The organism is Ochrobactrum sp. C6C9, assembly GCF_022627935.1.
In the GTDB taxonomy this organism is placed as follows: Bacteria; Pseudomonadota; Alphaproteobacteria; order Rhizobiales; family Rhizobiaceae; genus Brucella; species Brucella teleogrylli.
In genome coordinates this window covers 57,288-114,782 of sequence record NZ_JABXGB010000009.1, presented here as the reverse complement: position 1 = coordinate 114,782, position 57,495 = coordinate 57,288, and the positions used below count along the sequence as shown (strand labels likewise).

The window sequence follows — 57,495 nt, the reverse complement described above, 5'->3', positions numbered from 1 at the left end:
TCAACTATGGCCGTGTCAGCCCCCACGCAACGGCAAATCCAAAAAACTTGCGCTGCCGCACGCTATGGTCTATAGCCACCGCCATCCGCGTAGACACCCTTGGAGGCAACGCGGAATGGAGCGGTCCGGTCTTTCACCTTGTGACAGACGATACGGGCTGTTTCATGTCGTTTGTTGAAGCATGATCCCGAAAAGTCGAAACCGGTTTTCGCACAAGATCATGCGCAGAAAGCGAGCGACACTCCAGTAACTTTGAAAGGAAATGCCATGAGCGAGACTTACGTGCTCAAGGCCGATCTGCGTACCCGGGTTGGTAAGGGGTCCTCCCGCGAACTGCGTCGCAACGGCCAGATTCCTGCAGTCATCTATGGCGACAAGCAGGAGCCCCTCGCAATCGCCGTCTCCTATAAGGAGATCTTCTACAAGATTCATGGCGGTGGTTTTAAGACCACGGTTGCCACGATCGAAGTAGACGGCAAGAAGATTCAGGTCCTCCCGAAGGACTACCAGCTGGACCCAGTCCGCGACTTCCCGCAGCATGTCGACTTCCTGCGCGTATCCGCCAAGTCGGTCGTTCACGTGAACGTTCCTGTTCACTTCAAGAACGAAGAAGCTGCACCGGGCATCAAGCGCGGCGGCGTTCTCAACATCGTTCGCCACGACGTTGAACTGATCGTTCCGGCCAATGCAATTCCGGAAGCGCTCGAATTCGACCTGACCGGCCTTGAAATCGGTGACTCCGTCCACATTTCGGCAATCAAGCTGCCAAAGGGCGTGTCGGCTGCCATTCAGGACCGCGACTTCACCATCGCCACCATTGCTGCTCCTGCCGGCCTGAAGTCGGACGAAGCTGCTGCTGAAGGCGCTGAAGAAGAAGCCAAGGACGGCGAATAATCGCTTTCCGTATTTTGGGGGCTCTGAACCATGCTGCTCATCGCAGGTCTTGGCAATCCGGGCTCCAAATATGCGCATAACCGGCATAATATCGGTTTCATGGCGGCGGATGAAATATTCCGCCGCCATCGTTTCTCCAACTGGCAGAAGAAATTTCAGGCCGAGATTGCCGATGGCGTGATTGACGGCGAGAAAGTGCTGCTGATCAAGCCGCTGACTTTCATGAACCTCTCGGGCCAGTCTGTCGGCGAGGCCATGCGCTTCTACAAGCTCACTTCCGCCGATCTCGTCGTCATCTATGACGAACTCGACCTCATTCCGGGCAAGCTGCGGATCAAGACCGGCGGCGGCTCCGGCGGCCATAACGGCATCAAATCCATCGACGCGCATGTACAGTCCTTCCCCGGCGGCCAGAATTATCGCCGCATGCGGCTTGGCATCGGCCATCCGGGCGCGAAGGAACTGGTGCATAATTATGTTCTCGGCGATTTCGCCAAGGCCGACAATGAATGGCTGGACACGCTCTTAGGCGCTGTCGCCGACAATATTGGCCTGCTCGCCAAGCCGGGCGATGACAACAGCTTCATGAACCGCATTGCGCTCGCCATGGGCGACGGCAATCAGCGGCCCAACGGTTTCAAGGCCGACCCCGCGCAACTGGAAAAGGCCCCGCCCAAGGCGCAGAGCCATATCCGTCAGGCGCGGCAGAACCAGAAGAAGCCGGCCATTCCCGAAAGCGGTCCGATGGCTGAAATGCTGAAAAAGCTGCTGGGGAAGAAGGATTAATCCTTCGCGACGGCTGCGCCTCTTGACGCTTCACACCTCAATGTCGCATAGCGACGGTAATTCTATTCTAGTCTGACAGGTACGATCATGGGTTTCAAATGCGGCATCGTCGGTCTGCCAAATGTTGGCAAGTCGACGCTTTTCAACGCGCTGACCAAAACGGCCGCCGCACAGGCCGCAAACTATCCGTTCTGCACCATTGAGCCGAACACCGGCGAAGTGGCCGTTCCCGATCCGCGCCAGAACGATATTGCCAAGATCGCCGGTTCGAAGGAAATCATCCCGACCCGCATCAACTTCGTTGATATCGCCGGCCTTGTGCGCGGCGCTTCGAAGGGCGAAGGCCTCGGCAACCAGTTCCTCGCCAATATCCGCGAAGTCGATGCCATCGTGCATGTGCTGCGCTGCTTCGAAGATGACGACATCACCCATGTCGAAGGCCGCATTGATCCGGTATCGGACGCGCAGACCGTTGAAACCGAACTGATGCTGTCGGACCTCGAAAGCATCGAGCGCCGTATCGTGCAGATCCGCAAGCGCGCCACCGGCAAGGACAAGGAAGCCCTGACCATTCTGCCGGTGATGGAAAGCGCACTGGAACTGCTTCAGAATGGCCAGCCGGTGCGCCTGATGCTGAAAGACATCGCAGCCGAAGACCTGCTGACGCTGAAGGGCCTGAACCTTCTCACCTCCAAGCCTGTACTCTATGTCTGCAACGTCGCCGAAGGCGATGCCGCCAAGGGCAACGCATATAGTGCAGCCGTCGAAAAGATGGCCGAGGAACAGGGCGCGCAGACGGTCATCATCTCCGCGGCTATCGAGGCGGAAGTTGCCCAGCTGCCCGATGAGGAAGCCAAGGAATATCTGGAAAGCATGGACCTTGAGGAACCGGGCCTCGACCGCCTGATCCGCGCCGGTTACAAGCTTCTCGACCTCATCACCTATTTCACCGCTGGACCGAAGGAAACCCGCGCCTGGACCATCCGTCGCGGAACCAAGGCTCCCGGCGCTGCCGGTGTGATCCACACCGATTTCGAGCGCGGCTTCATCCGCGCCCAGACTATCGCCTATGAAGACTACGTCAAATACAACGGTGAAGTCGGCGCCAAGGAAGCGGGCAAAGCCCGAGACGAAGGCAAGGAATACATCGTCCATGACGGCGATGTGATGCTGTTCCGCTTCAACACCTGATACGATCAGGCCGCCGTTTTCCGGCGGCCTTTGCATATTCAGAGCATTTCCTGAAACCGATTTGGAGGAGATAGAGGGTGAGCAAGCCCCAGCAGAAATACGCCTATGAGGATATGGTGCCGGGACTGAAAATCCCTTTCGGACCGCGCACGATCAACAAGGAAGAGATCATCGAATTCGCCAGCGCATTCGATCCGCAGCCCTTCCACCTCGATGAAGAAGCAGGCAAAGCCAGCGTACTTGGCGGTCTTGCCGCCTCGGGATGGCAGACCGTATCGCTGATCATGCGTCTGGTCTGCGACGCCTTTCTCACCAATTCCACATCGCAAGGCGGCCCCGGCGTCGAATTCACCCGCTGGAAGCGCCCGGTTCTGGCTGGCGATACGCTGAGCGGTGTTACCACCGTCATCGACCGTCGCCTTTCCAAGAGCCGCCCGGAAATCGGTCTCGTCACGCTGCACCACGCGCTCGTCAATCAGCGCGGTGAAACCGTGTGCGAAATGCAGCATCCCTGTATGATGGGACGCCGCGATTACGTTGCGTCACAGGAAGCCAAGGCGGGTGCATGATGAGCTATCTTGAAGACAATCTCGGTCGCGAGCAGGATATCGGCAGCTATACGTTTACCGCCGAAGAGATCATCGACTTCGCCACGAAATATGATCCGCAACCTTTCCATCTCGATGCGGAAGCGGCAAAGAACAGTCTGTTCGGCGGCCTGTGCGCCTCTGGCTGGCACACGACGGCTGTATTCATGAAGCTGAATGTCGCCTCCATCGTGCAGGCGACCAACGAGGCCCTCAAGCGCGGCGAGACCCCGCCGGTTTTCGGCCCCTCGCCGGGCTTCGAAAACCTGAAATGGTCAAAGCCGGTCTATGCGGGCGACACAATCACCTTCAAGCGCACCGTTCACGCGATGCGCGCGCTTGCGTCGCGTCCGGGCTGGTCGATGCTGACCATGTCCTTGCGAGCGCATAATCAAAATGGTGAAGACGTGCTGTCCTTCGACAATGCGGCCATGGTCAAGTTGCCGCCCAAGCTCGATGCCTGACATGAAAAAGCCCGCCATGCAGCGGGCTTTTTCATAAGCAGATATTTGTGCTCAATCGCCTTCGAACGAAACCAGCGTGCGCACGGGTACGCCGAGCGCTTCCAGCTTCTTGCGTCCGCCGAGGTCCGGCAGATCGATGATGAAGCAGGCGGCGACGATATTCGCCCCCATCTGCAACAACAGCTTGGCAGCGGCTTCAGCCGTGCCGCCGGTGGCGATCAGATCGTCCACGAGAATGATGCGCTCGCCCTTCTCGATGGCGTCGCGGTGCATCTCCATTTCGTCAATGCCATATTCAAGGCTGTAAGCAATACGCACCGTATCGCGCGGCAGCTTGCCCTTCTTGCGGATCGGCACGAAACCGGCGGAAATCTGGTGAGCAATGGCGCCACCCAGAATGAAGCCGCGCGCTTCGATGCCCGCGACTTTATCTACCTTGTTACCGGCATAGGGGTAGACCAGTTCGTCGACCGCGCGGCGGAACGCCTGCGCATCGCCCATAAGGGTCGTCACGTCGCGGAACTGCACGCCGGGTTTGGGATAATCCGGAATGGTTCTGATGGCATCCTTCAAACTGGCGTTGAGCCCGGATTCCATGTTCAGTCCTTTCAGTTGAAACATTGCCAGCGCTTGTCCATGGTCGTGATGTCCCAACTGGGACATCTCTGAGCGCGCATCTTGCTATTACGCTCTTTCAACCACGATATCGCAGCCACGCCAAGCTTATTCGCGCATCAGCGGGCAGACTTATCCAAAACGGCAGCTCCGGCGCCAGGTTTGGCTGATGCCGATTGTAATTCAGCCCCGCACAAACAAAAAGGACGCCATTTCTGGCGCCCTCTTTTCAACGGTCAGCTGAATGCTCAGTGCTTCACATCAGACCAGATCGACCGCTTGGCGATATAAGCCAGACCCGCAAAGAGAATCAGGAACACAATCACCCGGAAGCCGGTGCGCTTGCGCTGTTCCAGATGCGGCTCAGCGGCCCACATCAGGAATGCCGAAACGTCGCGCGAATATTGGTCCACCGTCTGCGGCGAGCCATCATCATAGGTCACTTGACCATCGTTCAGCGGCTTGGCCATGGCAAGCGCCTTTGCCGAAATGAAGTACGGATTGTAATGCGTACCTTCGGCAATCTGCATGCCCGCTGGCGGCTGCTCATCGAAGCCTGTCAGAAGCGCGTGAATATAATCCGGCCCACCTTCGGCATATTGCGTGAAAATGTCGAAGATGAAGGTCGGGAAGCCGCGTTCCACGGCGCGCGCCTTGGCGATCAGCGAGAAGTCAGGCGGAGCCGCACCATTGTTTGCGGCAGCAGCTGCGGCCGCATTTGGAAATGGCGACGGGAAATGGTCTGTCGGCAGCGCCTTGCGGGTGAACATTTCACCTTCGGCGTTCGGACCGTCCTGCACTTCATACTCGGCTGCAAAGGCTTTGACCTGTTCCGGCGTATAGCCGAGGTCTTCCAGCGTACGGAAGGCCACCAGGTTCATGGAATGGCAGGCCGAGCATACTTCCTTATAGACTTTCAGACCGCGCTGCAGCTGGCCCTTGTCATAGGTGCCGAACGGACCGGCAAAGCTCCACTTTTCCTGCGTCGGGTGGTGGATCGGGAAATGCGTAGGTTCCGCCGCATTGCCGCCCTCCTCAGCGAAGGCACCGCTCATGGAAAGACCAAGTGCGACCAGCGGAGCGATACCAAAGGCAGCGAAGCTCTTGAGGATGTTTTTCATCATTACGTCCTTCATATCTCTCGCTGGTTCAGCCCTTGATTTCCACGGGGGCAATCTCGGCCTTGCCTTCGCTCTTCGCCAGCACCGCCTCGGTAATCGAGTTGGGCAGACGCTTCGGCGTCTCGATCAGGCCGAGAACCGGCATGATGACGATGAAGAAAGCGAAATAGTAAAGCGTACCGAGCTGCGCCATGAAGACATAGGAACCTTCTGCAGGACGCGAACCCAGCCATCCAAGGAAGATGGCGTTGATCACGAAGAGCCAGAAGAACAGCTTGAACCACGGGCGATAGACAGCCGAACGAACCTTCGACGTATCGAGCCAGGGAACCACGAAGAGGATAGCGATCGAACCGAACATCGTCAGAACACCGCCGAGCTTCGAATCGATCGGGCCGATATTGAAGGTGATGGCGCGCAGCATCGCGTAGAACGGCAGGAAGTACCATTCAGGAACGATGTGAGCAGGCGTCTTGAGCGAGTCGGCCGGGATATAGTTATCCGGGTGGCCGAGGAAGTTTGGCATGTAGAAGACGAAATAGGCGAAGAACACGAAGAAGACGAGCGCGCCGAAAGCGTCCTTGATGGTCGCATAAGGCGTGAAGGCAACCGTATCGGTCTTCGACTTCACTTCAATGCCGGTCGGGTTGGTCTGGCCGGTGACATGCAGCGCCCAGACGTGCAGGACGACAACGCCGGCAATCATGAACGGCAGCAGGTAGTGCAGCGAGAAGAAGCGGTTCAGCGTCGGATTGTCGACCGCAAAGCCGCCAAGGAGAAGCTGCTGTATCGGCTCGCCTATGACCGGAAAGGCCGTGAAGAAGCCGGTGATAACCGTTGCACCCCAGAAGGACATCTGGCCCCATGGCAGCACATAGCCCATGAAGGCGGTCGCCATCATGAGAAGGAAGATCACCACGCCGAGGATCCACAGAAGCTCGCGCGGCGCCTTGTAGGAGCCGTAGTACAGACCGCGTGCAATGTGCAGATAAACGGCGATGAAGAAGAAGGATGCACCGTTGGAGTGCATGTAGCGCAGAAGCCAGCCGGAGTTGACGTCGCGCATGATTTTTTCGACGGAATTGAACGCGATGCCCGTATCCGCAGCATAGTGCATCGCCAGAACGATGCCGGTCAGAATCTGCGAGATGAGCATGAAGCTCAAAATGCCACCAAAGGTGTACATGTAGTTCAGGTTACGCGGCGTCGGATAGGCCACGAAGGAATCATAGACCAGACGCGGCAAGGGAAGCCGTTCGTCGACCCATTTTTCGATGCCGGTCTTCGGCGTATATGTGGAGTGTCCACCACTCATGTCTTCTCTCCCCAAGACCTGTTTTAGCCGATCCTGATGACCGTATCGGAAGTGAACGCATATTGCGGGATGTGCATGTTTTCCGGTGCCGGGCCGCTGCGGATACGACCCGCAGTGTCATAGGTCGAGCCATGGCATGGGCAGAACCAGCCGCCGAAAGAACCGGACTCACCGAGCGGTACGCAGCCGAGATGCGTGCATACGCCGATCATGATGAGCCAGTTTTCCTTGCCTTCGCCTGCCGAACGAGCAACGTCGGTTGCCTGCGCATCCGATGGAAGGTTTGCGTTGCGGGCGATCGGGTCCTTCAGGTCACCGAGAGCCGCGCTCTTGCCTTCTTCCACTTCCTTGGCGGAACGGTTGCGGATGAATACCGGCTTGCCGCGCCATTTGACGGTCAGGGACGCGCCTTCTGCAAGAGAAGAAACGTCGACTTCGATGGAAGCGGCTGCGAGTGTCGAAGCGTCTGGACGCATCTGGTCGATAAACGGCCATGCCAGTCCGCCAACACCGACCACACCGGCCATTCCCGTCGCAATATAGAGAAAATCACGCCGTGTCGGCTCAGCCGTGTCGTGTGCGCTCACGTGCCAACTCCCTTTTAATCTGCATGTTCAATTGAACTCTCCCCTCGTCCGCTTTTGCACCTGCGCAAAAGTTATCCCGCAAGTGCTCGCAGGACGAAATTCCCTCCATCTCACTATCCGGTTTATGCGCGTAAAAAACGCTTGTCCAGACACCAACCCCTTATGACGGCACGATGTCGCAGGCGGATTTGCTTGATTAATTTGACGGATACACAGCAAAGCTGCGGTCAGGGCCAAAGACCTGCCCGGATGACCGGAGATGACCGGAAGTTTTTAGTTTTCGTGGTTCTCTCCAAGAAACCCGCCAGACTGGCGCGCCCAGAGCCCGGCATAGATGCCGCCTTGGGCGATCAATTCCTCATGTGTGCCTTCCTCGACGATCCGGCCAGCGTCTATGACCACCAGACGGTCGAGTGCGGCAATGGTCGAAAGACGATGTGCAATGGCAATCACCGTCTTGCCTTCCATGAGTAGCTTGAGATTCTCCTGTATCGAGGCTTCCACATCCGAATCGAGTGCCGAGGTCGCCTCATCGAGAATGAGAATCGGTGCGTCCTTGAGAATGGCGCGGGCAATGGCGATGCGCTGACGCTGGCCGCCCGATAGTTTGACGCCGCGTTCGCCCACGAAAGCATCGAAGGACTTGCGGCCCTGAAAATCTTCCAGCTTGGCGATGAAGCCGTCCGCTTCCGCCTGCCGGGCCGCCTTTAGCAATTCTTCATCGGTGGCATCGTCACGAGCCAGCATGATGTTATCGCGCAAGGAACGATGCAAAAGTGCAGTTTGCTGGCTGACCACGGCAAAGGCCCGGCGCAGCGAATTCTGCGTGACATCGCGTATGTCCTGCCCGTCCACGATGATGGTGCCCTTTTCCACATCGTAAAGCCGCAGGATAAGATTGACGAGCGTGGTCTTGCCCGCGCCGGAATGGCCGACCAGCCCCACACGCTCGCCGCCCCGCACAGTCAAATTGATGTTCTGCAGAACGCCAGCGCCCTTGCCGTAATGGAAGGTTACGTCGCGCACGTCGATGCGGGCATCGCGTACCACCAGCGGTTTTGCGCCGGGCCGGTCTTCGAGACCGAGCGGCGCGGAGACAAGGCGCATAGAATTTTCGATCAGCCCCAGTTGGCGCAACATGCCGTTGAGCTGCATCATGAGGCGTCCAAGCAGCATGTTGAGACGCAGCACCAGACCGAGCGTGAACGACACCTGACCAACCGTGATGGCATCTTGCGTCCAGAGATCGATGGCGATGGCCGCAACTGTCACGATCATCAGGCCCGACAAAGCCGTCAGCGACAGGCGCACACCAGTCAGCGACCGCATGAACGGCAGGATCGCCGCAAGGTAGCGTTGGAAGCCGTCGCGCAGATAGCGCTCGTCATCATCCGCCGTGTTGAGCTTGATGGTCTCGATATTGGAATAGCTGTCGACAATCCGCCCGTTGATCATCGACCCCGCTTCGGCGGAGGCTTCGGCATTCTTGCGGATGCGCGGCAGATAGCGCCATGCGATGAAGCCGAAAGCGATGATCCAGACAATGACGGCGGCGGCAAGCCGCCAATCGAGCCGCCCGACCAGAAAAAGCGTGGTGACGCTGTAGATCGCCATGAACCAGACGACCTGAATGAGACTTTCGATCAGGTCGCCCGCCGCCTGCCCGGCCTGCCAGACCTTTGTGGCGATACGTCCGGCAAAATCATTCTGGAAGAAGGCATAGGACTGGCGCAGCACATAGGAATTCGCCTGCCAGCGGATCATGTTGTAGAAGCCGGGCGACATGGTCTGGTCGTCCAGCAGGGTCGTTGCAGCGGTGACGATCAACCGGATCACCAGAACCGTGAACCCCATGAAGAGAAGCTCAGGCCCGGCGGCCTCGATCAACGCCGACCAGCTGCGCTCTATGCCGCCTTTGCCAGCCTGATCCAGAATATCGACCAGACGTCCGGTGAAATAAAACAGCCCCGCTTCCACCAGCGGCAGAAGACCGCCAGCGGCAAGTGCTGCCACAAGCGGCCATTTCGCCTGGCGCGCGTAATGCCAGAGGAAAGCCATTGTGGTTGAAGGCGGTCTGAGATTGTCCGGTTCGCGGAAGGGATCAACCCAACGTTCGAACAGGCTGTAGACCGCTTTCATCAATAGCGTTTTTCCTTACTTGACCAGCGCATCCTCGGAATTGTCTTCGAAGCCAAGGAACCCGCCGGATTGACGCGCCCATAGACTTGCATAAATGCCGCCGAGCGCAACAAGTTCCTCATGCGTGCCGTCTTCGACGATTCGCCCCTTGTCCATGACGATCAGGCGATCAAGCGCGGCGATAGTGGAAAGACGATGCGCGATGGCGATAACCGTCTTGCCTTCCATCAGCGTATTGAGGCTGTCCTGAATGGCCGCTTCCACTTCCGAATCGAGCGCGGATGTCGCCTCGTCGAGAATGAGGATCGGCGCATCCTTGAGCATCACACGCGCAATAGCGATACGCTGACGCTGTCCGCCGGACAGCTTGACGCCGCGCTCGCCGACATGCGCTTCCAGCCCGCGCCGTCCCTTCGGATCGGTAAGGAGCGGAACGAACTGGTCTGCCTGCGCAAGCCGGATCGCCTGCTGCAACATTTCCTCGGTGGCGTCGGGCCTGCCATACATAATGTTTTCGCGTACCGTGCGGTGCAGAAGCGAAGTATCCTGCGTGACCATGCCGATATTGGCGCGCAGCGAATCCTGCGACACTTTCGAAATGTCCTGACCATCAATCAGGATGCGCCCCTTCTCCAGATCGTAGAAGCGCAGCAGCAGATTGACCAGCGTGGACTTGCCCGCACCGGAGCGACCGACCAGACCGACTTTCTGTCCGGCGGGGATGTTCAGCGTCAGGTTTTCCAGAACGCCCTTGCCCTTGCCGTAATGGAAGCCGACCTTGTCGAAATCCAGCTCGCCCTTGGTCACCTGCAGGGCCGGAGCATTGGGAACATCCACCACTTCATGCGCGCGCGCAATCGTGGTGATGCCGTCTTCCACCGTGCCGATATTTTCAAACAGCGCCGACATTTCCCACATGATCCACTGCGACATGCCGTTGAGGCGCAGCACCAGACCGATGCTGACCGCCACCGCACCCACCGTCACGGCTTCGTTCATCCACAGGCCGATGCCGATCACGCCGACCGCGAAGAGCAGAAGGCAGTTCGACACATAGAGCGTGAAATGGAACATGGTCACCAGACGCATCTGGCGATGCACCGTGCCGAGGAAGCCATCGAGGCTTTCGCGCACATAGGATTCCTCGCGGCTCGAATGCGAGAACAGCTTCACGGTCGCGATATTGGTATAGCTGTCGACAATGCGGCCCGTCATCGTCGAGCGCGCATCAGCCTGCTCTTCCGAAACCACCCGCAGGCGCGGAATGAAGAAGCGCAGCAACATGAGATAGACCACGAGCCAGACGACGAACGGGATCATCAGTCGCAGATCGGCGGCGGCTGCGATGAACAGCGTGCCCGCGAAATAGACGATGACATAGTTCAAGACGTCAAGCAGCTTCATCACCGTTTCGCGCACGGCAAGAGCGGTCTGCATCAGCTTGGTTGAAATGCGCCCGGCAAATTCGTCCTGGAAAAACGACATCGACTGTCGGATCAGGTAACGATGCATCAGCCAGCGCACGCGCATCGGATAATTGCCGAGCAGCGTCTGATGGATCACCAGCGAATGCACCAGCACCACGCCCGGCAGGCCGACCAGAACCACGCCGGCAATCAATGCCAGCCGCCAGCCTTCATTGCTTAGAAACGTTTCGCGCGACTGGTGGGAAAGCCAATCCACGATATTGCCCATGAAGGCAAACAGGGAAACCTCGATAATGGCGATCAGGGTGGTGAAGATCGCCATACCGATGATCCACGGCCAGGCGCCGCGGGTGTAATAGAGGCAAAACGCGACCAGACCGCGCGGAGGTTCCTGCGGGGCATCATCTGGATAGGCGTTGAGCCGATGTTCGAACCACTTAAACATGGCGCTCCTTTTAGGCGGACATTAAGCAATTGCCAATACTTGTTCGGAACAAAACATGAATATTTTGCAATCCGACCGGTTCTTTAAAGTTCATCCTCATACAGATGTTGACGCATGAACCGCGCCCGATATGCAGTCTTGCGATGACGGGCGTTTCGCGTTACCCGCTTCATATGGATCTGCGCGTCGCCCTCTACCAGCCCGACATTCCCGGCAACACGGGAACGATACTGCGCATGGCCGCATGTCTCGGCTTTGCCGTGGACCTGATTGAGCCTGCCGGTTTCGACGTTTCCGACCGCTCGCTGAAACGATCGGGCATGGATTATCTGGCGCAGGCCGCACTGACGCGACATGCCGACTGGCACCACTTCGAAGACTGGCGCAAACAGGCAGGCCGCCGCATCGTACTGCTCTCGACCAAGGCCGCAATCCCCTATACCGACTACCGTTTTCAGGCGAACGATATTCTCCTGTTCGGGCGTGAATCGTCCGGTGTGCCGGATGCAGTCCACAACAGCGCCGATGCGCGCCTGCTGATCCCGATGGTTTCCGGCACCCGCTCCCTCAATCTTGCAGTTTCGGTCGCCATGACGGCAGGGGAAGCTCTACGCCAGATGAGAAGTGAAAGTGATTCTAGCTCAAGACCTTAGGCGTCTTGGCGGAATCAATACTCGAATTGCTCTCAACATGCGTCGCGGATTGACCGGATCGCCACGCATTGTTCCCCGTTTCCGGTTCGAAAGGCGTGCTTCATTCCATGAAACTGTCTGCACGCACCGCCGTTCTCGCGGCTTCCACTCTTTCCCTGCTCGCCACCGCACCGGCCTTTGCCAAAGACGTCGAGCGCGTTGCGCCGAAGGTGATGGTCATCACCATGTTCGGTGAAGAAGCCAAGCCGTGGCTGGAAGGTGAAAACTTCACGCAGAAGATCAAGCTGCCCGGCTTGAGCCCTGAATATCCGGAAGTGGACTGTACCGCTGAGGGCCTTTGCCACATGACGACGGCCATGGGCTTTGCCAATGCTGCAAGCTCGACGACGGCCATGGCGCTCAGCGACAAGCTCGATCTCAGCCATACCTATTTCCTGATTGCTGGTATTGCGGGCGTCGATCCGCAGCACGGCACGCTCGGTTCGGCCCATTGGGCGAAATATGTCATCGACGCCAATCTGAGCCACCGCATCGATATCCGCGAAGCGCCCGAAGGCTGGAGCACGGATTTCTTCGGTCTCGGCACGGCCAAGCCCGGCGAAAAGGCCAAATGGGGCGCAGGCACGGAAGTCTTCGAACTGAACGGCAAGCTTGCCGATTATGCTTTGGCCACAACGAAGGATGTCGCGCTTCTCGATGGCGACGATGCGAAGGCATATCGCAAGCATTACACGCAGGAAGCCGCCACCGGCGCGCCGAAAGTCAGCATTTGCGACACGGCCTCGGCCGATACCTACTGGCATGGCGCAAAGCTCGGCGAAGCGGTGAGCGCATGGGCCAAGCTCCTGACCGACGGCAAGGCGGATTACTGTACCTCGCAAATGGAAGACAATGCCACGCTGACGGCGCTCAAGCGCGCTGCCGATGCGGGCAAGCTGGATTTCAGCCGCATCGCCGTGCTGCGCACGTCATCCAATTTCGACCGGCAGGGCAAGGACCAGACAGCAATCGAATCCCTCGGCGCGAAGTCGGGCGGTTTCCCGCTGGCGACCACCAATGCTTACCGCGTCGGCAAGGCCTATGCAGACAGCATCATCGGCAAGTGGGATGCCTGGGAAAAGGCGCCGCAACGCGCTGCGCAATAAGCTGGTAACGGTATAACGACTCAAGATAAAAGGCACCCGATGCATCAAACATCGGGTGCCTTTGTAATTGCGGGCAAATCTGAATCTTCTTTCAACCACTTGGCGGCAGATATTGATTCAGATCTTCAATCTGCGGTTGGCAGGCGGCGCATGGTGAATTCGATCACGTCGTCGGGCCGTTCGCACCAGCTTTCAATCTCGGTCCAGTAGGCGGATTTCGGAAATGTGTCGAACCATTCGCGCGCTTTGTCGCGTGCTGCCTGACGCGGCAGGGTGAAGGTTTCGCGGATGAAGCCGTCGCGCGGCATCCGGTTCTTTTCGGCGCGGCTCTTCTCAAGCTGCTTGCGCAAGCCTTCGAGCGGAGGACGGGGCGGTGCTGCTGTCATGCGATTGCCTCCCGGCTGGCTGGAAACACACACTTCCAGCCCCTTGACCACAAAAGATAGGGTAGCGATTTTACAAAGACGAGTCTTTTCTTGGGGAGAGCGATTTTGCGACGGCAGCGAAGTCCCTCTTCGCCCTATGCGCGGCTGACGGAACTTGCTAAGCCAACGGATATAGCAAAGTCTATTTCACCTTGCCATTTAACCTTGGCTGCACGCAGCGATCCGGCAGATTGCGCCGAGAGGAAATAACAAATGCAACGCGATGAAATTCCTGCGATCATCCCCCACGATATCGAGGAAAAGAAGCAGGCGGCGCAACGCTGGTTCGAAGAACTGCGCGACCGCATCTGCGCAAGTTTTGAACAGCTTGAAGACGAGCTGCAAGGCCCCCTGTCCGACCGTGAGCCCGGCCGCTTCGTGCGCACGCCCTGGCTGAAGGAAGAAGGCAAGGGCGGCGGCGGTGTCATGTCGATCATGCACGGGCGCGTTTTTGAAAAAGTCGGCGTTCACGTGTCCACCGTCTATGGCGAATTCTCGCCGGAATTCCGCAAGCAAATCCCCGGCGCGGAAGAAGACCCGCGTTATTGGGCAAGCGGCATCTCGCTGATCGCGCATCCGCAAAACCCGCATGTGCCAGCCGTTCACATGAACACGCGCATGGTCGTGACGAGCCGCCAGTGGTTTGGCGGCGGTGCCGACCTGACCCCGGTTCTCGACCGCCGGCGCACGCAGGAAGATGCCGACACGCTCGCTTTCCATAAGGCGTTCCGCTTCATCTGCGAAAAGCACAAGAATGTCGTCGACTACCAGCGCGTGAAGGACTGGTGCGACGAGTATTTCTTCCTGCCGCATCGCAATGAACCGCGCGGCACCGGCGGCATCTTCTATGACTGGCTGCATTCGTCGGATGAGAAAGGCGGTTGGGACGCCGATTTCGCCTATACGCGGGATGTGGGACGCGGTTTTTCCGTCGTCTATCCGCATCTTGTGCGCCAGAACTTCAATCAGGACTGGACGCAGGCTGACCGTGACGAGCAACTCGTGCGCCGTGGCCGCTATGTCGAGTTCAACCTGCTCTATGATCGCGGTACGATCTTCGGCCTCAAGACCGGCGGCAATGTGAACTCCATTCTGTCGTCTATGCCCCCCGTTGTGAAATGGCCTTAAAGCATTTCCAGCACATGAACCAAAAGGAAAGGGCCGGATAACCGGCCCTTTCTTATATGCCAAAAGCGGGGTGATGGGTGATATCGCCTTGCGGCATGTCCGGCCCGAAGGCCAGACATTGCACATATTCTGCGGGCACATCCGGCATTTTCAGCCGCGCATCGGCTTTGAAACCGAACCGTCTGTAATAGCCAGGATCGCCCACCAGAACACATCCCTTTGCACCGTCGGCCCGCAACAAGGCGAGACCTTCACGGACGAGCGCCCCGCCAATCCCCTCGCCTTGCCTTTCGGGCTGAACCGAGATGGGGCCAAGCGCATACCAGCTTTTGTCCTCGCCTCCGATCAGAACCGGCGAAAAGGCCACATGGCCGAGGACAGCATCCCCGTCCACGGCAACCAGCGACAAGGTGAGCGCCGAGGCCGCGCGAAGCGCATCGACGATCTCCCCCTCCCGCTGGTTGCTATAAGGAACCTTGCTGAACGCCTCATCCGTCAGCTGACGGATTGCAGCACTATCATCGGGCTTTTCCTTGCGAAGATACATGACGCGCTCCCTCAACGGTTATTGAGCTGAGCGCGAACGTTTTCGCGCCCTTTCAGCGAAATGCGATAGGGACTGCCTGATCGGGATTCGATCAGCCTTTTGCGCCGCAATTGCTGGAACACAGCCATTGTACAATCGGCGAGCAGGTAACCCTCACGGGTATAGCATTCTATGTTGCAGACGCGTCCGTCTTCGCGCAAGTGGCGGATATGGCCACCTTGCGCCAGCACGTGTAACACGCGCTGTTCAATACGTGAGATATTCATTGTTGTTCATGCCTGGATGGAAACCATGACAAGCACCAGCGCGCGCAGACAGCGTATGGCTATCCACGGCCAATGCCGTTCCCGTCCCTGAACATCTGCCGATCAGACGCAATCAGCGCCTGTCATGCAGTCCTTGTCCGGAACGATTAAAGGCTTCCAACGATCTCCAGCATCAACAATTCCTCTTTCAGAGGTGGATAGGTCAAAGGGCCGGTCGGCCCTCTGACCCGCATGTAAGATCGCACGGGGCGAAAGTCAAACCCGATCAGGCTTTTGGCTGGTTGCGGAGCTTTTCGGCTTCCGCATAGAACTTCTTTTCCCACTCATTGTGGTTGTCCAGTCCTTCCTTGATGAAGGGCGTGAAGATGGCGAGGTTCATCAGGCACCAGTTGACCAAACGGGCCGGGAATTTCAGCGGCTTCACGAAGTCAACGAACAGAACCACGCGGGTCTTGTCAGTGTGGTTCCAGGCTTCATGCTCGTAAGCATCGTCGAAAATGAGAACCTTGCCCTCATGCCAATGGCAGACCTGCTTGTCCACGCGAATGGCGAGCTTGTCGTTCGGCTCCGGAACGATGAGGCCGAGATGCAGGCGCAGCACGCCATTATACGGCCCACGATGCGGCGGCAGATGCTTGCCCGGTTCGAAGATCGAGAACATCGCCGTGGTCAGGCCCGGTATCTTGTTCACGATGCGCCAGGTTTCCGGACAGGTCTTGATGTTCTGTTCCGATTTCACGCCGAAACCGAGCAGGAAGAAGGTCTTCCAGCGATTATCGGTCGAAATCGTCTTCACGTCGGTTGAAATATCCTGAAAGGACGGAAGCTCGCTCTGGCGCAGCAGGATCGTGTCCAGTTCCTTGCGGATGGCTGGCCATTCCTTTTCGATCTCCGCCGCCCAGGGGAAGGTTGCGTTGTCATAAACCGGCGGATTGCCCAGCTTGGCATATTTAAGATTGAGACCTTCGGCCCACGAAACAATCCCCATGAAAAACCGGGTGATCTTGCTCGGGCGGTCCATTGCGGCCAGACCTTCCGTGCCGAATTTCTGTTTCGGATCAGAGGCTGCCTTATCTTGGATCGATGTATCGGGATTGGACATTTCATGCTCTTTCAAAATCGGCGCTGAAAAGATTCCCAGCCATAAACTGATGAAACTACGGCTGAATTTTGCAAACAAGCGGTCAGCTGTTCATTTTATCGCGATCAAGTTTCTCCAGAAGCGCTGCACGGTCAAGGCTAAAACCGGAGTCGATCCAGAAAGTTTCGAGCGACCGCAGTGCCTGTCCGAGACCGGGGCCTTTTTTCATGCCGAGCGCCAAAAGATCACTCCCCGTCACGGGAAAGACCGGGGCTTCATATTTCTCCGCCGTTTCCAGCAAACGCGAAAAGCCACCGGCGCGAATCATCGCATCGTCGCTGCCTGCCGCATCAGCCCGCGCCGCCGCATAACCAAGCTTGATCCGATCCACCACCGCCTGCATACTGCCGCGATAGACGACCTTCTTCAAGGCCTGCTCGGAAAGCTCTGGCTTGACGGCATCGGCCCGCGCCCATGCTTCGAGCCGCGCCCGCTCTGCATTGGACATTTTGAGGCGCTTGCCCATTTCTTCCATGCGCACAGCGTCCGGCGGCACGATGCTTTCAAGCCGCAGCAGCGGATCCGCGGACCAGCCAAGATCGCCTTCGGAACGCACGAGGCCGTGTATGGCGTCGATGCCCCATTTTTCGCTTTCAGGCAAAACAAGGTTCAAGACGCCGCCTTGCCGCATCCACAAAAGGGCGCGCGACGGGTCGGGAGCCGACAGGAGTTTCTTCAATTCCGACCACACCCGCTCAGCGGAAAGCTGACTGATACCGTCCTTCAGCCTTGCGCTGGCGCGCAGACCGTCAGCCTCCGGTCGCCCGGAACCGTACCAGGCAAAGAAGCGGAAAAAACGCAGGATGCGCAGATAGTCCTCGCGGATGCGCTGTTCCGCATCGCCGATGAAACGCAGCGTCCGGGTTTCGATATCGGCAAGTCCGCCGACATGATCGATGATCGTGCCGTCAGCGGTGGCGTAGAGCGCATTGATGGTGAAATCGCGCCGCTCGGCATCGGCTTTCCAGTCGGTCCCGAAGTCAACCTTGGCATGGCGACCATCGGTCTCGACATCCTTGCGCAATGTCGTCACTTCATAGGCATGTCCATGCGCGACAACGGTGATGGTGCCATGCTCGATGCCGGTCGGGACAGGTTTGAACCCCGCTTCCTCGGCCAGCCGGATTGTTTCCTGCGGCACATGCGTGGTGGCAAGATCGACGTCGCTGACGGCGGTTCCAAGCAGCGTGTTGCGCACCGCACCGCCAACCACACGCGCTTCCCCGCCATCACGGTTCAAGGCCTTGAACAGCGCCTGCAAAGACTTCGACTTCAACCAGGGCGCCGTGTCGGCAATGTTCACACTGTCGCTCAAACGTAGAGCCTTTCATAAAGTCCGCGAATGATCCCGGCGGTAATTCCCCAGATGAATCGCTCGTTATAGGGCATGGCGTAATAAAAGCGTTCCTTGCCGTTGAGTATCCTGCTTTCGCGCCGGTGATTGGCCGGATTCATCAGGAAAGACAATGGCACCTCGAAAATATCGGCCACCTCATCCGGGTTCGGATGCAGGTCGAACGGGGTTTTGACCACAGCCAGAACCGGCGTGATCGAAAAACCGCTGCCGGTTAGATAACGCGGCAGATTGCCGATGATTTCGGCACGCTCGGCTGCGAGCCCGATTTCCTCGTTGGCTTCGCGCAGCGCTGCATGTTCCGCCGTGCCGTCTTCCGGGTCGATGGCGCCGCCCGGAAAGGCGATCTGGCCCGAATGTTGTCGCAAACGATCGGTGCGCTGGGTGAGAAGCACCGTCGCACCGGGACCGCGATCCACCACCGGCACCAGCACCGCCGCATCGCGCATCTTTGCGGTGACCATGGCCTGCTCGAATTCCGGGTTCAGCGCGTGATCGCCGGTAATGTCACTGTGATCCGGCTGCCAGTTGCGAACGCGCTCGGCAAAATCACCGGCGGAAAACGCCGAAAGGGAATGCAAGCCGCGCTCCATCATTTTAGGGCAGCCTCCAGCGCATCGGCAGGCATGATCGGGAATATCGCCCCGCCGGATCGCACGGCAAACAAGGCCACACCGTCCATCTCGATTTCCTCGCCAAGCGCGACCAGATCATACATCACGGAGCGCGTCACCAGCGCTTCCAGACGCCCGCGGATCAGCACATAAGGTTTCAGCCCGCCGCTTGCTTCTTCAACGACAAATCGCAACGGATGCTCGGCATCGACTTCCACCACGTCGCCCACATTGGTGCGGAATGTCAGTGTCTGTGCCGCGTCTTCACCGGAAACCTGCATTTCAACGGCAATGAATGGCGCATCTTCAACCCTGATGCCGACCTTTTCCACCGGCGTGACGAGATAGGTCTGGCCGTCCGCGTCCTTGCGCAGCACGGTGGAGAACAGCCGCACCAGCTGTTTGCGGCCAATCGGCGAGCCCATGTAAAACCAAGTGCCATCGGCCTTGATTTCCATGTCGAGATCGCCGCAGAAATCGGGATTCCAGCGCTCGACGGGCGGAATGCCGCGCTCTTTCGTTGACGGTCCGCTTTGCGCATCGGCATGCGCGCGTGCAATCAGGGCTTCCAGACCGCCGGTCGACCCGGCGTCTTGCAGCGCGTTTTGCGGCGCAACTTTGCCTATAGGGGTGCTCTTTGTCATCCGACTCGGTTATTCCTGTTCGAATGTGCTTAATATGATGGAAGTCATGAAATAGTCACCGTTTGACGGCTTGTCAGCACTATATGCGATTTATAGGTGTCTGAATCAAAAAGCGTCAGGCCGTGAATGGCGACTTTTAGATAAGACACCAAGGCACTTCCGCCAAAGCGGTTACACATTGCGAGGTCACCATGAGCGTCGTCATCACGCCTGAAACCGCCAATTCCGAGCAGATTGTTGCGGAAGCCGAACGGGCGCTCGCAGATATTGCGCGCATCAAGGAAGGCGTCGGCACCGTCATCTTCGGACAAGAAAGTGTGATCGAGCGCACGCTCGTCGCCATTCTGGCTGGCGGTCATGCGCTTCTGGTCGGCGTACCCGGCCTTGCCAAGACCAAGCTGGTGGAAACGCTGGGCGTGGTGCTCGGTCTCTCCGGCCAGCGCATCCAGTTCACGCCTGATCTGATGCCATCCGACATTATCGGGTCTGAAGTCATGGAACAGGACGCCGACGGGCGCCGTTCGTTCCGCTATCTCAAGGGGCCGATTTTCGCCCAACTGCTGATGGCCGACGAAATCAACCGCGCCAGCCCACGCACCCAGTCCGCGCTATTGCAGGCCATGCAGGAATATCACGTCACGGTCGCAGGCCAGCGCTATGACCTGCCCGCGCCGTTCCACGTTCTGGCAACGCAGAACCCGCTGGAACAGGAAGGCACCTATCCCCTGCCGGAAGCGCAGCTCGACCGCTTCCTGATGCAGATCGACATTCTCTATCCGGAACTGGAAGCCGAGCGCCGCATTCTTCTTGAAACCACCGGCGTCGCTGAGGCGAAGCCTTATGAGATTCTCGATGCGGAACGATTGAGGCAGATGCAGACATTGGTGCGCCGCATGCCGGTTTCCGAAAGTGTCGTCGAAGCGATCCTGAAACTTGTCCGTTCGGCGCGCCCGGATGCCGACAACGATCATGCGAAGCAGCATATCGCCTGGGGTCCCGGCCCCCGCGCCAGTCAGGCGCTGATGCTCTGCGCCCGCGCCCGTGCGCTTTATGATGGCCGCCTCGCCCCTTCGGTGGACGATGTGAAGGCGCTCGCCGAGCCGGTGCTGCAACACCGTATGGCGCTCAATTTCGCCGCCCGCGCCGATGGCATGCATATCCGCGATGTCATCGCCAATCTGGTAAAGGCCGCCGTCTGATGGTGATCGGCACGCAAGTTTCCACCGCAGATCGCAAGGATACGCTGGCCCGCGCACGTGCGCGGGCAGCGGCGATCCCCGATCTGCTGGTCGAAGCGCAGCGTGTCGTCAATACCGTCATGAATGGCTGGCATGGACGGCGCAAACGCGGTCCCGGTGAGAACTTCTGGCAATTTCGCCCCTATGTGCAGGGCGAGCAGCTTTCGCGCATCGACTGGCGGCGTTCCGCCCGTGACGATCATACCTATGTGCGCGACCGCGAATGGGAATCAGCGCATACGGTTTGGCTGTGGTGCGATTTCTCGCCCTCCATGCTCTATCGCTCGCAGATGTCGCCTGTTTCCAAGGAAGCCCGCGCGTTAGTGCTAACGCTGGGGCTGGCGGAAATCCTGTCGCGTTCCGGTGAACGCATTGCTTTTCCAGCGCTCATCCCGCCTTTTGCCGCCCGCAACGGCGCAGAACGTCTTGCCGGCGCGCTCATGCATGAAGCGCCTGTAAGCGTATTGCCGGATATCGCGCAGATCCGCCGTTTTTCGGAAGTCGTTCTTGTCTCCGATTTCCTGCACCCGTTCGATGAACTGACAGAACTTCTCGACCGCCTTGCGAAACGCGGCGTGCGTGCGCATCTGGTCGAAGTCGCCGACCCTGCAGAAGAAACCTTTCCCTATTCCGGGCGCACCGAATTTCGCGATCCCGAGACGGGTGCAACGCTGGTTGCCGGTCGCGCCGAAACCTATGCCGAGGATTATCGCCGTCTTTACACGGCCCGGCGCGAAACCCTCTCGGACTTCTGCAAGAGGCTCGGCTGGAGCTATTCTGTGCATCGCACCGACCGTCCGGCGGCGGAAGCCCTTGCGCGTCTGCATCATGCATTAAGCGCAACGGGGGCATTGGGCGCAACGGGGGCTGGCGCATGAATTTTCTGCCGCTCGCCTTCGGCTCACCGCTGATCCTCGCCGGTCTGGTTGCCCTGCCGGTGATCTGGTGGCTGCTGCGCATGACACCGCCGCGCCCGCAGGAGGAAACCTTCCCGCCGCTGCGCATTCTGGCGCAGGTTTTCAAGCGCGAGGAAGTCCCTTCCAAAAGCCCGTGGTGGATGACACTTCTGCGCCTTTTGATCGCCGCACTCGTGATCATGGCGCTGGCAGCGCCGATCTGGAACCCGCGTCCAGTCGCGCTGACCGGCAATGAACCGCTGGCCATCGTGGTGGACAATGGCTGGGCCGCCGCCGAAGACTGGCAGCAACGCGTCAACGCCGCTGAAAAGCTGATCGACGACGCGGAAAGCGCCAACGCGCAGATTTACATCCTTGGCACCGCCGAGCCGGCCAATGCGGAAATCGGCCCCTATGAAGGCACCCGCGCCACGGAACGTTTGCAGGCCATGCAGCCACGCCCGATCCCCGTTGACCGCAAGGCGACGATGGAACGGCTGGCATCCGCCCTGTCCGATGGCGAGAAAGTGCGCCTTGCCTTCATGAATGACGGACTGGCGACCGCGGCCGACAGCGAAACCTTTGCCGCGCTGGACAAGACCGGCCATCTGGCGAGTGTCCTGTGGTATGGTGCCGATCTCGGTCGCACCCTTGCGCTGACCGGGGTGGACAACAAGGCCGACAGCCTCGAAGCCATCGCCATCCGCCCGGAAGGCGTGACCATGCCGCGCAGCCTGACGGCTGCCGCCTATGACGACAAGGGCCGCCGCATCGCCGAAGCGCCGCTGTCCTTTGCGCTGGGCAGCGCCGAAGGCAGGACGCGCTTCAACCTGCCGGTCGAATTGCGCAATGATTTCCGCCTCATCCGCGTTGATGGTATCGAACAGGCGGGTGCCACCCATCTGATCGACGCTGGGTCCGAGCGCCGCACCATCGGCCTGATTGCCAGCGGCGACGGCGATGTCGCGCAGCCGCTTCTGTCACCACTGCATTATATCAAGCGCGCATTGTCGCCCTACGCCAATCTGATCGAGCCACGTTCCGCCGATCTGCTTCAGTCGGTGCCGGAATTGCTGGATGCCAAGCCGTCCATTCTCATCATGGCCGATATCGGCACCTTGCCGCAGCCGGTCGCCGAGCAGATTTCTGCATGGGTGGAAGAAGGCGGTACGCTGGTGCGCTTTGCCGGGCCGCGTCTGGCGGGCGCGAGCGACAACGATACGTTGCTGCCGGTGCGGCTGCGCAAGGGCGAGCGCGCGCTTGGCGGCACCTTGTCCTGGTCTGAACCACAACAGCTGCGCGCCTTTCCGGAAAAGGGTCCGTTTGCCGGGCTGCCAATCCCCGAAGATGTCAACGTCAACCGACAGGTGCTTGCCGAACCGTCCTTCGACCTCAACGACAAGGCGTATGCCATCCTTCAGGACGGCACCCCGCTGGTGACAGGCCAGCAGCGCGGGCGTGGCAATATCGTGCTGTTCCATATCGCGCCGGACGCCACCTGGTCGAGCTTGCCGATTTCCGGCTCCTTCGTGGAAATGCTCCGCCGCATCGTGTCTCTGTCGCAGCGCACCGGCGCGCAGGGCAATCAGGATGCCGTTTCGCTGCCGCCGTTCCAGCTGCTTTCGGCTGCCGGTGCGCTGGCGCCGCCGACCTCGGAAGCCAAGCCGCTGATCGTCGAGCGCAATAAGCAAGCCAGTGTCAGCATCAACACGCCGCCCGGTTTCTACGGCAATGAGGACGGTTTGAAAGCACTCAACATTTTTGCCGACAGCAACACCAAGCTGGAGCCGATCAAGCAGCCGACGCTGTCGGTCAGCGTCACGCCTGTCTCTTATACGGCAGATCAGTCGATATCGCTGGCAGGCCCGTTCTTTGCCGCCGCCGCCATGCTTCTGGCGCTCGATTCACTGCTGATGCTCTGGCTGCGCGGCGCATTCCGCCGCCGCATGAAGGTGCGTGCCAAAACGGCGGGGATTGCTTTGCTCCTCGCAGGCAGTCTTGCTGTCCTGTCTGCCGGTCATGACCGCGCCTTTGCGCAAGCACCCTCGCCGCAGCCGCCACAAATTCATGACGACAGCAAGCCCGGCGATGAGGCGATCATCGGCTCGGTTTCGCAGACCCATCTTGCCTATATCATCACCGGCAGCGCGGAAACCGACAATATCAGCAAGGCCGGACTGAAAGGTTTGACCTTTGCACTGACCGACAAGACCGCGCTGGAACCGGGCGACCCGATCGGCGTCGATCCATCCAAGGATGAACTGGCCTTCTATCCGCTGATCTATTGGCCGATTGATCCGAATGCACCGATGCCGAGCCCGGAAGCCATCGCCAGGGTGGATGCCTATATGCAGCAGGGCGGGACGGTCCTGTTCGACACGCGCGACCAGTTGCAGTCGGGCGCGAGCCTCGATCCGTCGGTCTCACCCGCCAACCAGCGCCTGCGCGCCATTCTGGACGACATGAATGTGCCACCGCTCGAACCGGTGCCGGATGATCATGTCCTGACGAAATCCTTTTTCATCATGCCGGATTTTCCGGGCCGCTATGAGGGAAGCCCGCTCTGGGTGGAAGCGACCGCACCCAATGCCTCGCCGCGTGACCGCCCGGTCAGAACCGGCGACGGCGTGACGCCGATCATGATCACCGCCAATGATCTGGCGGGCGCATGGGCCGTAGACGATCAGGGCAATCCCCTGCTCCCCACCGTGCCAAACGACCCGATGCAGCGCATCTATGCGATTCGCGGCGGCGTCAACATCGTGATGTATATGCTCACCGGCAATTACAAGTCCGATCAGGTCCATGTCCCGGCCCTGCTCGAACGGCTGGGGAATTAGAGCATGATGTTTTTTAGCGAAGCCGTCAGCAGATCCAGGTTCCCTTTTCCCCTCATCCTGAGAGGCCGTCAAAGACGGCGCATCATCCTGAGCTTGTCGAAGGATCGAAGGGCGAGGGGAAACGCACGGCGCGCCGGCCCTCGATCCTTCGAGGCTTCGCTGCGCTCCGCACCTCAGGATGAGGGGGGAGCGTTGCAATCCGTAAAGATAGGAACCTACGGGATTAGGAGGCGGGCATGAATATCGAATTCGAACCGTTCCTTTCCACGCCGTGGCTCATTGGCATTCTGGTTCCACTGGCGCTGCTGGTGCTGGCAACTGTCGCCCTGCGCATGCGCGGGGGATTGATCCGTCTTCTGGCCGCCGCGGCGCTGGCGCTGGCGCTCTTCAACCCTGTCGTGATCAATGAAGAACGCGAGCCGCTGAAAAGCGTTGTCGCCGTCGTGGTGGACCGCAGCCAGAGCCAGGAACTGGGACAGCGCCGCGCCGATACCGATGCCGCGCTGAAAGCCGTGCAGGATCAGCTTGCCACCATGCCGCAATTCGAAACGCGCGTGGTGGAAACCGGCAAGCCGGGCGAAAACGAGGACGGTTATGCGACGCGGCTTTTCGGGCCGCTGGCCCGCGCCCTGCTCGACGTGCCGCCCACGCGTGTCGCGGGCGCGATCATGATCACCGATGGGCAGGTGCACGATACCCCCGCCAACAAGAACGCGCTGGGCTTCGACGCGCCCTTGCATGCGCTGGTGACCGGCAAGCCGAACGAATTCGACCGCCGTATTCGCTTCAACAAAGCCCCGCGCTATGGCATCAGCGGCAAACCGCTGGAAATGTCGTTCACGGTCATTGACGAGGGCAAAGACCTCGGCATCCCGGCTCGCGTGGAAATCCGCGTCAATGGCGAAGCAGTTTCGCAGGAAGACGCGCAGGTGGGACAGGAAACCCCTGTCACCATCACCCTGCCCCGCGCTGGTGTGAATATCGTTGAAATCGCTACGCCTGGAATTCCCGGTGAAGTAACCGACACCAATAATCGCGCGGTCGCAACCATTGACGGCATTCGCGAAAATCTGCGCGTGCTGCTCGTCTCCGGCGAGCCGCATAATGGCGAGCGCACCTGGCGCAATCTGCTGAAATCCGACGCTGCGGTCGATCTCGTCCACTTCACCATTTTGCGCCCGCCAGAAAAGCAGGACGGCACGCCGATCAACGAACTGTCGCTGATCGCCTTCCCGACGCGTGAGCTGTTCGTGGACAAGGTCAACGAATTCGATCTCATCATTCTGGACCGCTACCAGCATCGCGACGTGCTGCCGCTGCTCTATTACGATTACATCGCGCAATATGTGGAAAATGGCGGCGCGCTGCTGGTCGCTGCCGGGCCGGAATATGCGGGCGAAATGTCGATTGCCCGCACACCGCTTTATAACGCCCTGCCCGCCATGCCGACCGGCACTGTAACCGAAAAGGCGTTCTATCCGCGCCTGACCGATCTCGGCAAACGCCATCCCGTCACGCGCGGTCTGGACGGCAGCGAGCAGGAGCCACCACGCTGGAGCCGTTGGTTCCGCACCATCGACATCACCGCGCCGCAGGGTGAAACGGTGATGAGCGGTGCCGACAACAAGCCGCTTCTCGTTCTCAACCGCGTCGGGAAAGGCCGCGTCGGCATGTTCCTGTCCGATCAGGGCTGGCTATGGGCGCGCGGTTTTGAGGGCGGTGGTCCCTATGCGGCGCTCTATCGCCGCATCGCCCACTGGCTGATGCAGGAGCCGGAGCTGGAAGAAGAAGCGCTCACCGCAGCAGGCAATGGCCGTGTGCTTTCCATCCGCCGCCAGACCATGGGGGACAATCCCGGCACCGCGACCGTCAGCACGCCTTCGGGCAAGGAATTGCCGGTCAATCTCGCCCAGAGCAAGCCGGGGCTGTTCGAAGGGTCGTTGCAGACCGACGAAATCGGTGTCTTCCGGATCAGGAATGGCGATCTGGAAACATTGGCCCATGTCGGGCCCGTAGATGCGCCGGAATTTGCCGACAGCATTTCGACGGTCGATCGTCTGAAGCCGCTCGCCGAGGCGACCGGCGGGTCGGTCTATCGGGTTCATGCAAGCGCCGACAGCGCAGTGCGGGTGCCAGCGATTACGGCTGTCGCCGCCAATCGTACCGCCAGTGGCAATGACTGGATCGGCCTGCGCGAAACCGCCGATACGCAGCTGAAAAGCGTGAACCGTCTGCCGCTATTCTCCGGCTTTCTGGCGCTCGCCGCTCTGCTGCTCGTCTTCGGCGGCATGTGGTATCGCGAAGGGCGGTAATCCGCCCTCGCGCACCGTTCCTCGTCTGACACCCCCGTTGCCCCCTCATCCTGAGCAGGTGCGAAGCACCGTGTCGAAGGGCGAGGGCACGCGCTGATTTCCCCTCTCCTTCGATCCTTCGAAAATCTCAGAGCCTGAATCAAAAAGCGGCATGTGTGTGTGAAAATGGTGATTTTCGAGTACCGGAGCGGAGCGTACTTAAGGTACGTGAGCACCGGAACGTGGAAAATTGCCATTTGCAGCCGCACAGGGCGACTTTTGGAACAGGCTCCCAGGATGATGCGCCGTCTTCGACGGCTCCTCAGGATGAGGGGAAAAGCAAACGTTTTCGCTGAACTGAAATCAGGCCCGGTTGGCGTGGCGCACAATGCCGCTGACGCCGCTTGCGGCGCCGGGGGTGAGTTCGCAGGCGAGCATCCGGCGCGGATCGACCGCCGCTGGCATCACCATGGTGCCAGAAGGCACCATCTTGAAGCCGAACGGTCCATAATAAGGTTCGTCACCGACCAGAATAACCAGCTTGTGACCGGACTTCGTCGCCGCTTCCAGCGATAGACGCATCAGCGTGCCGCCAATGCCCCGCTTCTTCCATTCCGGCCGCACGGCAAGCGGACCCAGCAGAAGCGCTGGCGTCTTGCCGATCACCACCGGCGTCAGCCGTACCGAACCCACCACGATGCCGCCCATCAGGGCAACGAAGGAGAGGTTCAGATCATGCGGGCCACCTTCGCGGATGAAATGCGCAGCGCGGGTAAAGCGCCCTGGTCCGAAAGCTTCGGCATTGATGGCTTCGATTTCAATGTCGTGCGCCGGGCATTCCTGCGCGTAGGTCAGTTCAAGCTGCTGCATGGGCTTAAGATCACAATTGGAGACTTCGGGGACCGTCAGGTCAATGGAATGCATGCCGCGCTCGCAGCGCGGTTTGAGTTTCATCGTCGGATGAAAAGCATTTCCATTATGTGTCTCCTGGGCGACCTAACATTTGGATGATCGCAAATTGGAAACCCCATTACACCAAATTGAGCAGCGGTAAAACCATTTTTTTCAAATTGGCAGTTTCTGCTTCTCTTTTTGGCAGCGTGACGCACTGTTCACGACTTGTCGTGCTGTAAAATCGCCGGTTTCGCTCTATTTTGAGTTCCAAAAGGAGAAATCACATGGGACTTCTGGTCGATGGCAAGTGGCAGGATGTCTGGTACGACACCAAAAGCACAAAAGGCCGCTTCGAGCGCTCGAAATCGCAATTCCGCAACTGGGTAACCGCCGATGGCAGCGCTGGCCCAACTGGCGAAGGCGGCTTCAAGGCTGAACCGGGGCGCTACCATCTTTATGTTTCCTATGCGTGCCCATGGGCACATCGCACGCTGATCTTCCGCGCGCTGAAGAAGCTTGAAGATGTCATTTCAGTTTCGGTCGTGGACTATCTGATGGTGGAAGAAGGCTGGACCTTTTACGGCACCACCGGCAGCACCGGTGATGATCTGTACGGCTCCAAGCGCCTTTATGAAATCTACACCCGCGCCGATCCGAATTATTCCGGTCGCGTTACCGTGCCGGTTCTGTGGGACAAGCAGCGCCAGACGATTGTTTCCAACGAATCGTCAGAAATCATCCGTATGCTCAACACAGCGTTCAATGAATTCGGCGATGCCTCGCTCGACTTCTACCCGGACGCGCTGGCGGCTGAGATCGATGCGCTCAACGATTTCATCTATCCCAATATCAATAACGGCGTTTACCGCGCAGGCTTCGCCACCTCGCAGGATGCTTATGAGGAAGCGTTCAAGCAGTTGTTCGCCGCACTCGACACATTGGAGGACCGTCTGTCCCGCCAGCGCTACCTGGCGGGATCAAGCCTGACGGAAGCAGACTGGCGTCTGTTCACGACGCTGCTGCGTTTTGATCCGGTCTATGTCGGCCATTTCAAATGCAATCTGCGCCGGATCGCCGATTATCCGAACTTGTGGAACTATACGCGCGAGCTTTATCAGGTGCCGGGCGTTGCCTCGACGGTGAATATGGAGCACATCAAGGGCCATTATTACCGCAGTCACAAGACGATCAACCCGACCGGCATTGTGCCAACAGGCCCTGAGATAGACTTTACCGCCCCGCATGACCGGGATCGGTTTTCAAAGAGCTAACCCTTCCGACCCGCACTGCGCCTTTCCTGCAACAGTCCGGATTCCTAATTCAGTTCTCTCTCATTCTCTCGTGCCCCTTTGATCTCGATCAATGGGGCGCCAGGCGACGCAGTTCAGATTGGATGCATCCCCCAAGGACGAAATCCAAGACTGAGACCGTGACCAAGGAGAGATTTGATGAACCGTTTTGCGAAAGGGCTGCTCGCAGCAACCGCGCTGGCCTTTGCCGCACCGGCAGCCTTTGCCGCCGATAGTGTGGTCGCCCCGCCGGCCTCTGAAATTCAGGCGGTGCCTGAAGCGCTTTCACCCTGGCAGATTCGCGTGCGCGCGCTCGGCGTGATTGCGGAAAACAAGGGTCATGTGAACGGCGTTCCGGGTTCCGATCTCGACTATTCCAAGTCGATCACGCCGGAACTCGATATCACCTATTATTTCACCGACAATATCGCCGCCGAACTCATTCTCGGCACGACCTATGCCAATATCAATGGCGCAGGCTCGATCAGCAGTCTGGGCAAGGTTGGCAAAACGTGGATTCTGCCACCGACGCTTACGCTACAGTACCACTTCACCAATTTCGGCGCGTTCAAGCCTTATGTCGGTGCAGGCGTCAACTATACGATCTTCTACAATCAGGATGCGGGCAGCGCGGATTATCTGAAGGTCAAGAACACGTTTGGCGGCGCGCTCCAGTTCGGTGTCGATTATATGATCGACGAACATTGGGGCCTGAACTTCGACGTGAAGAAACTGTTCCTCGAACCGAAATTCGACGTCACCGTCGGCGGGCAGGAATTGAGCGGCAAGGCCAAGCTCAACCCCTGGTTGATCGGTACAGGTATTACCTACCGCTTTTAATTCAGTGCTATTAAAAAGGGCGCGCGCTGCGCGCCCTTTATACCAAAGTATTACTCAGTATCCCCGCTCAGAATCAAACAATAACGCTGGGCGCCAGTGGTATTACCACATCGGCAGCGGTTCCAGATCATACAGCGCTTCCTGCAAGCGCCGCTTGGTGGAGGCCGTGGTGCCTTCTGGTAGATCATCCAGAGGAAAGAAACCGCTTTCGGCGATTTCTCTATCCGGCTCTTTGGGCGCAAGTTGTTCAAAGGAACGGCATACATAAAGTGCAACGTGATCGCGTGGCGAAGCATGGGCATTCTTGTAAAGAGCAAGAAGTTGCGGGCGACTTTTCAGGATAATATTACCTTCTTCCCGCAGTTCTTTTTCCAGCGCCTGTTGAAAAGTCTCCCCACTATCAACACCGCCGCCTGGTAACTGCCAACCCGGCACGTAAGTATGTCTCACTAAAAAAACCGAGTTATTCTTTTCATCATACACAATTGCCCTCACCCCAAGGGTCATGGGGCGTCGCAAAAGAAAATATGAATGAAATATAAAATGACGAAAGCGCATTCCGACTCTCCAGCAAACATTATATGCAGCTATCAATGCAGCAATCGCATCAACAAAAAGTCGCTAAATACGGTTTCTATTTCAGAAATTATCCAGTAAACGGGCCATATGTTTCGCCTCGCTCACATCTCCGATATCCACCTTTCGCCACTGCCGCGTGTGAGATATCGCGAATTGGCATCAAAGCGCATCACTGGTTATATCAATTGGCTGCGCAACCGCGAGGGTGCAATGCATGGAACGGTACTCGATAAACTTGTAGCCGACATGCTGGCGCAAGCGCCGAATCATATTGCCGTCACCGGCGATCTGGTCAATTTGGCTCTCAATCTGGAAATAGACATCGCCTCCGACTGGCTGTCGAAGCTGGGCAATCCCGACGATGTTTCGGTCGTGCCCGGCAATCACGACGCCTATGTGCCCGGCGCACTCGACCGGTCCTGCCGCAAATGGGAGCCGTGGATGCGCGGCGACGGCATCGACAACAAGGGCAAGCGGCCACAATTTCCCTATATGCGGGTGCGCGATGATGTCGCGATGATCGGCGTCTCGTCGGCGCGCGCCACAGCACCCTTCATGGCGAGCGGCGATTTTCGCTCCGCGCAGGCCAAACGCCTCGCCGCAGCACTGGATGAGGCAGGCGCGCGCGGGCTTTTCCGGGTTGTGATGATCCACCATCCGCCGATCCACGGCGCAACGCCGACGCACAAGCGCCTATACGGTATCCGCCGTTTTCAGAAGATCATTCGAAAGCACGGCGCGGAGTTGGTCATTCACGGCCACACCCATCTGGCGACGAAATATGAAATCGACGGACCGAACGGCCAAGTACCGGTGATCTGCGTCCCGTCGGCCAGCCAGAACTATGGCGGCCACAAGCCTCCTGCCCGCTACAATATTTTCAACATTGAACGCAAACCGGACGGCGGCTGGCATTGCCTGTGGGAACAGCACGGCATTGAAGATGTGAGCGAGCGCATTTTCAAGATCTCCGAACAGGAACTCTACACATGAAAAAGGCGGCCAATGGCCGCCTTTTCAACTCGTACAGACGTTCGGCCTATTTGCCGATCACGCGGTTAGCCGCCGATACGATGGCCTCCAGCGAGGCGCTGACGATATTGTCATTGATGCCCGCGCCGAACAGCTTGCCACCCGGATGCGCCATTTCGACATAGGAGATGGCCGATGCGTCCGAACCCTGCTGGAGCGAATGTTCGGAATAATCCACCACCGACATTTTCACCCCGAGATATTTGGACAGCGCGTCGACAAAACCGTCGATCGGACCGGTGCCCTTGCCTTCGATATTCTTCGTCACGCCGTTATCGGTGATTTCGGCGGTGAGAATGCGGCGGCCCTTCTGTTCCGGATCGGGAATGGTGTGGTGATCCACGAACTTGATGCGGGCATCGGACTGCGTCACATAGAGCTTCTGGAACTCTTCATGAATGCGCTTCGACGGCAATTCCTTGCCTTCGTCGTCGGTGATCTGCTGGATGATTTCGCGGAACTCGACCTGCAGATTGCGCGGCAGGTTCAAGCCGTAATCGGCCTGCAGGATATAGGCGATGCCGCCCTTGCCCGACTGCGAATTGATGCGGATGATCGCTTCATAGGAGCGACCTACATCCTGCGGATCGATCGGCAGATAAGGCACTTCCCAAACCGGCGAATTGGCCGACTTGCGCGCCTTCATGCCCTTGTTGATCGCATCCTGATGCGAACCGGAGAAGGCGGTATAGACCAGCTCGCCGACATAGGGGTGGCGCTCCGCGATCTTCAGCTGGTTCGAATATTCATAGACATCCTTCATCCGATTGATGTCGGTGCAATCCAGCTCGGGATCGATGCCCTGCGTGTACATATTCAGCGCCAGCGTCACCACGTCCACATTGCCGGTGCGCTCGCCGTTGCCAAACAAAGTGCCTTCCACGCGGTCGGCACCGGCCATCAGGCCCAGTTCCGTCGCAGCGATGCCCGTACCGCGGTCATTGTGCGGATGCAGCGAAATAATCAGGTTCTCGCGATTGTCGAGATTGCGGCACATCCATTCGATCTGGTCGGCATAGACATTCGGCGTGTTCATTTCCACCGTGGACGGCAGATTGACGATCAGCTTGTTGTCCGCCGTCGGCTTCACGATCTCGATGACCGCATTGCAGATTTCCAGCGCCACATCCAGTTCCGTGCCGGTAAAGCTTTCCGGCGAATACTGGAAGCGATAGCCGCCGCCTGCCTTGGCAGCCATATCCATGATCATCTTGGCGGCATCGGTCGCGATCTGCTTGATTCCGCCCACATCCTTGGCGAAAACCACGCGGCGCTGCAATTCACTGGTCGAATTGTAGAAATGGATGATCGGCGTCTTTGCGCCTTCCAAAGCCTCAAATGTGCGGGTGATCAGTTCCGGGCGGCACTGCACCAGGACCTGCAAATCCAGTTCGTCCGGAACATTGCCCTGTTCAATCGCCCACCGGCAGAAGTCGAAATCCGTCTGCGAGGCCGATGGGAAGCCGATCTCGATTTCCGGGAAACCCATATCGACCAGCAAACGGAACATGCGCTCCTTGCGGTCGTGGCCCATCGGGTCGATCAGCGCCTGATTGCCGTCGCGCAAATCGACCGAACACCAGATCGGCGCCTTTTCGATCCGCTTCGATGGCCAGGTACGGTCATCGAGCTTCGGGGCCGGGAACGGCGAATATTTGGTGGCTGCGTCCCGCATGCCTTTACGTTCGGCTTCGGCTACGGATTGCGGCGTGATAACGGACTGGTTCATTTCTCGTTTCCTCCCGGCTTCTGGACGGCATTACAGCTCGTCAAGCACGGATATTCATGATCGATTATAAGGGTTTTCTGAAAAGGAGCACAGGCCAGCGGGACCGTTTTCGACCGCCGGACGCTCCTTCAACGAGCCCGGCGATCGCCGCTAAGGCCGAGGGTAAGAAGCGAGTTGAGAACGCAAACATCGACGCGCGCGCCAGTGGCGGCAGCCGAATGTTCCAGAGATGTTGCGTTCTTCGTCATCATGGTCAAGCTTTTACACGCGCGATTTGGCCGACGCAAGATGGATTTACGACAGCTGCCTCAGTCATACCTGTTTTTAAATCAGGCGAATGGCACAGCACTTGTCCCCAAAGGCAGCTTCGCTTCGTCCTCCGGCTCGACATGGATCACCACGCGGGCGCTACTGATCTGCTGCTTCAGCGCATCCTCAATGCGGTCACAGATCACATGCGCATCGCCAACGCTCATGTTGGCCGCGACAACCAGATGAAACTCGATGAAGGTGACGCGTCCGGCAATACGGGTTTTCAGGTCGTGCACTTCGATGGCGCCGGCGGCATTGGCCGAAATGACATCGCGGATGCGCATTTCTTCGACAGGCTCGACGCCAATATCCATCAGGCCCTGCACCGACGAATTGATCACATGCCAGCCCTGCCACAGAATATTAAGCGCCACGACAATGGCGAGCAGTGGATCAAGTATCGCCCAGCCGGTGACGATCGCCCCAACCAAGCCAACCAGCACGCCAGCCGAGGTGACAACGTCGGTCATGATATGCTTGCCATCGGCTTCCAGCGCCGGGGAGCGCGCGCTGCGCCCGATGCGGATCAGCAGCATCGCCCAAACAGCGTTGATGGCGGCAGCGACAGCGTTGATGCCAAGGCCAAGCCATGGCTCTTCGAGCTGGCGTGGCGTTTCCAGTGCAAACCAGGCTTCCCGAAAGATCAACAGCGCCGCGACACTGATCAGCACGCCTTCAACAACAGCCGATATATATTCTGCCTTATGATGGCCGAAGGGGTGGTTTTCGTCGGCGGGCTTATAGCTGACGCTGATCGCCCACCACGCGCCCATGGACGCAATTACATTGACGATGGATTCGAGCGCATCCGAATAAAGGGCCACGGAGCCTGTGAGCAGATAGGCCACATATTTCAGACCCATCACTCCCAGAGCAACCGGAATCGACCAAGCGGCTAGCCGCCGAACTCTTGCACTCGCGTCCATGACGAACCTTTGATTTGTCCTAATTACGGCCCGAAAATCGGGAATTGGCCAATTCGAGGCCCATCACTCATGCGTATCGACTCGAACCCGGGATAACTTCCCGAAGCCGGTCAAGTCCTATGCAATAGCATTTTAATGACCGCTCTATAGCCCAGTTTGGTCCAAGTTCGTACCCCTGTTTTTTCAGTTATCGCATTTAATTTTCTTCTGCAAATGCAAGGCATTACAGTTGCAAATGAGTTGCTACAGCAAGCAGCGAAAATGCGCCTTCGACACCCCAAAACAAAACCGGCCACAGGGTGCCTGCGACCGGTTGAGTATGCTGACGATTACGGGCCTGGTCAGTAGTTGCTGCGACGCTTCTTATGCTTGCCCGCCAGATGCGTGACCACATTTTCGATCATGCGCATACCAGCATTATGGCCGAGCGTCATGATCGATTCCGGGTGGAACTGAACAGCCGCCACCGGCTCCTTCTTATGCTCGAAAGCCATGATCACACCGTCTTCGGTTTCCGCCGTGACGAGGAAATCGTCCGGCAGACGCTCCGGATCGGCAAAGATCGAATGATAACGTCCGACCGTCACTTCCTTCGGCAGACCGGAGAAAATGCGTTCCGGCTTCGACACGCGAATGCGCGACGGCTTGCCGTGCATCGGAATGCGCAACTGGCGCAGTGTGCCGCCATAGGCTTCAGCCAGCGCTTGCAGCCCAAGGCAGACGCCGAAGATTGGCAGTTCGCGCTTGCGGGCCTTGTCGATGGTTGCCTTGCAGTCGAAATCCTGCGGCGAGCCGGGTCCGGGCGAAAGCACCACGAGATCAGGATTGACGCGGTCGAAAATATCGTCGGCAACCGGCGAACGCACCGTCGAAACGGTTGCGCCCGTCTGACGGAAATAGTTGGCCAGCGTGTGCACGAAGGAATCTTCGTGATCCACCAGCAGGACCGAGATGCCCTCGCCCACCTTGGCGGCAACGCGTTCTTCCGCGATCTGATTGCTCTTCTGTGCCTCACGGACAGCCGCGATCATAGCCGATGCTTTCAGCTCGGTTTCGGCTTCTTCCTCTTCCGGGTTGGAATCGAACAGCAGCGTCGCACCGGCGCGGATTTCAGCCACGCCATCCTTGATGCGAATGGTGCGCAGCGTCAGGCCGGTATTCATGTCGCCGTTGAAATGCATCATGCCGATGGCGCCACCGTACCACGCGCGCGGGCTGCGCTCGTTTTCTTCCAGAAAACGCATCGCCCACAATTTCGGCGCGCCGGTCACGGTCACAGCCCATGCGTGGCTGAGGAAGCCGTCAAAGGCGTCCATGCCGTCGCGCAGGCGACCTTCGATATGATCGACCGTGTGGATCAGGCGCGAATACATTTCAATCTGGCGGCGACCGATCACCCGCACCGAACCCGGCTCGCAGACGCGGCTTTTGTCGTTGCGATCCACATCCGAACACATGGTCAGTTCGGATTCATCCTTCTTGGAATTGAGCAGTTTCAGGATCTGCTCCGAATCCGAAATCGCGTCCTCGCCGCGCTTGATCGTGCCCGAAATCGGACAGGTCTCGATGCGGCGACCATTGACGCGCACGAACATTTCCGGCGATGCGCCGACCAGATATTCGTTTTCTCCAAGGTTGATGAAGAAGGAATAAGGCGACGGATTGATCGTCTTCAGGCGGCGGAAGATTTCCGACGGTGCGGTGTGGCAGCGCTCATAGAAAGTCTGGCCCGGCACCACTTCGAACAGGTCGCCCCGCTTGAAGCTATCCTTGGCGCGCTCGACGAGCTTTGCGTATTCGCCCGGATTGTGATCGCCGCGCGGCAAGGTGCGCTCCGATGGCTTGAACGCCTCGGAAGGCGTTGCCCGTGCCAGACCATGCGTGGAAGACCCGCCGCAGCTGAACTCATAGCGATCCACCCAGGCGCGTGCGGCGTAATGGTCGGCGACGAAGATTTCGTCGGGAATGAACAGCACCAGATCGCGCTGGGTTTCGGGGCGCTTCAGCTTGTACTGGATCGGATCGAACTGGAATGCCAGATCATAGCCGAAAGCACCGTAGAGGCCGAGATTGGCGTCTTCTTCCGAGAAGAAAAGCCCGACAATGGCGCGCAGTACGGTAAATACCGAAGGCATACGCGAGCGCTCTTCTTCGGTGAATGCGCCTGTCGGCTCCGCGATGGTCAGTTCGATGCGGTCCTCGGTGGATGCGTCCACCGTCACTTCGCCCAAGGCCTGCACGGTCTCCAGAATGGGGCGTAGCAGGATCACGCCGCGGGCGTTCAATGCCTCGATGCGCATGGTGCGCTGGCGCGAGGTGATGACCACCGGCGGATCGACGATTGCCGTATCCCATCGCGTGTAGCGGCCTGGATATTCGTAATTGGACGAGAACACTGCACCGCGTCTTTCATTAAGCACATCGATGTAGGTTTCGATGGCGCCCTTATACGCAGTGAGATGGCGCACGCGCTCGACGACAATGCCGCCGGCCGTTTCGTGCTGAAATATCTCGCTATCCGCTATCTTCGCATTCATGGTCGGCTAATCCCAATTGCTTTGGTTTTTCGAATATTTCCGGGCTTCGGTCCCATTCGGGCAGCCAAACAAAAAGGCCGCCCGGATAATCCCAGCGGCCCTGTCTCCTGAACGCATATGCGCAAACGCCTGCGTGGCCGCTTTTAGCGAGCCCACCACCAACCGTTGATGCGAATGTGCGAAATGTTCATGGGCGCTAGTGTTAGCGCTCCGCCCCGCCCCTTGCAACCGGAAAATTTCAAGCCCGCTTTTTCCACGGCGGCAGCAATGCGATACCTGATAATTCTGTCAGGCATACACCTGTCAGAATTATTGCTAGACCTGCGCAGCGGGCAAAAGAAAAGTCCGGACACCACGGAAGGTCCGGACTTTCCCCTGTCCTTAATGAGGACATACAGACAAGGAAGCGGGGTGCCTTGCCTGATCACAACGAGGCTCCTCGCCCCCCAAATGACTAAATTTATAAGTGTAATACGATTTTTAGTATGGCCAAACACTACCATGGGTTGCATATTCTTGGCAACTAGTAATTGATTCGATCTTACCTGTTCGTATTTGACACAGGCCGCGACTGCCCCCGTAAATTTGTCGGCCTTCCACCAAGTTTCGTCTTGCGCCCAGCCCCGATTTCAGATTCATTCCCGTGACTTAATTCAGAATGAATGCATGAAGAAAAGAGTCGCCACGAACAGGCGACCATTTGGGGACACACGCATGAAGAACCTTGATGCCATGGACCGGAATATCCTGCAGGCCCTTCAGGAGAACGGGCGCCTGACTAATACCGAGCTTGCCGATCGCATCAATCTCTCGCAGACAGCCACAGCCGAACGCGTCAAGCGCCTGACGCGCGAAGGCTACATTCTGGGCTATTCGGCACGGCTGTCGCCCAAGATGCTCGACCGCGCCATGCTTGTGTTCATCGAGATCAAACTCGACCGCACGACGCCGGAAGTCTTCGAGACCTTTGCGACTTTTACGCGCAACAATCCCGACGTTCTGGAATGCCATATGGTGGCGGGCGGCTTCGACTATCTCGTCAAAGCCCGCGTTTCCGATATGGACCATTATCGTCGTTTTCTCTCCGAAGCGCTGCTTTCGCTGCCCGGTGTGCGGGAATCGCACACCTATGCCGTCATGGAAGAAGTCAAGGAAACCGCGCATATCGCGGTTTAAAAGACCGCTCATCGCGGTCAGCTGCTGTCAGGATCATCACCTTCCCTGCAAGAGAGTGCTTGTCAAAAGATGATTACGGGTATATACCCGCATCATGGCACATTCCTGTTTCTGTATCCTTCTGCGTCAGGCATCACGCAAGACCTCCGCCATCTATGACGAGGCGCTGGCACCGCTTGGCATCAATGTCGCACAGTTCAGTCTGCTGCGTCGGCTCGACCGTGCGGGAACGCTGTCGATCACCGAACTGGCGCGCATGGCGGAGCTTGATCGTTCAACCATGGGGCGCAATGCCAAGGTGCTGCAGCGGATGGGCCTGATCGAGCCCGGCGACGGTCAGGATCACCGCGAAACCAATATCAGATTGACCGATACGGGCCGGGACCTTCTCGCCCGTGGCGGTCCGCTCTGGGACAAAGCCCAGGAAGAAATCGAGACGAAACTTGGAAATGATGGGGTTCAACAGTTGCAGGCGCTGCTTCAGGCACTCTGAAGTCGGTGGACGCGATCCCCTACTTAAAATTGACTGGAAACAATGACGGAGCGGGCTGTGATCGCTACGAACGCCGCTGCTCGCCTTCCTATCCGTGGCCATTTTTGCAAAAATGGTCCTAACCGAAAGCGCTCAAGATGATATCTGCCCGCCTCGCACGCGTTCTCGAACAGAGAAACATCCATTACGGATGGGTTGTCGCCGCCATCACCTTCCTGACCATGCTGGCAACGGCTGCCGCCATGGGTTCGGCAGGTATATTGATCGAACCGCTCCAGCGCGAGTTCGGCTGGACCAACGCCAATATCTCCTTCGCCATGGCACTGCGTCTGGTTCTGTTCGGCCTGATGGGTCCTTTCGCCGCCGCTTTCATGAACCAGTTCGGCCTGCGCCGCGTTGTAACCGCAGCGCTGATCCTGATCGCCAGCGGCCTCGTCGGTTCCATCTTCATGACTGAGGAATGGCAGATGGTGGGCCTTTGGGGCATCGTCATCGGCGTCGGCACCGGCATGACTGCGCTTGTGCTGGGCGCGACCGTTGCCGCGCGCTGGTTTGAAAAGCGCCGTGGCCTCGTTGTTGGCCTGATGACGGCCAGCAATGCAACTGGCCAGCTCGTCTTCATGCCGATCCTCGCCAGTGTCAGCCAGACCATCGGCTGGCGCACATCGCTCACCATCGTCATCGGGTTTCTGACCGTTGCACTGCTGCTGGTTCTGGCGCTGATGCGCGATCACCCGGCAGATATCGGCCTCAAGCCCTATGGCCGCACGGCACCGCTGCCCGCGCCGGAACCGATGAAGAGTTTTGGCGCCATGCTCGCCTCGCCACTCGTCACCCTGCGTGAAGCATCGTCCACGGCCACATTCTGGGTGTTGTTCCTGACCTTCTTCGTCTGTGGCTTTTCGACAAACGGCCTCATCCAGACCCACTGGATCACGCTTTGCGGCGACTATGGCATTGCGCCGGTCGGTGCGGCTGGTATCCTTGCCGTCATCGGAGCATTCGACCTGATCGGCACGATCATGTCCGGCTGGCTGTCGGACCGTTTCGACAATCGCTGGCTGCTGTTCTGGTTCTATGCGCTGCGCGGCCTATCGCTGATCTATCTGACCTTCACCGACTTCTCGGTCTATGAACTGGCGCTGTTCGCCGTCTTCTACGGCCTGGACTGGGTCGCAACGGTGCCACCAACTGTAAAGCTCGCCGCCGAACGTTTCGGCCCGGAAAAGGCCGGTCTGGTCTTTGGCTGGGTGTTCACCGGACACCAGATCGGCGCGGCAGCGGCTGCCGGTTTTGCGGGATTCGTCCGCACCGACTATGACAGCTATACGCCGGCACTCGTTTTGGCTGGCGCCATGTGCCTTGCGGCGGCGGCGATGGTGTTCATCATCAACCGCCCTGCCCCGCGTGTGGTGTTGCAGGCTTCCTAGAGCATTTCCAGCAAAAGTGCGAAGCGGTTTTGCGTCGGATAATGCGTAAAAACAAATAGATAGAGCGGTTCCGACGATTCCATCAAAACAGGAACCGCTCTAACGCGCAGGCTCTTCAAGATAAGCGTCGCCCCAATCGGCGCGGCGCGCCCAGCGGAAGAAATCGCCATCGCGTTTGGTGAACAGGCGCTCTTCCGCTGTTCCGTCACCCTTGCAGAGCTTCACTGAAACCTTGCCGCCGCCGACCCGCGGCGGCGCAATGACCCGCGCTTCAACCGCCTCGGACGGCTGGCGCACTGCCGCCAGATAGATGAATTTCTCATCTTCCCACGGCACTTCCGCATCCTTGGTCATGCGGTGAATGCGCGAACGCGCCACACGCCGCGAGAAATGGCACCAGTCCGGCGCGACCAGCGGGCATTCCAGCTGATGCGGACAGGGCGCGGCAATCACAGCACCCAATTCGATCAGCGCCTTGCGCGCATCGAGAATACGCTGCCAGCCCGCAGGTGTGCCTGGCTCGACAATCACGAACATCTGCCGCGTGGACGCCCAAAGCTGCGCAACCAGCTTGCGACGGTCATCGGGGGCCAGTTCATCGAGCACATAGGCGATGGTGACGAGATCGGCCTGCGGAAAATCGAGCTTTTCCCTCACCACATCGCCCGCCCGCCAGTTGAGCGATGCAAAGCCACTGTTTCCGGCAAGACTGCTGCCGACCGCGCGAATGGCCGGGCTTGCCTCGATCATCGTGGCGTTTTCAAGCGACGGCCAGCATCCACGGGCTGCCCACAGGGCCGTCCCTGGCCCTGCCCCGACATCGAGCATGGATTGCGGCGCAAAGTCCGGGCAGACTTCCGCAGCGCTGTCGAGACTGGCCCGCACCGCCGCATAAGTGGCGGGCAGACGCGCCGCGAGATAGGCCTTCGCGGCCAGATCGTCGGAAATATGCAGGCGACCGTCCCGCGTCTCCGCGCGATAGCGGCGCGACAGAAGATCGGAGGCGCGTTTGAGATCGGCCAATGCCACGCCCTCAAGCGCGGCATCCACCGCCTGACGCAAAATCGGAGGCAGTTCCATTGCCCGTCAGCGCTCCAGAACCTGCTTCACATCGACCAGATTGGAACGAACGCGCAGAATATAGAAGCCCATCGTGGTCAGATGCGACGGTGTAAACCATGCATCCGGGCTACCGTTGGAAACGATGAAAGGCTGCATGTCGAGCGCCGAGCGCATCTGCTTTTCCATCTCGTCCCACACGCCATCAAGGTGCTTTTCGGCCAAAACGCCGCGGAAATCGGAATGCGCCGAGCGGAGCAGGCCGTAATAGGCGTAAAGCTGGCCATAGGCGAACCAGAAACGGTCATCCGCGCGGGTGTCGAACCAGCCATTATGATAGTTTTCCGCCCGGTCCTTGAGAATTGCGGACGTCGAACCAAGGTCGCTGGCGATGCGATCGACAAACTGGATCAGATTGTCGGCGCGGGCATCAAAGGTCGCCTGACAGTTTTCAAGACGCGTGTTGAACGAACGCAGATCCTTGATCGCCGAGCGATAATAGCTGGGCGTCGGGGTCTTGGGGCCGAACGGACTCAGGCCGAAATACCAGGAATCCTCCGCAAACTGCAGATTGCCACGGGCCTTTTGCAGATCGCCATCAATCTGCGACGTGCCGCGCAGACGACCGATATTGTCCACCAGTTCAATCGCCGTGCGGCGCACAGCGGCATTGATGCCGCGCTGGAACGAAGCCTTATTATCGAGGAACGGTGTGCGATCCCAGTCCAGACCGAAGAAACCGGTCTTGTAGAGCAGCATGGAAGAAATCCACGCATTCTGGTTCACGTTGAAATCGGTAAGGTCGGCGGCAACCTCGGCAATCGCCGAACGCGAGCACTTGCGGGCCGATGACGGTATCTGCGCCGCCTGAACCGGCTGGCTTGCCGCCGGTGTTTCAGCAGATGGCTGATTGCTGTTCTCGGTCGCGGGCGCGGTGGAAGGTGCTGGCTCCGGCGCGACGGCAGGCGTCGAGTTTACTTCCTCGCCGGGCGTGTTTGCGGTCTGATAGCTATACTTTGCCGGATAGTCCGGGTCGAAATTGGTCCAGACCTGAGTCTGCCAGATAAAATAAATATAGAGCGCGGCCAGACCGACCACGACGACGCCAATCACGGCTTTCCACAATATTCCGAACTTCAGATAAACCCGCCATAAAGCGGCCAGTGGAACGGCTATCAGCCGGGCCAAACCCGCAATCATGCGACCAAGGAAGGAGAAAACGGCCCGTACTGCATTCCACACTATCAATCATCCTTCCATTGGCCCGCAATTCCGGGGCTTCGAACCATTCTCGCTCGCACATCGGGCCGTCGTAAAAAACGCCGTTTCCCGAAAAGCAGCGAGCAAGAAACGCTGTTCCTCTTCAAATAGAGTGCGCTCGTCTTTTCGACAACCGCGATCGCTCATCCAACTGATTTTATCCGGCATTTTGGCGCGACAGGGTTGAAACCGGGGGGCCGATCCGTAACATGGCGCAACTTGGAGCCGTTCCGGTAAAAGTGCGGGATATTTTTTCGTTCTCATCACGACAAAAGAGACAGACGTCGCAATCGAGAATATTTTCGCCGCTGTGGTACTTGAACGGCGCAATCTTTGGTGTTTGCTAAAGCCGGAACCGGAAAAATAAGCAAACCGTCAAAACGGCCCGGAAATGGAGAGAACAATGAAACTGACCTATACGCTTGCCTTTGCTGCGCTTGCCACGGGAACGGCAATGCTCGCGGCACCTGCTGCCAGCTTCGCGGCCGAACCGGAAAGCTGCTCGACCGTGCGCTTTTCCGATGTCGGCTGGACCGACATCACCTCGACAACTGCGGTTGCGACCGAAATTCTCAAAGGCCTCGGCTACAAGACCGATATCAAGGTTCTATCCGTGCCGGTGACTTATGCGTCGCTGAGCAAGAAGGACATCGACGTCTTCCTCGGCTACTGGAACCCTTCCATGAGTGCCGATCTGAAGCCTTATCTCGATGACAAGAGCGTTGAGACGCTGCGTACCAACCTCACCGGCGCGAAGTATACGCTTGCCGTGCCGAAATATGCCGCCGACGAAGGCCTGAAGGATTTCAAGGATATCGCCACCTTCAAGGACAAGCTCGGCGGCAAGATCTACGGCATCGAGCCGGGCAATGACGGCAATCGCCTGATCCTTGACATGATCAACAAGGACGCTTTCGGCCTGAAGTCGTTCGAACTGGCGGAATCCTCCGAACAGGGCATGCTTGCGCAGGTTGCGCGCGCCATCAAGAGCAAAGAGCCGGTTGTGTTCCTCGCATGGGAACCGCATCCGATGAACAAGCGCTTCGAGATCACTTATCTCACCGGCGGCGATGACTTCTTCGGTCCGAACCTCGGCGGCGCCAAGGTCGAAACCAATGTGCGCAAAGGCTACACGCAGGAATGCCCAAATGTCGGCAAGTTCCTGACCAATCTCGAATTCAACCTCGACCTCGAAAACGAGATCATGGGCAAGATTCTGGACGATGGCGCAGAGCCTTCGAAGGCTGCGACCGACTGGCTCAAGGCCAATCCCGCCGCGCTCGACAAGTGGCTCGCAGGCGTGACGACGGTTGACGGCAAGGATGGTCTGCCTGCCGTTAAATCGGCCCTCGGCCTTTGATGTGAAGCACTCGCAGGCCGCGGTTAAACCCGCGGCCTTTCCATCTGTAGATACTCAGGCACGCAGCAGGAGACTTCATCGTTGAACTGGCTGACGGACTATAAAATTCCGGTTGGACCGACTGCAAAGACGGTCGTTGACTGGCTGACGAACAATATGGGTGGCTTTTTCGACCTGCTGGCAGCGGTCATGCAAAGCATGATCGACGCCCTGCTTTTCGTCCTGAAACTGCCGCACCCGCTGCTGCTGATCGCCATATTCGCAGTGATTGCCTGGCTGATCCAGCGCCGCATTTCGGTGGTCGTGCTGACGATCCTGGGCTTTCTGTTCATTCTCAATCAGGGTTACTGGGACCGCACGCTGGAAACGCTGACGCTTGTGCTTTCGTCCTGTGTTCTCTGCATGGCCATCGGCGTTCCGCTCGGCATTGCCGCAGCGCATCGTCCGACGCTTTACGCGGCCATGCGACCGGTGCTCGATCTCATGCAGACGCTGCCCACCTTCGTCTATCTGATCCCGGCCATCGTCTTTTTCGGCATTGGCATGGTGCCCGGCCTGCTCGCCACAGCCATTTTCGTTCTGCCCGCGCCGGTGCGTCTGACACATCTCGGCGTTTCGTCCACGCCATCCTCCTTGATCGAAGCTGGCGAAGCCTTCGGCGCTTCCCGGTCCCAGCTTCTCTGGAAGATTGAGCTGCCCTATGCCATGCCGCAAATTCTGGCGGGCCTGACCCAGACGATCATGCTGTCGCTTTCGATGGTGGTTATCGCCGCTCTCGTGGGGGCCGATGGTCTTGGCGTTCCGGTCGTCCGCGCGCTGAACTCGGTCAACACCGCGCTCGGCTTCGAGGCTGGCCTTGTCATCGTCGTGGTCGCCATTGTGCTCGACCGCATCTTCCGCGCTGGGCGCGAGAAATAGGAGATCGCGGATGACCATTATCGCAATTGAAGATGTCTGCATCATTTTCGGCAAGAACACGGATAATGCGCTGGCGCTTGCTGATCGCGGTGCAACGCGATCCCAGATTCAGGCCGAAACCGGCCATGTTCTGGGTGTGCACAACTGCACGCTGAATATCGAGGAAGGCGAAATCCTTGTTCTGATGGGCCTGTCCGGTTCCGGCAAGTCCACGCTGCTGCGCGCCATCAACCGGCTCAACCCGATTTCGCGCGGCCGCGTCACGGTGCGGGATGGCGACCGGGGCATCGACGTCGGCAAGGCGGATCGCAACACGCTGCGCCATCTGCGCACCGAACTTGTTTCGATGGTCTTTCAGCAATTCGGCCTGCTGCCCTGGCGCACCGTCGAGGAGAATGTCGCCTTCGGGCTGGAAATCTCCGGTATGGGCAAAGAAGAGCGCACTTCCAAGGCCCGCCAGCAGCTCGAACTAGTCGGGCTTCAGGACTGGGCCAAGCGAAAGGTCGGTGAATTATCCGGCGGCATGCAGCAGCGCGTCGGTCTCGCCCGCGCCTTTGCCACCGGCGCGCCGATCCTGCTGATGGACGAACCCTTCTCGGCGCTTGATCCGCTGATCCGCACGCGGTTGCAGGACGAGCTTCTGGCCTTCCAGTCGCGCTTAAAGAAAACCATTGTCTTCGTCAGTCACGATCTTGATGAGGCCATGAAGATCGGCAATCGCATCGCCATTATGGAGGGTGGGCGCATCGTGCAATGCGGAACGCCGCAGGAAATCCTGCTGCAACCCGCCGACCAGTATGTCGCCGATTTCGTCGCTCACATGAATCCGCTTGGCGTGCTGCGCGCGGGCGATATCATGACGCCGTTCGACCGTAACGCCGCCCCTCGCCCCTTTGCGGCCACAGCGCGACGGGAAACGCTGGTGCGCGAGCTGATGAATGCCGTTGCCGACAGCAGCGGCGATGTCGGCATCGTCGAGAATGGCAACATCATCGGAAAGGTCGCGGCCGATGATATCGTCCGGGCGCTCGCCTGGCACCAACAACGCGCTGGCTGAACAAACAAAAACGCCGCCCTTTACAGGCGGCGTTTTTGTTTCAGGATTTGCGGTAACCCGTTAAGCCTGTGCGGCCTGTCTGGCGGCGGCACGCGCCTCGACGCGGGCGCGAATGGCATCCACATCCGCACGCGGCGTCGCGGCAAACAGCTTCTTCGTATAATCGTGCTGCGGATTGTTGAACACGTCGTCACGCGACCCGTATTCAACCACCTCACCAAAATACATCACCATCACCTCGTCAGCGATATAGCGCACCACCGAAAGGTCGTGGCTGATGAAGACATAGGTGAGACCGAACTCTTCCTGCAGGTCGGACAACAGGTTCAGCACCTGCGCCTGCACCGACAGATCGAGCGCAGAAACCGGCTCGTCGAGAATCAGCAGCTTCGGATTGAGCATCAGCGCGCGCGCAATGGCGATACGCTGGCGCTGGCCGCCCGAGAACATATGCGGATAGCGGTTGAAGTGCTCGCGACCGAGACCAACCTTCAACAACATCTGCATCGCCTTGGCGCGACGCTCTTCCGCCGACATATTCGTGTTCAGTAGCAGCGGTTCGGCCAGCACATCGCCGATCTTCTGGCGTGGATTGAGCGAACCGTAAGGATTCTGGAACACGATCTGCACCTTCTGGCGCATTTCGGCGGTCAGCCCGTCACGAGCGATGTTCACATCCTTGCCGCCGATCATCAGATCGCCGGAAGTCTGCGGATCGATCATGGTGAGGATGCGCGCCAGTGTGGACTTGCCGCAACCCGATTCGCCAACGATTGCCAGCGTCTTGCCCTTTTCGAGCTTGAAGCTGACGCCCTTGACGGCATGAACCACCTTCGGCTTGCCGAACAGGCCGCCGCCGACATGGTAATCGCGCTTGATATCGCGCGCTTCGAGAACGATCTCGCTCATCGCGCTTCTCCTGCACTGGTCTCGTCAAAAGCGAAATCCGACACCGTCGGCAGACGGTCGCCTGTGGCATTTTCCGGCAGAGCCGACAGAAGCGCGCGCGTGTAAGGGCTTTTCGGTGCGGAAAACAGCGACAGCACGTCGGCGTCCTCCATCTTGTGACCTTTATACTGCACGATGACACGATCCGCCGTTTCAGCGACGACACCCATATCGTGGGTGATCATGATCAGGCCCATGCCATGCTCCACCTGAAGCCGCATCAGCAGATCGAGGATCTGCTTTTGGATCGTCACGTCGAGAGCCGTGGTCGGCTCATCAGCGATCAGTAGCTTCGGATTGCAGGCAATCGCGATAGCAATCATAACACGCTGGCACTGGCCGCCCGACATCTGATGCGGGAAGCTGCCGAGACGCTCAGAGGCATCGCGGATTCCAACCAGTTCGAGAAGCTCGATCGCGCGAGCACGGCTCGCCGAACCATTCATGCCCATATGCTGCCTGAGCGCTTCTTCAAGCTGATAACCGACCGTGAAGCACGGATTGAGGCTCGCAACAGGCTCCTGAAAGATCATCGAAATGTCGCGACCAATGATCTGGCGGCGCTCCGAACTGGAAAGCGTGCGCAAATCCTTGCCGTCGAACGACATCTTGTCCGCCGTCACGGTCGCGGTCTTGGGCAGAAGGCCCATCACTGCGAGCATGCCGACCGACTTGCCCGAACCGGACTCGCCGACAATGGCCAGAACTTCGCCCTTGTCGACCGTGATATCGATGCCATCGACCGCCTTGAAAGGACCAGTCGAAGTATCGAACGAAACCGTAAGGTTCTTGATTTCAAGCAAAGCCATCGATCAGCTCCTCTTGAGTTTCGGGTCAAGCGCATCGCGCAGACCGTCGCCGATCAGATTGATGGCGAGAACAGTGATCAGGATTGCCAGACCCGGGAAGGTCACAATCCACCAGGCGCTGGTGATGAACTCGCGCGCCGATGCGAGCATGGTGCCCCATTCCGGCGTTGGCGGCTGTGCGCCCATGCCAAGGAAGCCCAATGCCGCCACGTCGAGGATGGCGTTGGAAAACGACATCGTCGCCTGCACCACGAGGGGCGCGAGACAGTTCGGCAGGATGGTCTTGAACATCAGGCGCAGCCTGCTTGCTCCGGCAAGCTTGGCCGCGGTCACGTATTCGCGTTCCTTTTCCGCCATGACGGCGGCGCGGGTGAGACGAGAAAAATGCGGCAGCAAGACAAGCGTGATCGCAAGCACGGCATTGATGAGGCCCGGTCCCAGAATAGCCACCAGAACCAGCGCCAGCAGCAGCGACGGGAATGCCAGGATCACGTCCATGATGCGCATGAACACCGTATCGACGCCGCCACCGAAATAGCCGGTGATGAGGCCGATGGTGATGCCGAGGCACATCGAAATGATGACGATGACGAAACCGACCAGCAGCGAATATTGTGCGCCATAGATCAGGCGGGACAGAATATCACGGCCCACCTCATCCGTTCCAAGCAGGAACTGGGTCGAACCGCCTTCCTGCCAGAAAGGCGGCAGCTTGATGTAGTCGCGGAACTGATCGACAGGACTATGCGGTGCAATGACCGGCGCCAGAATGGCCACGAGAATGACCGCCATGAAGACGTAGAGGCCGATAACCGCGCCGCGATTGACGCTGAAATAGAACCAGAAATCCTTCAGCGCGCGCATCTTGCCGATGTCGTTTGCGGCTTCCGGCTGAATAGCTGAGTGTGTCATGATACCCTCACTTATGCCGGATACGCGGATTGATCAGGCCGTACAGCAGATCGACCACCAGATTGACCACCATGATAATGGCGGCAATCAGCAGCAGACCGCTCTGCACGACCGGATAGTCGCGGCGGAAAATGGAATCGAGCATCCATTTTCCGATGCCAGGCCAGGAGAAGATGGTCTCCGTCAGGATCGCACCGGCCATCAGCACACCGACCTGCAAGCCGATTGTCGTGATGACGGGGATCATGGCGTTGCGCAGCGCGTGAATGCCCACGACGCGGCGCGTCGGCAGACCCTTGGCGCGGGCGGTGCGCACATAGTCCTCACCCAGCACTTCCAGCATCGCCGAGCGCGTCTGGCGCGCAATGACCGCGAGCGGAATGGTCGCCAGCACGATGGTCGGCAGGATGAGATGCGAGACCGCCGAAAGGAACGCGCCCTTCTGGTCCGACATCAGGCTGTCGATCAGCATGAAACCCGTCACCGACGGGAAGAAATAGAGGAGCGAAATGCGGCCTGAAACCGGCGTCCACTGCAATATGCCCGAGAAGAAGATGATGAGCAAAAGCGCCCACCAGAAAATCGGCATCGAGTAACCAACCAGGGAAATGCCCATGAGGCCCTGATCGAACCAGGAACCGCGCTTGACGGCGGCGATGACGCCTACCGGAATGCCAAGGCACATCACCACAATGTTCGCGCAGATCATCAGCTCTACCCTAGCTCCAAACAGCGTGAAAGATTCATCCTGAACGGGCTTCTTGGTCACCAGAGACTGGCCAAAATCGCCGTGCAGCAGGTTCCAGACATAATCCAGATATTGCTGCCAGATGGGGCGGTCAAAGCCGAGCTGCGCCATCAGTTCTGCATGGCGTTCCGGGCTGACGCCGCGCTCGCCTGCCATCAGCAGGACGGGATCGCCGGGCAGGACCCGGACGAAAGCGAAAGCAACGATCGTGATGCCAATGAAGGTCGGCACCAGATAGATGAGTTTGTTTAATATAAAACGAAACATACAAAAACTCCGACCGGGTGCGGAGGAACCCTCCACACCCGGCCGCTGGTGTTGTTAGACTTTACTCGGAGATATCGACATCTTCGAAGCGATAGTCACCAAGCGGGCTCTGCTTGAAGCCCGTAACCTTGGCCGACATCGGCACGAAGACCGTCGAGTGAGCGATGGTGTTCCAAGGAGCCTGCTCCTTGAAGATCACCTGCGCTTCTTCGTAAAGCTTGGTGCGTTCTTCCTGGCTGGTCGAAACCTTGGCCTTCTGGATCAGGTCTTCGAACGGCTTGTAGCACCACTGGGCGCGGTTGTTGTTGCCAACGCCGGCGCAGCCGAGAAGCGTGCCCATGAAGTTGTCCGGATCGCCATTGTCACCGGTCCAGCCGAGGATGACGGAACCGTCGCGGTCCTTGTCGGACGACTTCTTGAGGTATTCGCCCCATTCCATCGAAACGATTTCGGCGCTGACGCCAACCTTGGCAAGATCGGACTGCATGAGTTCGGCAGTACGACGAGCGTTCGGCATGTACGGACGGCTGACAGGCATCGCCCACAGCTTCATCTTGAGATCCTTGACGCCAGCGGCTTCAAGAGCCTTCTTGGCAGCTTCCGGATCGTACTTGTCGTCTTCGACCTTGTCGTTATAGCCCCACATTGTCGGCGGGATCGGGTTCTTGGCAACCTGGCCCTGACCCTGGAACACGGCATCGACGATGGCCTGCTTGTTGATAGCCTGGTTCAGGGCCTTGCGGACTTCCGGCTTATCGTAAGGCGCCTTCAGCGTGTTATACGCGAAGTAAGCCACGTTCAGGCCAGCCTGTTCGTCAACCTTGAGGTTGGAATCGGCCTGAAGGCCCTTGATGTCAGCCGGAGCCGGATAGGACATCAGGTGGCATTCGCCAGCCTTCAACTTCTGCGCGCGCACAGCTGGATCGGTCGTGATTGCGAAGACGAGATCGTCGATCTTCGGCTTGCCACCCCAATAGTCGGGATTGGCCTTGAAGCGAACGACGGCGTCCTTCTGGTAGGCGACGAACTGGAACGGGCCAGTGCCGACCGGAATCTGATTGAGATCGTCCTTCTTGCCGTCGGCAGCCAGCTTGTCGGTGTATTCCTTCGAGATGATCGAAGCGAAAGGCATCGAGATATTGGCGAGGAACGGTGCTTCCGGACGGTTCAGCACGAACTTGACGGTGTAATCGTCAACCTTGACGATGTCCTTGATCAGCGCGCCCATTTCCATGCTGTCGAAATACTCGTAGGTGATCCCTGCGGTATACTGGTGCCATGGATTGTCCTTGTTGCGCATGCGATCGAACGAGAAGATCACGTCATCCGCATTGAATTCGCGGGTCGGCGTGAAATAGTCGTTCGAATGGAACTTCACGCCCTTGCGCAGATGGAAGGTGTATTCCAGACCGTCGCTGGAAACGTCCCAGCTTTCAGCGAGACCCGGCACAACCTTGGTCGTTCCGTTCTCGAATTCGGCAAGACGATTATAAACCGGATGCGCAGACGCATCGAACGTGTCACCGCCCGTATATGCCGCCGGATCGAAGCCTTCTGGCGATGCCGGAGAGCAATACACAAAAGTCTTTGCCGAAGCAGCACCGCTCATAAGAGCCACCAGCGCGGTTGCAGCCAGGAGTGTTTTGTACATTTTCATTTATTGTCCGCCTCCACGGAAAAGTGTGCCGCGCGCGCCCCATTGCCCGCAGCCTGGCCTATCGAAACGCTTGGTTCCCCACTTTGCAAGCGCAATTGTTAGAACCAGTTCACATTCTTATGCGTTTATCACCTATATTTTTAGATTTTAATTTCTTCAAATTGCCATATTGCGGAATATTGCGCTAAAGGCGGTCAAATCATAATATTATTTGCGCAAATTTTCGCATAACGTCACGCAGCGGTTGCACGGCATCTTTGGAATCGCTGAAATTGCGGGCAATATCAGTGCGCAGGCCTGTTCCATTGTGCAGAAACCAGCTAATAGCGGATTATCATACTCAAGTTTATGACAGCGCGATGAACCAGACCAAAGAGCCAATCGATTCTCCCATCAGGCCGACAACGCCGGAAGCCATTCAGCTGGCAAAGACGCTGATGCGCACGGCGCGTTATGGCGCGCTGGCAGTGCTGGATGCGAAAACAGGTCGCCCGCTGGCAAGCCGCGTTGCAGTCGCGACCGACACGGACGGCACGCCGCTCATTCTGGTTTCGGGGCTGGCCGCGCACACGCCGGGCCTCATCGCCAATCCCGCCTGCTCTCTGCTGCTGGGCGAACCCGGCAAGGGCGACCCGCTTGCCCATCCGCGCATTACGTTGCATTGCGACGCCGAAAGGGTCGAGCGGACAGCGGATGATTATCCACGCCTGCGCCGCCGCTATCTCAACCACAATCCAAAAGGCGCGCTTTATGTCGATCTTGGCGACTTCGCGTTCTTCCGCATGAATGTGCTTGGCGCCAGCCTGAATGGCGGCTTCGGCAAAGCCTTCATCCTCGCAACCGAGGACCTGATCTGTCCCGCAGCCACCGCCGAAAGTATAGCTCCCAACGAACAGGACATTCTTGATAGTGTCAAAGAAAACGGAGAAGATGCCATCGCTGCCCGCATCAGCCAGATGACCGGCACAGCGACTAGGCCGTTGAAGGTGGTGGGGATAGACCCCGATGGTCTCGACATCGCAGCTGGCAATGAGATCGTTCGACTCCCCTTCTCGCGGAGCTGCGCCAGCGCAGCCGAAGTGCGCGCAGAACTGCTAAAAATGACCGCCTCGCCCGCCTGAAACGGATTCATGCTCTTTTTGGGACAAATTTGCGCGATTTAAACATGGGCGAATTTAAGCAAGGTCTTTTCAAACCAAATACCAACCATTAAATTTGACCTGCGTGTTCCAAAATGGAAACGTCATTTGAACCTACCAGCGGTCTTACGGGGGTATGACAGCAGATGAATAAAGAACATACTTTTTGTGATTTAACAGAAAATGCAGATCAGGCAGCAGATTTTCTTTCAGCACTCGCAAACAACAAGCGACTATTGATTTTATGCAAGCTGCTACACAATGAAATGTCTGTTGGCGCGCTCGCCAAAGCCATTGACCTCAGTCAGTCGGCTTTGTCGCAGCATCTGGCCAAATTACGGGCTCTCGACCTTGTTTCGACCCGACGCGATGCCCAGACCATTTACTACATGGTTTCGTCACCGCATATCGAGTTGATGTTGTCGACGCTCTCAAGTCTCTATATGAGTCCGACACCGCGCCGGCAGGAACAGCCGGTATTAGCCATCGCCTAAAGCATGAGGTTACAGCCGTGCAATGAAACAAGAAGATCATTTGCACGGCTGTCTTCAAAGAATAGACGATCCGGCTGACGAACGTCTTTCCCCCTATCGCGACATTCGCGAAAAAGACCTCGTCGGACGCCAGAAGCGTTTCATCGCCGAAGGCAAGGTCGTCATCAATGTGCTGTTCTCTTCCACCGCGCGCTTTGAGACAGAATCGTTGCTCGTGCTGGAAAATCGTCTCGACGGACTGACGGAACAGCTGAAACAGATCCCTGCGGGCACCCCGGTCTATTGCGTGCCGCAGACCGTCATGGATGCCGTCGCGGGCTTTCACGTTCACCGCGGCATTCTCGCCGTTGGTCGCCGCAAGCCGCAGCCGGAATTGGCTGACTTGCTGGCCACGCTTCCGCAACGGTCGCTGGTCACGGTGCTGTGCGGCATATCCAATCACGACAATGTCGGTTCCATTTTCCGCAACGCTGCCGCCTTCAAGGCCGATTGTGTGCTGATGGATGAAACCTGCTGCGATCCGCTTTATCGCAAGGCCATTCGTGTTTCAGTCGGCGCAACGCTGAAAGTACCCTATTTTCATGGCGGGCGTATCGATGAGATTCTTGGTGCGCTCCAAGATGCAGATTTCAACGTGCTGGCGCTGAGCCCGTCGTCGGAAACCAGCATCTATCAGGCAACCGGACTTGATCGTCAGGCGCTGCTGCTTGGCACAGAAGGCGAAGGACTGCCGCAACGGCTTCTGGCGCGTCTGCAGACGGCCCGCATTCCCATGTCGAAGGAATTCGATAGCCTGAATGTCGCCACCGCTTCCGGCATCGCCCTGTCGCGCTTCAGCCGGTTTCAATAATTCGCGCGCAAAGAAAGAGGCGGGCGCTTTCACACCCGCCTTGATGTTTTTCAATCGCTTCTGAAACGGGTCAGGCTGCCGAAGCGTTTGCCGTTCCGGCCACCAGACGGCGCAGCATTTCTTCCGCCTGCGGTTCGCGTTCGGACCGGCCAATGAAGCCGCCGCCGAAGACGCGTGCCGTATTGCTTTCGTCGGAATAAAGCACGCAGGCCTGTCCCGGAGCAATACCGCTTTCGCCATCGACCAGTTCAACCCAGGTCTTGCCATCCCCATGACGCAGAACGGCAGGGCGCGGCGGACGCGTGGAGCGAACCTTGGCGAAAACTTCCATTCCACCTTCTGGCAGATCACTGATCGGGCCATCACCCAGCCAGTTGATATCACGCAGGAACACCTTGTGCGTTTCCAGCGCCTCACGCGGACCAACGATGACGCGCGCATTGGCGGCATCGAGATGCACGACATAAAGCGCCTCGCCGGTGGCCACGCCGATGCCGCGGCGCTGGCCGACCGTGTAATGCACAATGCCGTCGTGACGGCCAAGCGTGCGACCGTCGATATGGACGATATCGCCCGGATTGGCTGCTTCCGGCTTCAACCGGGAGATAATGTCGGAATATTTGCCCTGCGGCACGAAGCAGATATCCTGGCTATCCTGCTTCTTGGCAACCGTCAGGCCCATTTCCTCGGCGATTTCACGCACCTGCGCCTTTGGCAGATGGCCGAGCGGGAAACGCAGATAGTCGATCTGCTCCTGCGTGGTCGCAAAAAGGAAATAGCTCTGGTCGCGGTCGGTATCGACGGGACGATAGAGCGAGCGATGCGCACCATTTGCACGGCTGCGAATATAATGCCCGGTCGCCAGAGCGTCGGCGCCAAGATCGCGCGCGGTCTGGAGAAGGTCAGCAAACTTGACCGTCTGGTTACAGGAAACGCATGGGATTGGCGTCTCGCCGCTGACATAGGAATTCGCAAACGGATCGATCACGGCTTCGCGGAAACGCGCTTCGTAATCGAGGACGTAGTGGGGAATGCCGAGGCTTTCCGAAACGCGGCGGGCGTCTTCGATATCCTGTCCTGCACAACAGGAGCCGGCGCGATGAACTGCTGCGCCATGATCATAAAGCTGCAGCGTCACGCCAACGACGTCATAACCTTCACGTTTGAGAATCCCGGCCACAACAGATGAATCGACGCCGCCCGACATGGCGACGACAACGCGCGTGTCTTCCGGCTTTCCCGGCAGATCGAGGCTGTTCAGGCTCATGATTGATTCCAGCTTCCGGGCATGCGCCCTGCTTCTCAAAATTCAGATTTCTAAGGCCTATATAGGCGAAACTGCGGCAATTTGCCAAGGTGTCGCAGAATAAACATTGGTCGAATTGCGACCCGGCCCCCCACACTTCCCCGTGAAATTCGCAGAAAAATGGCCGAATTGCTTCGGTCGGCTCATTTTTCGTCAAAATTTTTTCAAGTGTTACCAGAGTGTTACCGGCGGTTTAGGTAATTTTTAAAGCTGTGGCGCTAGTCTCACACTCGATTAGGTCCTTGAGTGTTGTGTAGAGAGTACAATGACCGATCTGGTAAGACCGCGTATAAAGTATGTAATTGGTCCCGATGGCAGCCCGCTGACCATTGCGGACCTTCCCCCCGCCAATACAAGGCGCTGGGTCATCCGCCGCAAGGCCGAAGTTGTCGCTGCTGTTCGCGGCGGGCTTCTGAGCCTTGAGGAGGCATGCCAGCGTTATACATTGACGGTGGAGGAGTTCCTTGGCTGGCAATCCTCAATCGACGAGCATGGTCTCGCCGGTCTCAGGACGACCAGAATTCAGCAATATCGGCACTGATGGATCGGGCCGGGATTGAACCCTTGTGTTCAATCATCCGCGCCAATCCGGCCTATGGATCTGATAAATTGAAAACCGGCCCACTGGGCCGGTTTTTGTTTGCGCAATTCATTCCTATCACTACAGTTGCAAATTCGTCAGGCCGTGGCGAAAAGAGTGATTTTCGAGTACCGGAGCGGAGCGTACTTCAAGGTACGTGAGCACCGGAACGCAGAAAATTGCTCTTTGCAGTCCGGCATCACGAAGAATGCAACTGTAGTGCTATGTTGAAGACTGTATGCGTTCACACTGGAGGATGGCATGAGCGGAAATATCGACATTCGCAAGGAAGACAGTTCCGATGGCGGACGCTATGTGGCGTCGCTGGATGGCAGCGAAGCCGAAATGACCTACACCAGGCTGGGGCCGTCCCTCATTTCCGTCGATCACACGCGCGTGCCGGAAGCGATGCGTGGCAAAGGTGCCGCACAGGCGCTGGCCAAGAACGCTATTCTTGATGCGCGCCGTAATGGCTGGAAAATCATTCCGCGTTGCAGCTTCATGCATGCGCAGGCAACGCGTCACCCCGATTGGTCGGACGTGATCACCAACGGCTGATACGAATCGCCAAACAACAGAAACACCGGCCAGACGCATTTGAAGCATTTCCAGCAAAAGTGCGTAGCGCCTACGCGGGGAAATCAGTCCACTGGACTGATTTCTGGTCCCGCTTCGATGCGCAGGATAATGCGTAAAAACAAATAGATAGTGCGGTTCCACGATTCCGTCTTAATCGTAACCGCTCTGGCCCGGTGTTTTTGAATCAGAATCGGATCAGGGATCGATCAGGCTTTGGGCAATTCCTGAATGCGGCTTGCCAGACTTTTGGAAACGGCTTTGCCATTCTTCACGCTTTGGCCGCCCGCTGTTTCTGCCGCTTGCAGAATGCCATGAATGGGCGAATCGGGGCCTTCCTTTTCAGCGGTTGCAGCGACCATGCGCGCAGCAAGCTCCGCCATTTCTTCGCGAAGAGCTGCATTCTGGCGCATGATCTCCGCCTGATCCGTATCGGTCAGCGCATGGGCCACGGCACCACCACGCGAAAAACGTTCCAGCTTTTCCTGTGCATCCGATAGTTCGGAAATCAGCTTTTCCAGCTTCTGCTGCAAATCGCCATTCCGGCGTTTCTCGCTCTTCAATTCCGTTTGCGCCGAAGTGAGCTGCGTTGAAAGCTCGTTATAGCGGGCAGTTGCTTCCTTACGGTCACGGCGCATTTCTGTCATCTCGCTCGACAAGCGGCCACGTTCGGCCTCGTTAGCGCTTATCTCGATACGCAGCGTATCCGCAAGCCCCTCCAGCGCAGTGTAATGGCTTTGCATTCGTTCTAGCTCGGCTTGCAGGATTTCAGACTTTTCCGATGCCGCCTGCCGGGACGCCCTGGCGTCCGACAGCATCTGATCCTGTTCAGCCAGTTTCTTTTCAATGGCGGACTGGCCTTCCTCAAGCAAGGGAATGCGCTTCAGCTCTTCATATTGGCGGCCAAGCACGACGGCCTGTTCGGCAGCCTTCTGGCGTTCCCGCTTCAACTGCTGCTCCAGCTTGCTGATGGCCACGGCAAATTCGGCGCGCAAACCGTCCTTGTCTGCACGAATTTCCGCAAGCGTAATCGGCAACTCGGCCTGAACCTGCCGTCGCGCCAGAAAGAAAGCGCGCCGCCAGACCGATGGCCCGAGCAGGATCAGGACGAAAACCGTCACAAGAACGCCAAGCAGGAAGAAAAGTGCCGACTGGATCAAGGTTTCACACGAAGTTGAGCTTTTTGCAGCCAAACAGAACCATCAAGCGATGGTAGCGCATAGGGCTGGAATGCGCAAAAGGCTTTCTAGCACCGAAACATTCCGGGTGCAGAACAGCCTTCGCGCAACCAGCAATTCACAACGACTTAGAACGGATTCCAGGTCGGGGCAGCTGAAACCTTCAGATAGCCGATATTCACGCCGAGCCTTGCGCCGACGCCGGTGCGGATCGGTACGAGCACGATATTCTGGCGCTTCAGCACGTTGAACCCGACGCCTGCGACCACGTAGGCCGAACCGGCAACGCCCGCATAGCGACCGTAGAGGTTCTGGATATCGTCCAGATTATAGACGAGCATCATGACGCGCGAGCCCTGACCGCCGAAATCCCAGCCAAGGGAAGGC

Annotated in this window: 54 protein-coding genes (1 of these 54 cut by a window edge); 26 read left to right on the top strand and 28 right to left on the bottom strand. The window is 58.2% G+C overall.

Annotated elements, in window-relative coordinates; genetic code table 11:
* Nucleotides 1-267 precede the first annotated feature (267 nt).
* From HWD97_RS09485 to HWD97_RS09465, 5 genes are all read left to right on the top strand, one after another.
* The gene (locus HWD97_RS09485; RefSeq protein WP_109369498.1) at nt 268-894 is read left to right on the top strand and encodes a 50S ribosomal protein L25/general stress protein Ctc; all 627 of its coding nucleotides are present in this window, start codon (nt 268-270) and stop codon (nt 892-894) included.
* A gap of 30 nt (nt 895-924) precedes the next feature.
* Entirely contained in the window at nt 925-1,680 is a 756-nt protein-coding gene (gene pth / locus HWD97_RS09480) for an aminoacyl-tRNA hydrolase (RefSeq protein WP_109369499.1), read from the top strand.
* An 87-nt stretch (nt 1,681-1,767) separates the two neighbouring features.
* Nucleotides 1,768-2,871, top strand: coding sequence for a redox-regulated ATPase YchF (ychF, locus tag HWD97_RS09475; RefSeq protein ID WP_171318523.1), 1,104 nt, complete (start codon nt 1,768-1,770; stop codon nt 2,869-2,871).
* Nucleotides 2,872-2,948: 77 nt separating this feature from the next.
* Entirely contained in the window at nt 2,949-3,440 is a 492-nt protein-coding gene (locus tag HWD97_RS09470; RefSeq protein WP_371834967.1) for a MaoC family dehydratase, read from the top strand.
* On the top strand, nt 3,440-3,922 hold the full coding sequence (locus tag HWD97_RS09465) for a MaoC family dehydratase (RefSeq protein WP_109370275.1): 483 nt from the start codon (nt 3,440-3,442) through the stop codon (nt 3,920-3,922). The genes HWD97_RS09470 and HWD97_RS09465 overlap by 1 nt, the downstream gene beginning before the upstream one ends.
* Before the next feature lie 51 nt (nt 3,923-3,973).
* Here the strand turns inward: HWD97_RS09465 and HWD97_RS09460 are convergent, their stop codons facing one another.
* The 6 genes from HWD97_RS09460 to HWD97_RS09435 form a co-directional block, all read right to left on the bottom strand.
* Nucleotides 3,974-4,519, bottom strand: a complete 546-nt coding sequence (locus HWD97_RS09460) for an adenine phosphoribosyltransferase (RefSeq protein ID WP_109369502.1) — start codon at nt 4,517-4,519, stop codon at nt 3,974-3,976.
* Between the two features lie 266 nt (nt 4,520-4,785).
* Nucleotides 4,786-5,658 carry a cytochrome c1 gene (locus tag HWD97_RS09455; protein WP_171318556.1) on the bottom strand — a complete coding sequence of 291 codons (873 nt, stop codon included), beginning with the start codon at nt 5,656-5,658 and terminating at the stop codon, nt 4,786-4,788.
* Nucleotides 5,659-5,686: 28 nt separating this feature from the next.
* Nucleotides 5,687-6,973 carry a cytochrome b N-terminal domain-containing protein gene (locus tag HWD97_RS09450; RefSeq protein WP_109369504.1) on the bottom strand — a complete coding sequence of 429 codons (1,287 nt, stop codon included), beginning with the start codon at nt 6,971-6,973 and terminating at the stop codon, nt 5,687-5,689.
* Nucleotides 6,974-6,996: 23 nt separating this feature from the next.
* Nucleotides 6,997-7,560: a ubiquinol-cytochrome c reductase iron-sulfur subunit gene (gene petA / locus HWD97_RS09445; protein WP_109369505.1), complete on the bottom strand. Its 564-nt coding sequence runs from the start codon at nt 7,558-7,560 to the stop codon at nt 6,997-6,999.
* A gap of 273 nt (nt 7,561-7,833) precedes the next feature.
* Nucleotides 7,834-9,699 (bottom strand): ABC transporter ATP-binding protein, encoded by a 1,866-nt coding sequence (locus HWD97_RS09440; RefSeq protein WP_371834966.1) that lies wholly within the window; start codon nt 9,697-9,699, stop codon nt 7,834-7,836.
* Between the two features lie 15 nt (nt 9,700-9,714).
* On the bottom strand, nt 9,715-11,571 hold the full coding sequence (locus tag HWD97_RS09435) for an ABC transporter ATP-binding protein (protein ID WP_109369507.1): 1,857 nt from the start codon (nt 11,569-11,571) through the stop codon (nt 9,715-9,717).
* 173 nt (nt 11,572-11,744) lie between these two features.
* On the opposite strand from HWD97_RS09435, the gene HWD97_RS09430 reads away from it, so the two are divergent.
* On the top strand, nt 11,745-12,224 hold the full coding sequence (locus tag HWD97_RS09430) for a tRNA (cytidine(34)-2'-O)-methyltransferase (protein ID WP_109370276.1): 480 nt from the start codon (nt 11,745-11,747) through the stop codon (nt 12,222-12,224).
* A 107-nt stretch (nt 12,225-12,331) separates the two neighbouring features.
* On the top strand, nt 12,332-13,369 hold the full coding sequence (locus HWD97_RS09425) for a purine nucleoside permease (protein ID WP_109370277.1): 1,038 nt from the start codon (nt 12,332-12,334) through the stop codon (nt 13,367-13,369).
* Between the two features lie 125 nt (nt 13,370-13,494).
* Here the strand turns inward: HWD97_RS09425 and HWD97_RS09420 are convergent, their stop codons facing one another.
* Nucleotides 13,495-13,755: a hypothetical protein gene (locus tag HWD97_RS09420; RefSeq protein WP_109369508.1), complete on the bottom strand. Its 261-nt coding sequence runs from the start codon at nt 13,753-13,755 to the stop codon at nt 13,495-13,497.
* A gap of 252 nt (nt 13,756-14,007) precedes the next feature.
* Here HWD97_RS09420 and hemF point away from each other — a divergent pair, with 252 nt between their 5' ends.
* Nucleotides 14,008-14,922, top strand: a complete 915-nt coding sequence (hemF, locus tag HWD97_RS09415; protein WP_121536516.1) for an oxygen-dependent coproporphyrinogen oxidase — start codon at nt 14,008-14,010, stop codon at nt 14,920-14,922.
* A gap of 52 nt (nt 14,923-14,974) precedes the next feature.
* Here the strand turns inward: hemF and HWD97_RS09410 are convergent, their stop codons facing one another.
* From HWD97_RS09410 to HWD97_RS09385, 6 genes are all read right to left on the bottom strand, one after another.
* Entirely contained in the window at nt 14,975-15,469 is a 495-nt protein-coding gene (locus HWD97_RS09410; protein ID WP_109369510.1) for a GNAT family N-acetyltransferase, read from the bottom strand.
* 11 nt (nt 15,470-15,480) lie between these two features.
* A complete protein-coding gene (locus tag HWD97_RS09405; RefSeq protein ID WP_109369511.1) occupies nt 15,481-15,735 on the bottom strand; it encodes a YjhX family toxin in 255 nt (84 codons plus the stop codon).
* A 265-nt stretch (nt 15,736-16,000) separates the two neighbouring features.
* Complete coding sequence (locus HWD97_RS09400; protein ID WP_109370278.1) at nt 16,001-16,837, bottom strand: aspartyl/asparaginyl beta-hydroxylase domain-containing protein; 837 nt, start codon at nt 16,835-16,837, stop codon at nt 16,001-16,003.
* Nucleotides 16,838-16,919: 82 nt separating this feature from the next.
* Entirely contained in the window at nt 16,920-18,191 is a 1,272-nt protein-coding gene (locus HWD97_RS09395) for a CCA tRNA nucleotidyltransferase (RefSeq protein WP_109369512.1), read from the bottom strand.
* On the bottom strand, nt 18,188-18,823 hold the full coding sequence (locus HWD97_RS09390) for a CoA pyrophosphatase (RefSeq protein WP_109370279.1): 636 nt from the start codon (nt 18,821-18,823) through the stop codon (nt 18,188-18,190). The genes HWD97_RS09395 and HWD97_RS09390 overlap by 4 nt, the downstream gene beginning before the upstream one ends.
* Complete coding sequence (locus tag HWD97_RS09385) at nt 18,823-19,488, bottom strand: DUF1285 domain-containing protein (protein WP_109369513.1); 666 nt, start codon at nt 19,486-19,488, stop codon at nt 18,823-18,825. Before HWD97_RS09385 ends, HWD97_RS09390 begins: the two co-directional genes overlap by 1 nt.
* A gap of 191 nt (nt 19,489-19,679) precedes the next feature.
* On the opposite strand from HWD97_RS09385, the gene HWD97_RS09380 reads away from it, so the two are divergent.
* From HWD97_RS09380 to HWD97_RS09365, 4 genes are all read left to right on the top strand, one after another.
* On the top strand, nt 19,680-20,687 hold the full coding sequence (locus tag HWD97_RS09380) for a MoxR family ATPase (RefSeq protein WP_109369514.1): 1,008 nt from the start codon (nt 19,680-19,682) through the stop codon (nt 20,685-20,687).
* Nucleotides 20,687-21,604: a DUF58 domain-containing protein gene (locus HWD97_RS09375; protein WP_371834965.1), complete on the top strand. Its 918-nt coding sequence runs from the start codon at nt 20,687-20,689 to the stop codon at nt 21,602-21,604. Before HWD97_RS09380 ends, HWD97_RS09375 begins: the two co-directional genes overlap by 1 nt.
* Nucleotides 21,601-24,462: a DUF4159 domain-containing protein gene (locus tag HWD97_RS09370; protein WP_109369516.1), complete on the top strand. Its 2,862-nt coding sequence runs from the start codon at nt 21,601-21,603 to the stop codon at nt 24,460-24,462. The genes HWD97_RS09375 and HWD97_RS09370 overlap by 4 nt, the downstream gene beginning before the upstream one ends.
* 236 nt (nt 24,463-24,698) lie before the next feature.
* A complete protein-coding gene (locus HWD97_RS09365) occupies nt 24,699-26,774 on the top strand; it encodes a hypothetical protein (RefSeq protein WP_109369517.1) in 2,076 nt (691 codons plus the stop codon).
* Nucleotides 26,775-27,116: 342 nt separating this feature from the next.
* Here the strand turns inward: HWD97_RS09365 and HWD97_RS09360 are convergent, their stop codons facing one another.
* Nucleotides 27,117-27,623 (bottom strand): GNAT family N-acetyltransferase, encoded by a 507-nt coding sequence (locus tag HWD97_RS09360; protein WP_109370280.1) that lies wholly within the window; start codon nt 27,621-27,623, stop codon nt 27,117-27,119.
* 308 nt (nt 27,624-27,931) lie between these two features.
* On the opposite strand from HWD97_RS09360, the gene HWD97_RS09355 reads away from it, so the two are divergent.
* The gene (locus tag HWD97_RS09355) at nt 27,932-28,918 is read left to right on the top strand and encodes a glutathione S-transferase family protein (RefSeq protein WP_109369518.1); all 987 of its coding nucleotides are present in this window, start codon (nt 27,932-27,934) and stop codon (nt 28,916-28,918) included.
* Between the two features lie 177 nt (nt 28,919-29,095).
* Nucleotides 29,096-29,776 (top strand): OmpW family protein, encoded by a 681-nt coding sequence (locus tag HWD97_RS09350; RefSeq protein WP_109369519.1) that lies wholly within the window; start codon nt 29,096-29,098, stop codon nt 29,774-29,776.
* 102 nt (nt 29,777-29,878) lie between these two features.
* Here HWD97_RS09350 and HWD97_RS09345 read toward each other — a convergent pair whose 3' ends face one another.
* Nucleotides 29,879-30,334, bottom strand: coding sequence for an NUDIX domain-containing protein (locus HWD97_RS09345; protein ID WP_109369520.1), 456 nt, complete (start codon nt 30,332-30,334; stop codon nt 29,879-29,881).
* A gap of 108 nt (nt 30,335-30,442) precedes the next feature.
* On the opposite strand from HWD97_RS09345, the gene HWD97_RS09340 reads away from it, so the two are divergent.
* Entirely contained in the window at nt 30,443-31,348 is a 906-nt protein-coding gene (locus HWD97_RS09340) for a metallophosphoesterase (RefSeq protein ID WP_371834964.1), read from the top strand.
* A gap of 46 nt (nt 31,349-31,394) precedes the next feature.
* Here HWD97_RS09340 and leuA read toward each other — a convergent pair whose 3' ends face one another.
* The 3 genes from leuA to HWD97_RS09325 form a co-directional block, all read right to left on the bottom strand.
* On the bottom strand, nt 31,395-33,116 hold the full coding sequence (gene leuA, locus HWD97_RS09335) for a 2-isopropylmalate synthase (protein WP_109369522.1): 1,722 nt from the start codon (nt 33,114-33,116) through the stop codon (nt 31,395-31,397).
* Between the two features lie 329 nt (nt 33,117-33,445).
* The gene (locus HWD97_RS09330) at nt 33,446-34,354 is read right to left on the bottom strand and encodes a cation diffusion facilitator family transporter (RefSeq protein ID WP_109369523.1); all 909 of its coding nucleotides are present in this window, start codon (nt 34,352-34,354) and stop codon (nt 33,446-33,448) included.
* A 341-nt stretch (nt 34,355-34,695) separates the two neighbouring features.
* On the bottom strand, nt 34,696-36,891 hold the full coding sequence (locus HWD97_RS09325; RefSeq protein ID WP_109369524.1) for an anthranilate synthase component I: 2,196 nt from the start codon (nt 36,889-36,891) through the stop codon (nt 34,696-34,698).
* Between the two features lie 714 nt (nt 36,892-37,605).
* On the opposite strand from HWD97_RS09325, the gene HWD97_RS09320 reads away from it, so the two are divergent.
* The 3 genes from HWD97_RS09320 to HWD97_RS09310 all read left to right on the top strand — a co-directional run bounded on the left by HWD97_RS09320 (nt 37,606) and on the right by HWD97_RS09310 (nt 39,990).
* On the top strand, nt 37,606-38,067 hold the full coding sequence (locus HWD97_RS09320; protein WP_078338776.1) for an Lrp/AsnC ligand binding domain-containing protein: 462 nt from the start codon (nt 37,606-37,608) through the stop codon (nt 38,065-38,067).
* A 94-nt stretch (nt 38,068-38,161) separates the two neighbouring features.
* A complete protein-coding gene (locus tag HWD97_RS09315; RefSeq protein ID WP_140024239.1) occupies nt 38,162-38,560 on the top strand; it encodes a MarR family winged helix-turn-helix transcriptional regulator in 399 nt (132 codons plus the stop codon).
* A 137-nt stretch (nt 38,561-38,697) separates the two neighbouring features.
* Nucleotides 38,698-39,990: an MFS transporter gene (locus HWD97_RS09310; RefSeq protein WP_371834963.1), complete on the top strand. Its 1,293-nt coding sequence runs from the start codon at nt 38,698-38,700 to the stop codon at nt 39,988-39,990.
* Nucleotides 39,991-40,089: 99 nt separating this feature from the next.
* On the opposite strand, the gene HWD97_RS09305 is transcribed toward HWD97_RS09310, so the two are convergent.
* Nucleotides 40,090-41,070 carry a small ribosomal subunit Rsm22 family protein gene (locus HWD97_RS09305; protein WP_371834962.1) on the bottom strand — a complete coding sequence of 327 codons (981 nt, stop codon included), beginning with the start codon at nt 41,068-41,070 and terminating at the stop codon, nt 40,090-40,092.
* A gap of 6 nt (nt 41,071-41,076) precedes the next feature.
* Nucleotides 41,077-42,297, bottom strand: a complete 1,221-nt coding sequence (locus HWD97_RS09300) for a DUF2333 family protein (RefSeq protein ID WP_109369528.1) — start codon at nt 42,295-42,297, stop codon at nt 41,077-41,079.
* A gap of 403 nt (nt 42,298-42,700) precedes the next feature.
* On the opposite strand from HWD97_RS09300, the gene HWD97_RS09295 reads away from it, so the two are divergent.
* The 3 genes from HWD97_RS09295 (at nt 42,701) to choV (ending at nt 45,644) form a co-directional block, all read left to right on the top strand.
* Nucleotides 42,701-43,669 carry a choline ABC transporter substrate-binding protein gene (locus HWD97_RS09295; protein ID WP_109369529.1) on the top strand — a complete coding sequence of 323 codons (969 nt, stop codon included), beginning with the start codon at nt 42,701-42,703 and terminating at the stop codon, nt 43,667-43,669.
* A gap of 81 nt (nt 43,670-43,750) precedes the next feature.
* A complete protein-coding gene (gene choW, locus HWD97_RS09290; protein WP_109369530.1) occupies nt 43,751-44,587 on the top strand; it encodes a choline ABC transporter permease subunit in 837 nt (278 codons plus the stop codon).
* 10 nt (nt 44,588-44,597) lie between these two features.
* Nucleotides 44,598-45,644: a choline ABC transporter ATP-binding protein gene (gene choV, locus HWD97_RS09285; protein ID WP_109369531.1), complete on the top strand. Its 1,047-nt coding sequence runs from the start codon at nt 44,598-44,600 to the stop codon at nt 45,642-45,644.
* 60 nt (nt 45,645-45,704) lie between these two features.
* Here the strand turns inward: choV and HWD97_RS09280 are convergent, their stop codons facing one another.
* The 5 genes from HWD97_RS09280 to HWD97_RS09260 form a co-directional block, all read right to left on the bottom strand.
* Nucleotides 45,705-46,553, bottom strand: coding sequence for a dipeptide ABC transporter ATP-binding protein (locus HWD97_RS09280; RefSeq protein ID WP_124915830.1), 849 nt, complete (start codon nt 46,551-46,553; stop codon nt 45,705-45,707).
* Complete coding sequence (locus tag HWD97_RS09275; RefSeq protein WP_109369533.1) at nt 46,550-47,401, bottom strand: ABC transporter ATP-binding protein; 852 nt, start codon at nt 47,399-47,401, stop codon at nt 46,550-46,552. Before HWD97_RS09275 ends, HWD97_RS09280 begins: the two co-directional genes overlap by 4 nt.
* 3 nt (nt 47,402-47,404) lie before the next feature.
* Nucleotides 47,405-48,313 carry an ABC transporter permease subunit gene (locus HWD97_RS09270; protein WP_104756074.1) on the bottom strand — a complete coding sequence of 303 codons (909 nt, stop codon included), beginning with the start codon at nt 48,311-48,313 and terminating at the stop codon, nt 47,405-47,407.
* Between the two features lie 7 nt (nt 48,314-48,320).
* Nucleotides 48,321-49,328 carry an ABC transporter permease subunit gene (locus HWD97_RS09265; RefSeq protein ID WP_371834961.1) on the bottom strand — a complete coding sequence of 336 codons (1,008 nt, stop codon included), beginning with the start codon at nt 49,326-49,328 and terminating at the stop codon, nt 48,321-48,323.
* A 61-nt stretch (nt 49,329-49,389) separates the two neighbouring features.
* Complete coding sequence (locus tag HWD97_RS09260; RefSeq protein ID WP_109369535.1) at nt 49,390-50,985, bottom strand: ABC transporter substrate-binding protein; 1,596 nt, start codon at nt 50,983-50,985, stop codon at nt 49,390-49,392.
* Nucleotides 50,986-51,344: 359 nt separating this feature from the next.
* On the opposite strand from HWD97_RS09260, the gene HWD97_RS09255 reads away from it, so the two are divergent.
* The 3 genes from HWD97_RS09255 (at nt 51,345) to HWD97_RS09245 (ending at nt 53,468) form a co-directional block, all read left to right on the top strand.
* Nucleotides 51,345-52,106 (top strand): HugZ family protein, encoded by a 762-nt coding sequence (locus HWD97_RS09255; RefSeq protein WP_109369536.1) that lies wholly within the window; start codon nt 51,345-51,347, stop codon nt 52,104-52,106.
* A 164-nt stretch (nt 52,107-52,270) separates the two neighbouring features.
* Nucleotides 52,271-52,618, top strand: a complete 348-nt coding sequence (locus HWD97_RS09250) for a helix-turn-helix transcriptional regulator (protein WP_109369537.1) — start codon at nt 52,271-52,273, stop codon at nt 52,616-52,618.
* Between the two features lie 22 nt (nt 52,619-52,640).
* Nucleotides 52,641-53,468: a TrmH family RNA methyltransferase gene (locus HWD97_RS09245; protein ID WP_371834960.1), complete on the top strand. Its 828-nt coding sequence runs from the start codon at nt 52,641-52,643 to the stop codon at nt 53,466-53,468.
* Between the two features lie 70 nt (nt 53,469-53,538).
* Here HWD97_RS09245 and mnmA read toward each other — a convergent pair whose 3' ends face one another.
* Nucleotides 53,539-54,735 carry a tRNA 2-thiouridine(34) synthase MnmA gene (gene mnmA, locus HWD97_RS09240; RefSeq protein WP_180917913.1) on the bottom strand — a complete coding sequence of 399 codons (1,197 nt, stop codon included), beginning with the start codon at nt 54,733-54,735 and terminating at the stop codon, nt 53,539-53,541.
* A gap of 304 nt (nt 54,736-55,039) precedes the next feature.
* Between mnmA and HWD97_RS09235 the strand changes: the two genes are divergently transcribed.
* Together HWD97_RS09235 and HWD97_RS09230 are read left to right on the top strand one after the other, a co-directional pair.
* Nucleotides 55,040-55,315: a DUF1153 domain-containing protein gene (locus HWD97_RS09235; protein WP_010659559.1), complete on the top strand. Its 276-nt coding sequence runs from the start codon at nt 55,040-55,042 to the stop codon at nt 55,313-55,315.
* A gap of 300 nt (nt 55,316-55,615) precedes the next feature.
* Complete coding sequence (locus HWD97_RS09230; protein ID WP_109369539.1) at nt 55,616-55,912, top strand: GNAT family N-acetyltransferase; 297 nt, start codon at nt 55,616-55,618, stop codon at nt 55,910-55,912.
* Between the two features lie 227 nt (nt 55,913-56,139).
* On the opposite strand, the gene HWD97_RS09225 is transcribed toward HWD97_RS09230, so the two are convergent.
* Both HWD97_RS09225 and HWD97_RS09220 read right to left on the bottom strand, forming a co-directional pair.
* Nucleotides 56,140-57,066, bottom strand: a complete 927-nt coding sequence (locus HWD97_RS09225) for a hypothetical protein (RefSeq protein WP_319080632.1) — start codon at nt 57,064-57,066, stop codon at nt 56,140-56,142.
* Nucleotides 57,067-57,236: 170 nt separating this feature from the next.
* Nucleotides 57,237-57,495, bottom strand: the end of a protein-coding gene (locus HWD97_RS09220) for a DUF1134 domain-containing protein (protein WP_109369541.1). It continues 338 nt past the right edge of the window; 259 of the gene's 597 nt are visible here — the last part of the coding sequence; its start codon lies beyond the right edge, outside the window — the gene reads right to left on this strand; it ends in the stop codon at nt 57,237-57,239.

Coding starts and splice junctions, on each gene's coding strand:
- HWD97_RS09485 (WP_109369498.1), top strand. CDS start 268: ATGAGCGAGACTTACGTGCTCAAGGCCGATCTGCGTACCCGGGTTGGT.
- pth (WP_109369499.1), top strand. CDS start 925: ATGCTGCTCATCGCAGGTCTTGGCAATCCGGGCTCCAAATATGCGCAT.
- ychF (WP_171318523.1), top strand. CDS start 1,768: ATGGGTTTCAAATGCGGCATCGTCGGTCTGCCAAATGTTGGCAAGTCG.
- HWD97_RS09465 (WP_109370275.1), top strand. CDS start 3,440: ATGAGCTATCTTGAAGACAATCTCGGTCGCGAGCAGGATATCGGCAGC.
- HWD97_RS09460 (WP_109369502.1), bottom strand. CDS start 4,519: ATGGAATCCGGGCTCAACGCCAGTTTGAAGGATGCCATCAGAACCATT.
- HWD97_RS09455 (WP_171318556.1), bottom strand. CDS start 5,658: ATGAAAAACATCCTCAAGAGCTTCGCTGCCTTTGGTATCGCTCCGCTG.
- HWD97_RS09450 (WP_109369504.1), bottom strand. CDS start 6,973: ATGAGTGGTGGACACTCCACATATACGCCGAAGACCGGCATCGAAAAA.
- HWD97_RS09440 (WP_371834966.1), bottom strand. CDS start 9,699: ATGAAAGCGGTCTACAGCCTGTTCGAACGTTGGGTTGATCCCTTCCGC.
- HWD97_RS09435 (WP_109369507.1), bottom strand. CDS start 11,571: ATGTTTAAGTGGTTCGAACATCGGCTCAACGCCTATCCAGATGATGCC.
- HWD97_RS09430 (WP_109370276.1), top strand. CDS start 11,745: ATGGATCTGCGCGTCGCCCTCTACCAGCCCGACATTCCCGGCAACACG.
- HWD97_RS09425 (WP_109370277.1), top strand. CDS start 12,332: ATGAAACTGTCTGCACGCACCGCCGTTCTCGCGGCTTCCACTCTTTCC.
- HWD97_RS09420 (WP_109369508.1), bottom strand. CDS start 13,755: ATGACAGCAGCACCGCCCCGTCCTCCGCTCGAAGGCTTGCGCAAGCAG.
- hemF (WP_121536516.1), top strand. CDS start 14,008: ATGCAACGCGATGAAATTCCTGCGATCATCCCCCACGATATCGAGGAA.
- HWD97_RS09410 (WP_109369510.1), bottom strand. CDS start 15,469: ATGTATCTTCGCAAGGAAAAGCCCGATGATAGTGCTGCAATCCGTCAG.
- HWD97_RS09405 (WP_109369511.1), bottom strand. CDS start 15,735: ATGAATATCTCACGTATTGAACAGCGCGTGTTACACGTGCTGGCGCAA.
- HWD97_RS09400 (WP_109370278.1), bottom strand. CDS start 16,837: ATGTCCAATCCCGATACATCGATCCAAGATAAGGCAGCCTCTGATCCG.
- HWD97_RS09390 (WP_109370279.1), bottom strand. CDS start 18,823: ATGGAGCGCGGCTTGCATTCCCTTTCGGCGTTTTCCGCCGGTGATTTT.
- HWD97_RS09385 (WP_109369513.1), bottom strand. CDS start 19,488: ATGACAAAGAGCACCCCTATAGGCAAAGTTGCGCCGCAAAACGCGCTG.
- HWD97_RS09380 (WP_109369514.1), top strand. CDS start 19,680: ATGAGCGTCGTCATCACGCCTGAAACCGCCAATTCCGAGCAGATTGTT.
- HWD97_RS09375 (WP_371834965.1), top strand. CDS start 20,687: ATGGTGATCGGCACGCAAGTTTCCACCGCAGATCGCAAGGATACGCTG.
- HWD97_RS09370 (WP_109369516.1), top strand. CDS start 21,601: ATGAATTTTCTGCCGCTCGCCTTCGGCTCACCGCTGATCCTCGCCGGT.
- HWD97_RS09365 (WP_109369517.1), top strand. CDS start 24,699: ATGAATATCGAATTCGAACCGTTCCTTTCCACGCCGTGGCTCATTGGC.
- HWD97_RS09360 (WP_109370280.1), bottom strand. CDS start 27,623: ATGCAGCAGCTTGAACTGACCTACGCGCAGGAATGCCCGGCGCACGAC.
- HWD97_RS09355 (WP_109369518.1), top strand. CDS start 27,932: ATGGGACTTCTGGTCGATGGCAAGTGGCAGGATGTCTGGTACGACACC.
- HWD97_RS09350 (WP_109369519.1), top strand. CDS start 29,096: ATGAACCGTTTTGCGAAAGGGCTGCTCGCAGCAACCGCGCTGGCCTTT.
- HWD97_RS09345 (WP_109369520.1), bottom strand. CDS start 30,334: ATGCGCTTTCGTCATTTTATATTTCATTCATATTTTCTTTTGCGACGC.
- HWD97_RS09340 (WP_371834964.1), top strand. CDS start 30,443: ATGTTTCGCCTCGCTCACATCTCCGATATCCACCTTTCGCCACTGCCG.
- leuA (WP_109369522.1), bottom strand. CDS start 33,116: ATGAACCAGTCCGTTATCACGCCGCAATCCGTAGCCGAAGCCGAACGT.
- HWD97_RS09330 (WP_109369523.1), bottom strand. CDS start 34,354: ATGGACGCGAGTGCAAGAGTTCGGCGGCTAGCCGCTTGGTCGATTCCG.
- HWD97_RS09325 (WP_109369524.1), bottom strand. CDS start 36,891: ATGAATGCGAAGATAGCGGATAGCGAGATATTTCAGCACGAAACGGCC.
- HWD97_RS09320 (WP_078338776.1), top strand. CDS start 37,606: ATGAAGAACCTTGATGCCATGGACCGGAATATCCTGCAGGCCCTTCAG.
- HWD97_RS09315 (WP_140024239.1), top strand. CDS start 38,162: ATGGCACATTCCTGTTTCTGTATCCTTCTGCGTCAGGCATCACGCAAG.
- HWD97_RS09310 (WP_371834963.1), top strand. CDS start 38,698: ATGATATCTGCCCGCCTCGCACGCGTTCTCGAACAGAGAAACATCCAT.
- HWD97_RS09305 (WP_371834962.1), bottom strand. CDS start 41,070: ATGGAACTGCCTCCGATTTTGCGTCAGGCGGTGGATGCCGCGCTTGAG.
- HWD97_RS09295 (WP_109369529.1), top strand. CDS start 42,701: ATGGAGAGAACAATGAAACTGACCTATACGCTTGCCTTTGCTGCGCTT.
- choV (WP_109369531.1), top strand. CDS start 44,598: ATGACCATTATCGCAATTGAAGATGTCTGCATCATTTTCGGCAAGAAC.
- HWD97_RS09280 (WP_124915830.1), bottom strand. CDS start 46,553: ATGAGCGAGATCGTTCTCGAAGCGCGCGATATCAAGCGCGATTACCAT.
- HWD97_RS09275 (WP_109369533.1), bottom strand. CDS start 47,401: ATGGCTTTGCTTGAAATCAAGAACCTTACGGTTTCGTTCGATACTTCG.
- HWD97_RS09270 (WP_104756074.1), bottom strand. CDS start 48,313: ATGACACACTCAGCTATTCAGCCGGAAGCCGCAAACGACATCGGCAAG.
- HWD97_RS09265 (WP_371834961.1), bottom strand. CDS start 49,328: ATGTTTCGTTTTATATTAAACAAACTCATCTATCTGGTGCCGACCTTC.
- HWD97_RS09260 (WP_109369535.1), bottom strand. CDS start 50,985: ATGAAAATGTACAAAACACTCCTGGCTGCAACCGCGCTGGTGGCTCTT.
- HWD97_RS09255 (WP_109369536.1), top strand. CDS start 51,345: ATGAACCAGACCAAAGAGCCAATCGATTCTCCCATCAGGCCGACAACG.
- HWD97_RS09250 (WP_109369537.1), top strand. CDS start 52,271: ATGAATAAAGAACATACTTTTTGTGATTTAACAGAAAATGCAGATCAG.
- HWD97_RS09245 (WP_371834960.1), top strand. CDS start 52,641: ATGAAACAAGAAGATCATTTGCACGGCTGTCTTCAAAGAATAGACGAT.
- mnmA (WP_180917913.1), bottom strand. CDS start 54,735: ATGAGCCTGAACAGCCTCGATCTGCCGGGAAAGCCGGAAGACACGCGC.
- HWD97_RS09235 (WP_010659559.1), top strand. CDS start 55,040: ATGACCGATCTGGTAAGACCGCGTATAAAGTATGTAATTGGTCCCGAT.
- HWD97_RS09230 (WP_109369539.1), top strand. CDS start 55,616: ATGAGCGGAAATATCGACATTCGCAAGGAAGACAGTTCCGATGGCGGA.